Here is a 56,217-nt window from a genome sequence, read left to right as displayed (position 1 = left end):
TCGAACGCCCCCCGGGACCGGCTCAGGTCGATCAGCGAGCGGCGGGTCGCCACCACCTCCGCGTCGACCGACGGCCCGAGGTGGAAGCCCGCGTACTGCGCCCGCACCCAGTCGGCGACATCGGACTCTTCGAGGGTGCGGATCTCAGCAGTCATGCCCGGCACCATATGCGCGCCGCTCCGCGCCCCGCACACGAATATCCGCCCGGACGGGCCGGCCTGCACCGGCGCGGACCGGCAGGCCCCGGACCGACCCGTGCGGACCGGCAGGCCCCGGACCGGCAGGCCCCGGACCGTACCGGCGCGGACCGCCCGGGCGCCGGTACGTCAGCCCTCCGCCAGCAGGTCCTCCACATGCGCCTCGCCCGCCCGATAGCGCCGGGTGATCTCCGCCGAGCAGCCGTCCACGGTCTGCTGAAGCGTGTGGCGGCGGCGCGAGACCTGCTGCTCGTGACCGGCCAACCGGGCCATCGCCGCGTGCAGTTCGGGGTCGGTACGGGCGTCGAGGTCGGACAGCTCCACCTCGGAGAGCATCTCCTCGGCGAGCAGCCGCACCCGCTCGGTCAACGGCGTGCCGAGCGTGACGTGCCGTGCGGAGGAGCGCACCCGCGACGGCCCGTCGGCCAGGATCTCCGAGAGCCGGTCCACCACGGGCCCGCCCGCGCCGGCCACCCCGCCGGCGGCCGCTCTGCCCTCGGCCGACCTGCCCCCGGCGGAGCCGCCACCGCCCGCGGCGCCCTCCTCCGCGTCCGCGGCAGGCGCCTCCGGGCCGCCGCGCCGGGCCAGTTCGGCACGCAGGATGTCGATCCGCCCGTGCAGCATCCGCCGCAGGTACGACAGGTCCGCCTCCTCCCGCTGCGCCTCACGGCGCAGGGTGCGCAGCGCCGCCAGGTCCATCCCGCCCAGGTCGGGCGCGGGCGGATCGGCGAGCGGACCGCGCGGTGCGGGCGGTCGCAGTGGGCCGGTAGCGTCGGCCTTCAGCATGGGTTGGCCCTTCCTGCTGTGCGATGCGCCGCGGACGCGGCGGCCCTCGATACTGCGGAGCCGGGTGCCACGGACAGCGCCCGTCGCGCGGTGCCGGATGTCTCTCCGGCGCCGGATCTGGTCATACCTTTCGTCCCCTCCGGGCGTGCCACACGCCCCTCCCGGCTTTGATGCTGCCATCTGCCGCTGGCACCCCGCAGCGACTCTGCACCCGAACGGCCGTCACAACAGTTGTGCGACCCCGCCGACCGGGCGTACGCCGCCGCCTCGTCGGGTGGCTCTCACCCGTGTGGGGTACGGCCGCCGCGACCCGCGACAATGGGGGCATGCGAGCGGTGGCCCAACGGGTGAGCGAAGCGAAGGTCGTCGTCGACGGGGAGACCGTCGGCGCCATCCAGGGACCGGGACTGTGCGTCCTGGTCGGTGTGACGCACGACGACACGAAGGAGAAGGCGGCGGCACTCGCCCGCAAGCTGTGGAGCCTGCGGATTCTGCCCGAGGAGCGGTCCTGCTCCGACGTCGACGGGCCGCTGCTCGTGGTGAGCCAGTTCACGCTTTACGGTGACGCCCGGAAGGGGCGCCGGCCCACCTGGAACGCGGCCGCGCCCGGCGCCGTCGCCGAGCCCCTCGTCGACGAGGTGGTCGCGCAACTGCGCGGGCTCGGCGCGACCGTCGCCACCGGGGTCTTCGGCGCCGACATGAAGCTCTCCCTCACCAACGACGGGCCCTTCACGGTCGTCCTCGACCTCTGACCGTCCGCCCGGAGATCCACGGCCCGCCCCCGGACCTCGCGGTGCGCGGGCGGGCCGTGGACCGCACTGCCGGCGCGGCTACGGCGCGACCACCGTCTCCTGGGCCGCCGCGGTGTTCTCGTCGGCGATCAGCGTCGCGTGCTCCGGGGTGTTCCGCTTGACCAGGGCGAGGGCGATGGGGCCCAGCTCCCAGTGCCGGGCGGAAGAGGTGACGAAGCCGATCGCGCGGCCCTCGGCGGGGTCGGCGCCTTCGACGGCCACGCGCACGGGAGCGCCGTGGGCCGGCAGCCGCACCTCGCTGCCGTCGAGGTGGAGGAAGACGAGGCGGCGCGGCGGCCGCCCCAGGTTGTGCACGCGGGCGACGGTCTCCTGGCCCCGGTAGCACCCCTTCTGCAGGTGCACCGCGCTCTCCAGCCACCCCAGCTCGTGCGGGATCGTACGGTGATCGGTCTCCAGGCCCACCCGCGGCCGGTGCGCCTCGATCCGCAGCGCCTCGTGGGCGAGCACGCCGGCCGGGGGACCCGCCGTGGCCGTGAAGCCCTCCAGCTTGTCGCGCGGCACGAACACGTCGCGGCCGTACGGCGTCTCGCGCACCGCCCACTCGGTGGGCACCTGGGCGATCGAACCGGCCGGCAGGTACACCACCGCGTACTGGTCGGCGGCGTCGGCGACGTCGACCCGGTAGAAGAACTTCATGCTCTCCAGGTAGGCGATCAGCGCCTCCTGGCTGCCGGGTTCGACGTGCATCCAGGTGGTGGTGCCGTCGTCGACCAGGTACAGGGCGTGCTCGATGTGGCCGTGCGCGGACAGGATCAGCGCCTCGGTGGCCTGGTGCGGCGGGAGCTGCTCGACGTGCTGGGTGAGCAGCAGGTGCAGCCAGGAGAGCCGGTCCGCCCCGCTGACGGTGACGACTCCGCGGTGCGACAGGTCCACGAAACCGGTGCCGTCCGCGAGCGCGCGCTGCTCGCGGAAGAGGTCGCCGTAGTGGGCGGCGACGCCTTCGTCAGGGCCTTCTGCGGGGACGGCGCCGGGCAGCGACAGCAAAGGGCTCTTGTTCATGCGGTCAAGCGTACGGCGCTAGCTTTCCCGCGCGGCCTTGCGGGCGCAGTCCCGGCAGCGGCCGAAGATCGCGAAGTGCTTCATGTCCGTCTCGAAGCCGAACTCCGCGCGCAGCCCGTCCTTGAGCGGGGCCGCGAAGCTCACGTCGGCCTCGGTCACCCGGTCGCAGTCCCGGCAGACCAGGTGCATGTGGTCGTACCGGTCGGCGAGGTGGTACGTGGGGGCGCCGTGGCCGAGGTGGGCGTGGTTGACCAGGCCCAGTTCCTCCAGCAGCTCCAGGGTCCGGTAGACCGTGGAGATGTTGATCCCGGAGGCGGTCTTGCGCACCTCGCACAGGATGCCGTCGGGCGTCGCGTGGTCGAGGGCGTCGACGGCCTCCAGCACAAGCTCGCGCTGCGGGGTCAGCCGGTACCCGCGCTGCCGCAGATCGCTCTTCCAGTCAGTGCTCGCCACAGGGCCAGTGTAGGTACGCCTACTTGAAGAAGGCGATTCCGTCGTCGGGGAGGTCCTTCACATCGGCGGCCCACTCCTTGGGGTCCACCACCTTCTTCAGGTGCGCCGACATGTACGCGCGCAGCGGCACCTCGGGGGTGGCCTTCTCGCCGACCCACATCAGGTCGCTGTTGACGTACCCGTAGAGCCGCTTGCCGCCGCTGTACGCGGGGGCGACCGGCAGCCGCGCCACCGCGTCCGTGACCAGGTCGATCTGCGGCTTGCCGTCGGCCAGCTCGCCGGTCCAGATCTCGACCACGCCCTCGTCGCGGGTGGTGGTCACGTCCACCTTGCGCTCGGCGTCGATCCGCCAGTAGCCGGTCTCGGACTCCAGCGGCCTGACCTTGCGGCCCTCCTCGTCCAGCACCCAGGTGTGCGAGGTGTACTCCAGGAACGGCCGGCCGTCGTGGGTGAAGGCGACCTCCTGCCCGAAGTTGCACTTCTCGGCGCCGGGGAAGTCGTGCACGCCCGCCCCGGTCCAGCGCCCCAGCAGGAAGGCGAGCGGGACCAGTGTCGGGTGCAGGTCGGAGGGGATCTCGATCATGTCAGCGCTGGCCCTGGTACAGCTTCTTCACCGCGTAGAGCGCGAACGCGGCGACGCCCAGGCAGACCAGGACGAGCAGGGCGTCGAAGTAGTACTGGATTTCCACGGAGGGGCTCCTCGGGCGGCAGACGGTGCAGGTCCGCGCGCGGGTACGGCACGAACCGCGGGCAAGTCTAGTGCGCGGCCCTGCCACGGGCGCGGCCAGGCCGCGCCCGTGGCGGCTCAGCCCAGCAACTGGGCCTGCAGGCGGACCGTCTGGTGGAAGGGCACCGCGGGCAGCGAGCCCTTGCGGGTCTGCACCACCAGGGCGAACGTGTCGCCCGCGTTGAGCATCGCGAAACGGGTCGAGGTGTCCCCGCTCGACTTCAGCTCGGCCTGGGCGGTCACGGCGACCGTCCGCGGGATCGACGGGGACTGCACCTTGGGGTCCTCGACGGTGTCGAGAGCGCCCCTGACCGAGACGCCCGCCATGCCGTCGAAGTAGACGACGCGGTACCCGGTGGTGAGGAACTGCACCAGGTAGACCTCGGTCCTGGTGCCGTCGGGCATGGTCCAGGCGCGGGCGGCGATGTGCCGCACCGCGTCGGCGCGCAGCGCGAGGTCGGCGTCGCGCGCGACGTCCGGGAGCCCGAAGTCGTACCGCTTCTGGTAGGCCGCGGTCGGCAGCCACCCGGTCGTGCCGGGGAAGGAGCGGTCCGGCACGGCCTGTTCGGGCAGCGGCAGCAGGAGCGACCGCTCGTCGGTGTAGTGCACGCCGGAGGGGTTGGCCGAGACCAGCGGGCGCGGCCTGCCCGAGGGAAGCTTCGGCAGCGCGATCGGCGGATACGCCCAGCGGCCGTCGTCGGGTGTCTTGAGCCCCGGGATCTCGGTCCGCTCCGGCTGGGTCACGGCGTACGTCGCCGCCCCGCCGAGCGCGGCGAAGACCAGCACGGCGGCGGTCCACCGGATCGCGGCCCGCAGCTTCCGCCTGGGCGGCCGCGGCGCGAACGGCGGGGCGAGCGGCGGCACGGGCGGCATGGGCGGCGCGGGCGGTTCGGACGGTTGGGGGGCGGCCGTCACGGGTGCCGGCTCGGCCGGGGTATCTGCTGCCGGCTCGGCCGGCGTCTCTGCTGCCGTCTCGGCCGGCGTCTCAGGTGTCGTCGTCTCCGTCATCAGACCGTCATCCCCGGGTCCTTGATCCGGTCCAGCTGGTCGCGCAGCAGGTCGACCGCGTCGGACTTCGCCAGCGGCCGCGGGCCGTCGGCGGTCATCGTCACCATCAGGTCGCCCTCGGTGGCCTGGCAGGTCATCTCGTCCAGGGCGTCGCCCGGCTCGGCGGGCGGCAGGACGCAGGTCGCCTTCGGGTAGCCCTTCACCTTCGGGCCGGTACGGAAGACGCCCATGGCCTTGGTGAAGGCGGTGAAGTAGTCGGTCTCCGCCCTCGCCGCCTGCTTGTTCCTCATCTGCACGATGCGTATCTGGACCACCAGCCCGCCGCCGGTCTGGGTGTAGGTCCGCATCCCCGCGCTCTCGATGTGGAGGCTGTCCACCGCTTCGTTCAGCTCCTTGCGCTCCTTCGCGGACATGTCCCGGGAGTCGCCCTTGACCAGTCGCTGCGCCTGCTCGGCGTCGAGCGCGACGTCGTTGCCGTACTCGTCCACGTCGGGGCCGGGCAGGTAGCCGCCGGGAATCGGCAGGAGCAGCAGTCGCGGGCTGCCGTAGTGGCTGCCGCCGGACCGCGTGCCGAACGCCTTGGTGGCGGTCGGGGTCGGCTCGGTCCACGGGGTGGCGGCGGGCTTCGCGTCCGTCCTGCCGTCCTTGCCGTGCAGCACGGCGTACCCGACGCCGCCGCCCGCCACGACCGCGACCAGCACGGCGGCGAGCCCGAGCGCGAGCCCGCGCCTGGACCGTACGGCAGCGGGCCCGGCCGTCTCCGGCGGAAGCAGGGGTGCCGCGGGGAGCATCGGCACCGGCGGCGTGCCGGCGGCTACGTCCGAGGACACGGCCGGAGGCTCGGCCGGGGGTACCGCCGGAGGCAGGTCAGGGGCAGCGGCCGGAAGGTCCTCCGGTCTCCGCGGAGGGGTCTCGTCGCTCACAGCCGCTCCAGTTGCTTCTCGAGAATGGGCTTGATCCGCCCGGACTTCACCGGGTGCAGCGAGTCGATGTAGACCTCGACGTAGATGTTGCCGACCCGCCCGAGGCCGCGAGCGAGGTAGTCGCTCAGGTATCCGGCCTCCTGGTACGGCTTCGCCGAACCCCATGCCCTGCCGTCCGTGACGCCCGCGAGGTCCGTCCCGGGGCCGCTGTTCGGCGAGCTGTCGGCGATGTTCCGCTGGTCCTGGAAGAGCGACGGCGTCCCGGCGTAGCCCTCGTCCCGGAACTGCGTGAGGTGCACCTCGTAGTAGTCGCCCTGCTTGTCGGTCCAGTCCGCCTCGACGCTGCGCTGGAAGGACTCGCTCGCGAACGTGCTGAACATGCTCCCGGCGTGGGTGTAGCCGTCGGCGTACTCCAGCAGCGACACCCAGTCCCGGGTCTCCTCCTTGGCGCCCTTGGGCGTCGGCACGAGCAGCTTGAGCAGGTCGCCCTGGTAGACCAGGCCGCCGTCCTGGGCGGCGGGCAGCTTCGGCGCCGCCGGGCCGGCCCCCTTGGGCTGGGCGAGCACCGGCCCGGTGAGCGGCGGCAGCGGCGTCGGCGAGCGCTTCTGCTGGATGTGGTAGCCGAGGCCGCCGCCCGCGAGCACGCCGAGCACCGCGGCCGCGGCGATCAGCAGCGTGGTCCGCCCGCGCCGCCGCGGCTTGTACGTCGGGGGCTCGGGGAAGGGCCCCGGAAAGGGTTCGGCGAGCGGCTCGGCGGCAGGTTCCGCCGCAGACTCTGCGACGAGCTCCGCCGCGGACTCGGCAGCCGGCTCCGCCGCAGACTCTGCGACCGGCTCCGTGGCCGGTGCCGCGATCGGCTCCGCGTCCTGAACGGGAACGGGTTCTGGAACCTGTTCCGGAACCGGGACGGGGTCCGGTTCCTGGACAGGGGTGTCCTGCGTCAAGGGGTCACTCCACGGGATGGGGAGAGCGGGTCAGCGACCCGTCCTCAGCCTCTGGTACTGCGCGTCGAGCAGGTGCTGCAGCAGGGCGCGGGAGGGCGTCTTCCCACCGGTCACCGAGATGGTGATGTGCACGTCACCCTGGTAGGAGATCGCCAGCAGCGTGTCCGACGACTCGGCCGACCCGGACGCCAGGTCGTACCCGCGGGCGGGGTAACTCCCTTGCAGCGGAAGCGTGGTGGCCTGGTAGCCGGAGGAGGAGTAGTACGCCGCCGCCTGGCTCGGCCCGCGGAAGCGGACCAGTTCGACGGACACCTCGGACCCGCCGTCGGCCGTCAGATACGTACGGCTCGCGGCGTTGCGGAATCCGTAGGTGGAAAGAGCCCGCGCGGCCTGGCTGCCGTCCGCCGAGCCCGCGGCCACGTCGGCGGCCGAGTCGGCGCTGCCCGCCGGGTCACCGTAGACGTCGGCGCCGTCGGGCGGGGGGATCAGGAAGTACCGCAGGTCGCCGGTGTGGGTGCCGTGCGCCACCTGTCCGGCGGGCTTCTTCGCCGTGGGCGACGCGCTCGGCGCGGGGGACGAGGCGGAGGCGGAACCGGACGGTGCGCCGGCGCCGGTCCTCGAAGCCGTGGCCGAGGGCGTGGCGGCGGCGTCCGCTCCCCCCGGGGACGAGCCGAACGCGATCACCGCGCCGGCCGTCACCGCCGCCAGCGCGACCAGTCCGGTCACCGCGGCGGCAAGCCCCCCACGACGGCCTTTGCCGTCCCTGATTCCCACCCAAGCCCCCCCGGGCACGTATGTGTACGCGCGTACGATCCACGCGGATCTGCTTTATATCACCGCTTAGGGTGCTCGTATGACAAATAAAGTCGTGATCAAGGTGACGGCAGGCGCGGACGCGCCCGAGCGGTGCTCGCAGGCGTTCACCGTGGCGGCGGTCGCCGTGGCCAGCGGGGTGGACGTGTCGCTCTGGCTCACCGGCGAGTCCGCGTGGTTCGCCCTGCCCGGGCGGGCCGCGGAGTTCGAACTCCCGCACTCCGCGCCGCTGCCCGACCTGCTCGACGCCGTGCTGGCCGGCGGCCAGGTCACCCTGTGCACGCAGTGCGCGGCCCGCCGTGACATCACCGAGCGCGACGTCATGGATGGTGTACGGATCGCGGGCGCGCAGGTGTTCGTCAGCGAGATCACCAAGGACGGCGTGCAGGCGCTCGTCTACTGAACCCCCGGCGCGCGGCTTCCCTGTGCGGCCTCCCCGTGCGGCCCCCGCCTGACCTGGGCGTATGACGGCCGGAGCGCGGCCCGCACGGCCGTTGTCGGCCCCCTCCGCCAGTGCCGTGGCCGGAAAGGTCCGCGTGCCGGGCGCCGCGAACCGGAGCGCCTTTCCGGTCACGGCACTAGGTTGCGGGCATGACGGAATTCGTACTGGTGCCAGGCGCCTGGCTCGGTTCGTCGGCGTGGGACGAGGTGGCGGAGCGGCTGCGGGCGGCGGGCCACGGCGCCCACCCGCTGACGCTCACCGGGGTCGCGGAGCGCGGCGGCGAGGAGCCGGCCGGGCAGCAGGCCCACGTGCGGGACATCGTCAGCGCGGTCGAGGACGCCGACCTGCGCGATGTGGTCCTGGTCGGGCACAGCTACTCGGGCATCCCGGTCGGCCAGGCCGCGGGGCGGATCGGGGACCGGCTGACCCGCGTGGTGTTCGTGGACGCCAACGTGCCGGTCGAGGGCGGGTCGTTCGTGACGAGTTTCCCGGGCGGCGGCGAGGTGGCCGAGGCGGTCACCGCGGGCGGCGGCTTCTGGGCGCCGCCCGGGCCGGAGGACCTCGACGGCCAGGGGCTCACCCCCGAGCAGACCGCCCGGCTGCTGGCCGGCGCCACGCCCCACCCGGGTGCGAGCCTCACCGAGCCGGCGGCGCTCCCCCGCCCGCTGGAAGCCCTGCCGGCGACGTACGTCAAGTGCCTGCTGGACTGGCCGGAGCCGAGCGGGACCGTCGCGGAGCTGCTCACCGGCGACACCTGGGAACTGGTCGAGATGGACACCGGGCACTGGCCGATGTTCTCGCAGCCCGACGAGCTGGTCCGCATCCTGCTTGACGCCGCCGCGGGCTGAGCCGCCCGATGCGCGGCCGACGCGCCGCGCGGGGGGTACGGTGCCTTCCCTGCCCCGGCTGGGCCCCGGCCCGTCGACCCGTTCGGGCAGGTGCCATTCGGGGGTACCGGTCGTACCGTTGAAGTGTGTACGCGCGTCGTCGTCACTGGTATTTCGCCATGATGGGCACCTGCGTAGTGCTCTTCGTCCTGGCGTGGTCCGTCGTGCGCCTCTGGTCGGTGCAGGCGGCCATCGGCATGTGCCTGTTCGCCATGGTGATCCCGCCCGTCGCGGCGATCGTGGCGAACCGGAAAGGCCCCGAGGACCGGTGGTGGGACGAGAAGGGCCCACGCGGCGGCAAGGAAGCCGAGCGGAAAGCCGACGAGGCCGCGCCCGAGCCGGACAAGCGGATGCGAGGCGGCTGCGGCGACCCGCAGTCGGACGCGTGGTGGGCGGAGTTGGACGAGGGGAACCGCAACCGCAAGCGCCACCGCGACTGACCCGGCCCCACGGCCCCACGGCTCAGAGCATGCGGACGGGCCGCACCCCCTTGCGCGGGGTGCGGCCCGTCCGGGTTTCCGGGACCGGGTCAGACGGCGATGGCGACCTCTGCCGCGGCGCCCTGCTGGGCCACCACCGTGCGGTCGACCGTGGCGCCCGGGACGAGGGCGCGCAGGGTCCAGGTGCCGGGGGCGGCGAAGAAGCGGAACTGCCCGGTGGCCGAGGTCGGCACCTCCGCCGTGAACTCGCCGCCGCCGTCCAGCAGCCGCACATAGCCGCTGACCGGCTCGCCGTCGCGGGTCACGGACCCCTGGATGATCGTCTCGTTCGCCACGTCAACTCCTGCCAGGTCCGGGCCGCCGGCCTTCGCTCCACACATAAGGTTCAGTCCTCGCCTCGTCTGGGTCCTGCTCGACGTCAGTTCGAGCCGAGTTCGATCGGCACGCCGACCAGGGACCCGTACTCGGTCCACGAGCCGTCGTAGTTCTTGACGTTGCTCACGCCGAGCAACTCGTGCAGCACGAACCAGGTGAGCGCGGAGCGCTCGCCGATCCGGCAGTAGGCGATGGTGTCCGTGGCGAGGTCGACCTGCTCCTCGGCGTAGAGCGCCTTCAGCTCGTCGTCCGACTTGAAGGTGCCGTCGTCGTTGGCGTTCTTCGACCACGGGATGTTGCGCGCGCTCGGCACGTGGCCGGGGCGCTGCGACTGCTCCTGCGGCAGGTGCGCGGGGGCGAGCAGCTTCCCGGAGAACTCGTCGGGCGAACGCACGTCGACCAGGTTCTGCGCGCCGATCGCGGCCACCACGTCGTCGCGGTAGGCGCGGATCGAGGTGTCCTGGGCCTTGGCCTGGTACGTCGTCGCGGCGCGCTCGGGCACCTCGTCGACCAGCTCGCGGGCGTCCAGCTCCCACTTCTTGCGGCCGCCGTCGAGCAGCTTCACCGCGTCGTGGCCGTAGAGCTTGAAGTACCAGTACGCGTAGGACGCGAACCAGTTGTTGTTGCCGCCGTACAGCACGACGGTGTCGTCGTTGGCGATGCCCTTGGCCGACAGCAGCGCCTCGAAGCCGGCCTGGTCGACGAAGTCGCGGCGGACCGGGTCCTGGAGGTCGGACTTCCAGTCGATGCGGACCGCGTTCTTGATGTGGTTCTTCTCGTAGGCCGAGGTGTCCTCGTCCACCTCGACGATGACCACCTTCGGGTCGTCGATGTGGGCCTCGACCCAGTCGGCGTCCACGAGGACGTCACTGCGGCTCATGCTGATCTCCTCCGGGGCAGTACGGAATGTGCGGTGGCGCGGTCACTTGCGTCGAAGCGCGCGGGCGCGTCGGGGGTGCCTGGCGGCAGCGGGGAGGGCGGCGGGCCGGCCGCGGAGGGCCATGGGGCCGCGGCTTCGCGGCGGGGCGGGCGCCCTTCAGGAAAGTCGACAGAGCATGGCGGCCACGCGGCACAGGTCCACTGCCCGCCGCTTTGTGAGGTCCGCCTGTCGCTTCATGAGTCCCGATCGTAGGGAAATAAAGCGCGAAGTGTCACCGGTGTATCGCATGACGAGACGAGACTGTCCATATAACAAGACGAGCTGCGGGCGCCGCACGCACGGGCACCCCTCGCGCGCGCGTTCGAGCGGTGCGCGAGGGGTGCCGGGGCGGCCTAGGCCGCCGTGGTGGACAGCGGCGTCTCAGCCTGCGAGAACCACGCCATGCCCGCCGAACTTGATGGTGATGCCGTCCGGACCGGTGGTGACCGAGGTCAGGCCCAGCCCCGCGGGCAGGTGGGTCAGCTCGGGGGTGAAGTCGATCTGGTTGCGGAGCTTGGTCTCCAGCCCGAGCGCGGTGAACTCCTTCGGCAGCCCCTCGGCGTGCAGCTGGATCGTGTTGGGCGCGGCCCCGGACTTCGGGTCCACGACGCTGAGCTTGCTCAGCACGCTGAGGTTGGTGCCGAGGTAGGAGCCGGTGATCCGCACGGTGTCGGTGCCGTCGCCCGGGTACGAGACGGTGATCCCGTCCGGCGCGGCCTTCGTCAGTTCCTCGTAGCTGATCTTCGCCTCGCCGGTGGCGCGGTCGGCCTTGGCCTCGCTGTAGCCGTTGGAGAGCTTCACGTCGTACAGGTCGGCGTGGAAGTCCTCGACCTGGACGCTCTGGCCGCCGCTGGACGCCGCGACGCCGTCGGCGTTGATCGTCACGTGGTGCAGCTTGCCGGACAGGGCCTGGGTGAGGAACGGGAAGCCCTTGATGCCCACCTTCGGCTTGTCGGTCAGGCCCTCCGAGGTCTGGGCCTGGCTGGCGGCCTTGTTCTGGGCCACGTACACGGCGATCCGGTCCAGCCCGACGAAGATCGCGCCCAGGACCAGGACCACGATCAGTGTTATTCGCGCCGCGCGCATGGGTTCTCCCCGGCTGTTGACCGTTCTACCGTTCGACTCGCTCGCAACGCCTGACGGGCGGCGGGGCCCGTACGGTTCCCGCCGGGCCGATCATTTATCTCACGCTCGTGATCAGGTCAGTGCGGCACCGAGGGCGTAGACGACCGGGGCGGCCGCGGTCAGCGGCAGCGCGACCCCGGCGGTGAAGTGCACGAAACGGGACGGCCAGTCGTAACTGGCCACCCGCAGGCCGATCAGCGCGCAGGCGCCGGCCGCGGCGGCGAGCAGCACCGAGTGCCCCGAGCCGAAGCCGGTGGCCGGGCCGGTGAGCGCCCCGGTCGCGGCGGCCACCACGAGCGCGGCGACCAGCGAGACGGGCTCCCCGCCCGGCAGCCGCACCGCGCGCACCAGCGTGGCGGCGGCCACCGCGACCGCCCCGACCACGACCGGGTCGCTGCCCGCGTGCGAGGTGGCGGCGAGGAGGTAGCCGCCCGCGACCACGGTGAGCAGGGTGGAGGCGGAGGTCGCGGTGAGCGACGAGAGGCGTTCGTCGGCCGAGCCGTGGTGGCGCAGTTGGAGCACCAGGACGAGCAGCAGCCACACCCCGAGGGTGCCGAGCAGCGCGACCGGGCCGTGGCCGCCGCTGACCGCGAGCACCGCGATGTCCACGGTGACGCCGGACAGGAAGGCCAGCACGATGCCCTGCCGGGCGGGCCACATGCCGTTCAGCCGGAACCAGCCGGCCGCGGTGACCGCCTGGAGCAGCACCAGCACCACCGCGAGGGCGGGCTTGCCGACCGCCGCCCCGCCGGCCAGGAGCAGGCCGAGCACCGCGGTCAGCCCGGCGGGCTGGATGCCGGGCGGGATGATCGGCGAGCCGGTCCGGTGCGGCGGCACGGCTGCTTCAGGTTCGATGACGGGAAGCGCGGCGGTCCGCTCCAGTTCGGGTTCCTGCTCGTCTCCGGCCGGGGCGTACCCGGCGGGCGCGGCCGCGGCGACGGGTACGTCCGGGGCGTGCCGGGGGGCGGGGGCGGGCTGCCGCCCGTAGCCGGACCCGTAGCCGGCGTCCTGGCCGGGCGCGTATCCGGGGGCGCCGCCGGGGGTGGTGCCCCAGGCGGGCGCGGGTGCGGGCGCCGCGGCCCAGGTGTCCGCGGCGGGCGGCGCCGCCTGCCCCTGTCCGGCGGCCGCCTGACCGTTCCACGTGCCGCCGGCCGCGGGCCCCCCGAATCCGTTGCCGGGTTCCGCGTCGGAGGGCAACTGCACGCCGATCGGCTCCGGTACGTAGGTGGTCCCGTCGGCGGGCGGGTGGAAGTGGCCAGGGTCGGCCGCGCCGTAGGGGTCGCCCGGTCCGGCGTACGCACCCTGCCCGCCGCCTGCCGGCGGGGCGCCGGGCTGTACGTAACCGGGCTGGACGTAGCCGCCCTGTGTGTAGCCGCCTTCCGCGTAGCCGCCGTGGCCGTGACCGGTCTGCTCGTGGCCGGCCTGCTCGTAGCCGGTGCCGTACCCGGGCCGGGCGTATCCGCCCTGGTCGTACCCGGACGGGTCGTACCCGGCCTGCGGGTGGGCGTCCTGGCCGGGACCGGGGCCGTATGCCTGCGGGCCGGGGGCGCCGTCGGGGTAGCCGGGGGCACCGTCGCTCCAGCCGCCGGGGGCCGGCGGCGCGTAACCGTAGGAGTGGCCGTAGGGCTGCCCGTGACCGTCGGCCGGCTGCTGGGGGTAGCCCTCGGCCGGGGCCTGCCCGGGGGGCGTCTGCCCGGGGGCGCCGTCGGCGGCAGGGGTGCCGTGCGGCCCGTCGGGGCCGTGGAAGTCGTTCATCTCATCCTCCCGCGAACGGCGGAAGGACCTCCACCGTGCCGCCGTCTGGCAGGGGGACCGCGGAGTGGTCGCGGGTGCCGACGGGCGTGCCGTCGATCAGGAAGGAGCAGCGCAGCAGCACCCGGGCGAACTCCGGTTCGCGGGCGTGCCGTGCGCGGGCCGCGGCCAGGGCGTCGGCGAGGGTCGCCGCGCGGTACGGCTCCTCCGTCGTGCCCGCGGCGGCCTTCGCCGCGGCCCAGTAGCGGATCGTGCCCGCCGCGGGCCCCGCCGTGTCAGGTGCTGCCATCGCTCCGTCCTCAGGTCAGTGCGTCGTGCGGGTCCATCATGGCCCGTCGGCGTCAGCTCGCGGGAAAGCGGGCGGTCAGCCACGTGCCGATCCGGTCCAGCAGTTCCGGCGCGGCCGCGTTCTCCGCGTGCCCGAAGCCGGGTTCGATCCACAGCTCCGCGCCGCCGGGACCGGCCGCCTCGGCGAGCGAGCGCGGGTGGTCCAGCGGGAAGTACGCGTCCCGGTCGCCGTGCACGATCAGCAGCGGCGCCGGCGGGATCAGCGGCACCGCCTGCACCGGGGAGAGCGGCACCGGGTCCCAGTCGCGGGTGTGGACACGGGTGTGCAGTCCGTAGCGCGAGACCAGCCGCCCCACCGGCCGGGTCACCACCCAGTGCAGCCGGCGCATCGGCGGGGTGCCGCGGTAGTACCAGCGGGCCGGTGAGCTGACCGACACCACCGCGTCCACGCCGAACAGCGCGGCGTGCCGCAGCACCACCGAACCGCCCATCGAGAAGCCGACGGTGGCCACGTCCGGGTATCCCAACTGCCGTGCCCAGCGCACCGCCGCTTCCAGGTCGAGCACTTCCCGGTCGCCGACCGTGGAGCGTCCGCCGGAGCCGCCGTGGCCGCGGAAGGAGAAGGCCACCACGCCGCCGTAGGCCGCCAGCCGCCCGGCCGCGCGGCGCAGCGCGGGCCGCTCCAGGGCGCCGGTGAAGCCGTGCGCGACCACGATCGCCAGTCGGCCGGAACCCGCCGGTGCCGGGATGTGCTCCGCCTCGACGGGCACCCGATCGGATGTCAACAACACCGCCCGGCGGCCACTCGAAGTGACCACCGAAACACGCGAAAGGCTGTCGTCGCTCTCGGCAGGGCTGTCCATGTGGGCTATTGTTCCCTGGAAGAGGACCTGGGCAATGTCGCCCCCGGGTCCTTTCGTGCTTTCCGGCATGCGTGTCGCCTCGCGGAAATCGAGGAGGGTTCGGTTTTGAGACAGGTCGTGAGACGTGTCCTGGCACCACCGCCCTCGTCCGTGACGGCGTACCGCGGCCGGACGACGACCTACGGGAGCGCCCGGTGAGTTCACTCCTGCTTCTGACCAACGCCCTTCAACCCTCCACCGAAGTGCTGCCCGCACTCGGTCTGCTGCTGCACAGCGTGCGCGTGGCACCCGCCGAGGGCCCGGCTCTGGTCGACACCCCCGGTGCCGACGTGATCCTGATCGACGGCCGGCGGGACCTGCCGCAGGTGCGCAGCCTGTGCCAGCTGCTGCGCTCCACCGGCCCCGGCTGCCCGCTGATGCTGGTGGTCACCGAAGGCGGCCTGGCCGCCGTCACGGCGGACTGGGGCATCGACGACGTGCTGCTGGACACCGCCGGCCCGGCCGAGGTCGAGGCGCGGCTGCGGCTGGCCATGGGCCGCCAGCAGATCAGCAACGACGACAGCCCGATGGAGATCCGCAACGGCGACCTGTCGGTCGACGAGGCGACGTACAGCGCGAAGCTCAAGGGCCGGGTGCTCGACCTGACCTTCAAGGAGTTCGAGCTGCTGAAGTACCTCGCGCAGCACCCCGGCCGGGTCTTCACCCGCGCCCAGTTGCTCCAGGAGGTGTGGGGCTACGACTACTTCGGCGGCACCCGCACCGTGGACGTGCACGTGCGACGCCTGCGGGCCAAGCTCGGCGTGGAGCACGAGTCGCTGATCGGCACCGTGCGCAACGTCGGCTACCGCTTCGTCACGCCGGAGAAGCCCGAGAAGGGCGACCGGACCGAGAAGGCCGACAAGGCGAGCGCGGGCGACCGGACCGCCGAGGAGCCCGACCGCGAGGGAAGCCGCCGGTACCCGGCGGAGGGCTCGGTCGAGCGGTCCGCCGACCAGTATGTGGACAAGCGCAGTTCGGCCGAGCAGACCGTCTGAACTTTTATATGACGGCAGGTTGGACACGCGTAGACTGCGCGACGTGCCCAAGGTGACGCGTGACGATGTGGCCAGGCTGGCGGGGACCTCGACCGCGGTCGTCAGCTACGTCATCAACAACGGACCCCGGCCGGTAGCCCCGGCCACCCGCGAGCGCGTGCTCGCGGCCATCAAGCAGCTCGGCTACCGCCCGGACCGGGTCGCGCAGGCGATGGCCAGCCGCCGTACCGACCTGATCGGGCTGATCGTCCCGGACGCGCGCCAGCCGTTCTTCGCGGAGATGGCGCACGCGGTCGAACAGGCCGCGTCCGAGCGCGGAAAGATGGTGCTGGTCGGCAACTCCGACTACCTCGACGACCGCGAGGTGCACTACCTGCGGGCCTTCCTCGGCATGCGGGTGTCCGGGCTGATCCTGATCAGCCAGGGTCCCAGCGAGAACGCCGCCATAGAGATCGACGCCTGGGACGCCCGGGTGGTGCTGCTGCACGAGCGTCCCGAGGCGATCGACGACATCGCGGTGGTCACCGACGACATCGGCGGCGCCCAACTGGCCACCCGGCACCTGCTGGAGCACGGCTACGACTACGTCGCCTGCCTCGGCGGCACCGAGGTCACGCCGGAGGTCGGCGACCCCGTCACCGACCACGTGGTCGGCTGGCGGCGGGCCATGGCGGAGGCCGGGAAGCCCACCGAGGGCCGGCTCTTCCAGGCGCCGTACAACCGCTACGACGCCTACCAGGTCGCGCTCGGCCTGCTCGCCGGGCCGGACCGGCCGCCGGCCATCTTCTGCGCGACCGACGACCAGGCGATCGGCGTGCTGCGGGCCGCCCGCGAGCTGCGGATCGACGTGCCCGGCAAGCTGGCGGTGGCCGGCTTCGACGACGTCAAGGAGGCCGCGCTCGCCGACCCGCCGCTGACCACGGTCGCCTCCGACCGGCAGGCGATGGCCCGCGCCGCGGTGGACGCGGTGCTCGACGACTCGCTGCGGGTGCCCGGTTCGCGCCGCGAGCGGGTCCGGCAGTTCCCGTCCCGGCTGGTCGTCCGGGGTTCGTGCGGCTGCGCCTGAGCACGCGGCGCACCGGCCCGCGCGGGCGGTCCGCGACCGGCCGCCGCGAGGGCCGTGGAGCAGCCTCGAAACCGGCCTGAAAACCGGCCCGCGCACCACGTCCGTACGGGCCGGATAAGGGCCGCGTGCACCGCCGACCGCTCTTCCTTATATCGGGCATACCTACTTCTGTCGGGCTTCTCAGCGTGCACTCAGGAAGCTCTCATGAACCGAGCACACAGTCGTAGGCATGACCAGCGAGAGCAGCCGCAACGGCGAACCCCAGTTTCCGTACGACCCGCAGCTTCCGCTCCAGCCCGACCCGCAGGCGCCGTACTCCGAGTCGCCCACCCCCGCGGCTCCGCCCGTGCAGCCCCACCCGCACTCCGGGGGCGGCTACCAGGACCCGTACTACGGCGGCGGCGAGCCCGGGCACACCGTGATCCAGGGGTCGGTGGTTCCCCCGGCCCCCGAGACCGCGACCGGCTCCGGCGGCTACCCGCCGCCGCCCGCCTACCAGGCCGGCTACGCGGCCGTGGGTGCCGCGCCCCTGGGTGCCGCGCCCGTCCCGCACCGGCGCCGCCGGATGAGCCGGCCGTTCGCGCTCGCCGCGGCGGTGGCCCTGGCCGCGGGTGTGATCGGCGGCGGCGCCGGCGCGCTGATCGGGCACGCGACCGACAACTCCGGCAACAGCGTGGCGTCCGCCGCCGCGGTCAACGCCTCCGCCGTGGACGGCTCCGTGGCCGGCGTGTACAAGGCGGTCAACCCCAGCGTGGTGGAGATCAACGCGACCCTCAGCGACGGCAAGTCCACCGGCGCGGGCGTCATCATCACCTCCAACGGCCAGATCATCACCAACAACCACGTGATCGCGGGCGCCCAGAGCATCTCCGTCACCTACAGCAGCGGCAAGACCTCGTCCGCGTCGGTGGTCGGCACCGACGCGAAGAAGGACCTCGCGCTGATCAAGGTGAACGGCGCGAGCGGACTGCCCGCGGCGGTCCTCGGCAACTCCTCCGGGCTCGCGGTCGGCGACCAGGTCGTGGCGATCGGCTCGCCCGAGGGCCTCAGCGACACCGTGACCAGCGGCATCGTCTCCGCGCTCAACCGCGATGTGACCGTGCCGGTCGAGGAGAGCCAGGGCCAGGACCAGAGCCAGGGCCAGCAGGGCTACGGCTACGGCGGGGGCAGCGGAGGCGGCAGCGGCGACCAGTGGCCGTTCTCCTTCGGCGGCAACCAGTACAACGGCAGCACCGGCAGCACCACGACCACGTACAAGGCGATCCAGACCGACGCGTCGCTCAACCCGGGCAACTCCGGTGGCGCGCTGATCAACATGAGCGGGCAGATCGTCGGCATCAACTCGGCGATGTACTCCAGCTCCTCCGACAGCAGCTCCTCCTCGTCGAGCGCGGGCAGCGTGGGGCTCGGGTTCGCCATCCCGATCAACACCGTCACGTCCGACCTCGCGCACCTGAGGGCCGGCGGGGACAGCAACTAGGAGGTGCCCGCGGTGGTCGCCGGAACGTCCCCCGGCGGGTGGCCGGTCGTACGGCCGCACGCCGGGGACGAGCCGCGCACGCGCAACGACGCCATCCGCCGAGGATGACGTGCGACGCTGGGGACACCACAGACGGGTCATGAGGTAGGGAACGGATGAGCAACGGGGAGAGCGGCGAGGCGCCCGCGCGGGTGCTGATCGTGGACGACGAGCCGGCCGTACGGGAAGCGCTGCGCCGCAGCCTGGCGTTCGAGGGGTACGACACCGCACTCGCCGCCGACGGACTCGCCGCGCTGGAGCAGGCGGACAGCTACCGCCCCGACGCGATCGTGCTGGACGTGCTGATGCCGCGGATGGACGGCCTGACCACGGCGCGCCGGCTGCGGTCGAGCGGAGTGACCACGCCGATCCTGATGCTCACCGCCCGGGACACCGTCGGCGACCGCGTCACGGGCCTGGACGCCGGCGCCGACGACTACCTCGTCAAGCCCTTCGAACTGGACGAGTTGCTCGCCCGGCTGCGCGCGCTGCTGCGCCGCAGCTCGTACGCGACCCCGCCCGGCCGGACCGACGACGCGCACGCGCTCACCTTCGCCGACCTGCGGATGGACACGGCCACCCGCGAGGTCACCCGGGCCGGGCAGCAGGTGGAGCTGACCCGCACCGAGTACACCCTGCTGGAGCTGTTCCTGACCCACCCGCGCCAGGTGCTGACCCGGGAGCAGATCCTCAAGTCGGTGTGGGGCTTCGACTTCGAGCCGTCCTCCAACTCGCTCGACGTGTACGTGATGTACCTGCGCCGCAAGACCGAGGCCGGCGGCATGCCGCGGCTGGTGCACACCGTGCGCGGCGTCGGCTACGTGCTGCGCGCCCCCGACGGCGGGCACGCGTGAACCGCCTTCCCCTGCGTTCCCGGCTCACCATCCTCACGGCGGCCGCGGTGCTCATCGCGGTCGCGCTGGCCGCGCTGGCCTGCTGGCTGATCACGCGGAACGAGCTGAACTCGCAGCTGGACAGGTCCCTCAGCCAGGGCGTGGAGGACGCGACGCAGCAACTCTCGCGCGCCAGCCGTCTCGGTCCCTTCTCCTGCCAGTCCGCGGCGCCCGACAACGGCCAGTACAACATCAACCCGTCGAGCGTGTCCGCCCAGATCGTGCTGCCCGACGGCAAGACCTGCCTGATCACGGGCACCAAGACGTTCGCGACGACGGCGGCCGACCGCAGCATCGCGACCTCGGGACCGCAGCGGGTCTCCGTGACCCACACCGTGCACAGCGACGGCACCGCGCTGCGCGTGTACACCGTGAACACCAACGTGCGGCTGATCCTGCAGGACCAGACACAACCGGTCGCCTTGTCCGTGGCCCGCCCGCTGAGCGTCGTCACCGATCCGCTCACCACCCTCGCCTGGGTGCTGCTCGCCGTCACCGGGATCGGCGCGGTCGGCGCGGCCAGCGCGGGCCTGCTCATCGCGCAGACCGGACTGCGGCCCGTGGACACCCTCACCCAGACCGTGGAGCACATCGCGCGGACCGAGGACCTGAACGTCCGCATCCCGGTCGAGGGGCAGGACGAGATCGCCCGGCTGTCCGCGTCGTTCAACTCGATGACGGCCGCGCTGGCGTCGTCCCGGGACCGCCAGCAGCAGCTCATCGCGGACGCGGGGCACGAGCTGCGGACGCCGCTGACCAGCCTGCGGACGAACATCGAGCTGCTGGAGCGCAGCGAGGCGACCGGGCGGGCGATCCCGCCGGAGGACCGCAAGGCGCTGCTGGCGTCGGTGAAGGCGCAGATGACGGAGCTGGCCTCGCTGATCGGGGACCTCCAGGAGCTGTCCCGGCCGGACGCGGGGCCGACGCTCCAGGTGGTGGCGCTGCACGAGGTGACGGAGACGGCGCTGGCCCGGGCCCGGCTGCGCGGCCCCGACCTGAAGATCGTCGCGGACGTGGCGCCGTGGTTCGTCCGCTCGGAGGCGGCCGCGCTGGAGCGGGCGATCGTGAACCTGATGGACAACGCGGTGAAGTTCTCCCCGCCCGGCGGGGAGATCGAGGTGCGGCTGCGCGGCGGGCTGCTGACGGTGCGGGACCACGGCCCGGGCATTCCGGCGGAGGACCTGCCGCACGTGTTCGAGCGGTTCTGGCGCTCGCCGTCGGCGCGGTCGCTGCCGGGCAGCGGCCTGGGGCTGTCGATCGTGGCCCGCACCGCGCAGCAGGCCGGCGGCGAGGTGTCGCTCTCCCCGGCGCCGGGCGGCGGCACGCTGGCGGCGCTACGGCTGCCGGGCGCGCCGACGGCTCCGCCGGACCTCCCGCCCGACACCCAGCCGTCCGACGTCCCGCCCTCCGACTTCCCTCCGCCCAGCGGGAGTTGAGGCACCCGCGGTTCACGGCACCGCCGGAATCCGTCTCACTATTCGGAATAGTCTGTCTCACCCTTCGGTGAGCCGACATAGTTGGGTGCACCACCTACCGAGGAGGTGCACCCATGCGTCGCTGGCTGATGCTGGCCCTGGGAACCGCGGCCCAGACGGCCGCCTGCGCGTTCGTCTACGGCATCCCGTACCTCGCCGACACCCTGCGCAAGCAGGAGCACCTGTCGCTGACCGAGGTCGGGCTGCTCGTCGCGGCGCCCACCACCGGTCTCGTGCTCGCCCTGTACCTGTGGGGCGCCGCGGCCGACCGATGGGGCGAGCGGGTGGTGATCGCCTGCGGGCTGGGGCTGGCGGCGGGCGCCCTCGCGCTGGCCGCGTGGGCCGCGCACGGCATGCTCGCCCTCGGACTGCTGCTGGTGCTGGCCGGCGCGGCGGGCGCCTCGGTCTACTCCGCCAGCGGCCGGCTGGTGATGGGCTGGTTCGCCGCGAAGGAACGCGGCCTGGCGATGGGCATCCGGCAGACGTCCACGCCGCTGGGCATGGGCGTGGCCGCGCTGGCGATGCCGCCGCTGTCGGACGCGCACGGCCTGCCCGGCGCGATCGGCTTCCTCGCGGTGGCCTGCGGGGTGATCGCCGTGCTGATCGCGCTGTTCGCCGCCGACCCGGCGCGGACGCGGAAGGCGGCGGCCGCGCCCGCGCCGAACCCGTACCGCGGCTCCAACGTGCTGTGGCGCATCCACGGCTCGGCGGCGCTGCTGGTGATCCCGCAGTTCACCGCGGGGGCGTTCGCGCTGGTGCTGCTGGTCGACGTGCGCGGCTGGTCGTCGGTGCACGCCGGACAGCTCATCGCGGTCGCCCAGGGGCTCGGCGCGGTCTCCCGCATCCTGGTCGGGCGCTGGTCCGACGCGGTCGGCGAGCGGATGCGCCCGATGCGGCAGCTCGCCGCGGTCACCGCCGTCGTGATCGGCGCCACCGCGCTGACCACCGCCTTCCCGTCCCCGCTGACGCCGGTCCTGCTGGTCGTCGCCATCGCGATCTCGGCCAGTACCAACGGGCTGTCCTTCACCTCCACCGCCGAGCGGGCCGGTGCGGCCTGGTCCGGCCGGGCGCTGGGCGTGCACAACACCGGACAGAACCTGACCGCCGCCGTGGTGCCCCCGGCGATGGCCGCGCTGATCTCGGCGACCGCCTACTGGCCGGGCTTCGTCCTGGCCGCCGCGACCGCCTGCGTGTCGGCCGCGATCATCCCGGTACGACCCCAGGTGGCACCGCGGGACGGCACGGAGCCGCGCCGTACGATCACGGCATGAGCGACCGCCGCATCGAGACCCGCACCGATCTGCCCGACGATGCCGCCCGGGCCGTCCTCGACCTGATCGAGGCCGCCGCCGCCGAGGACGGCCAGCCGGCCGTGTCGGAACAGGGCCGGCTGCACATCCGCAAGGCCGGCCGCCCCGGCGTACGGCACCTGCTGCTGTGGACACCGACGCCGCGGCCGGGACCGGACGGCACGACGGCCGAGGAGCTGACCGGCTACGGGCAGATCGACGGCACCGACCCGGTGGAGGCGCCGTCCGCCGAGTTCGTGGTGCACCCCCAGCGCCGCTCGCAAGGCCACGGGCAGGCGCTGGCGGCGGAGCTGCTCGCCGCCACCGACCGGCGGCTGCGGGTGTGGGCGCACGGCGGGCACCCCGCCGCCCGGCACCTCGCACAGCGGCTCGGCATGAAACTCTTCCGCGAGCTGCGGCAGATGCGCCGCCCGCTCGACGCCGAGCCCGCCGGGGTGCCCGAGCCCCGGCTGCCCGACGGCGTCACCGTCCGCACCTTCGTGCCCGGGCAGGACGAGAGCGCCTGGCTCGCGGTCAACGCGGCGGCCTTCGCGCACCACCCCGAGCAGGGCGGTATCACCCGCGCCGACCTCGACGACCGCATCGCCGAGTCCTGGTTCGACCCGGCCGGGTTCTTCCTCGCCTTCCGCGGCTCCGAACCGGTCGGCTTCCACTGGACCAAGGTGCACGCGGCCGAGGGGCTGGGCGAGGTCTACGTCGTCGGGGTCGCCCCGGGCGAACAGGGCAGCGGTCTCGGCCGCGCGCTCACCGCGATCGGCTTGCGCCACCTCGCCCTGGATCGCGGCCTCGCCACCGCCATGCTCTACGTCGACGCCGACAACGCGCCCGCCCTCGCCGTCTACGAACGCCTCGGCTTCACCACCCACGAAACCGACCTCATGTACCGCACGGAGAACTAGGGTCCGCCGACCCCCGGGGTGATGTGTCCTGTCGGTTCCGGGCCCCCCGGTGGGGGGCTTGTCGCGCCGTTCCCCGCGCCCCTGGGTATGCGCGGCTCCTCCGCGAAAGGAACGTCGCTTCTTTCCAGCGGCCCTGGCGCACTTGCTCCGCCGGGTGCTTTGTCGCACCGGACGACCGCCCGGGCTGCTGCTGCGGGGGTCGCCGGAACTTCTGTGGGTGGACTGCTGGGCGCGCAGTTCCCCGCGCCCCTTGTGGGAGGTGCTCGCCGCGGAGAAAGTTCTGGGCACCTCGCGAAGAGCCGCGCATACTCAGGGGCGCGTGGGGGCACCCCGGAGGGTGAGCGCACCCTTGCTGGAAGCACCCCGCTTGCCTGACGGCAATGCTCTCTTTACCGGTCATTCAACCGCGCTTGCGAACATCGCTGGGTGCAGCACGCTGCCCCGCCCCCCACACCCCCGCCCGACCTGCCGAAACCCGCAGGTACACGGGACAATGGAGCGACGGCCGTCGGCCGCCGTACGGGGGCCGCCCATGTGGCGGATGTGCCGGAACCGGAGGAGGGCTCGAAACCCATGGCCCAGACAAACCACCCGAATGTACCCGCGCAGACCGCCCAGGCGGCTCAGACTGCCGGAGGCACGGGCGGGCACGCCGCGAACGGCACCTTCAGCACCCCCGACGGCGCTTTCCGGCCGCGAGTGGTCCCCGATCTCGACCCGGAGCCGCCCGGGCTGGCCGAGGCGGGCGAGGAATTCGGCGAGGAACTCCCGCAGGGCCGTTTCCTGGACCGCGAGCGCAGCTGGCTGGCGTTCAACGAGCGGGTCCTGGAACTCGCCGAGGACCCGTCCACCCCGCTCCTGGAACGCGCGAACTTCCTGGCCATATTCGCGAGCAACCTCGACGAGTTCTTCATGGTCCGGGTGGCCGGCCTGAAGCGCAGGATGGCCACCGGTGTCGCCACCCGCTCCGCGTCCGGTCTCCAGCCGCGCGACGTGCTGGACCTGATCCTGACCCGGTCCCGCGAGCTGATGGCCCGGCACGCCGCCTGCTTCCAGAACGACGTCGGCCCGCAGCTGGCCGACGAGGGCATCCACGTCATCCGCTGGGGCGATCTGACCGGCCAGGAGCAGGCCCGGCTGGCCACGCTCTTCCGCAAGCAGATCTTCCCGGTGCTGACCCCGCTCGCGGTCGACCCGGCGCACCCCTTCCCGTACATCTCCGGCCTGTCGCTGAACCTCGCGGTGGTGGTCCGCAACCCGGTCTCCGGGCACGAGCACTTCGCCCGGGTGAAGGTGCCGCCGATCCTGTCCCGGCTGCTGGAGGCGAGCCCGCAGCGGTACGTCCCGCTGGAGGACGTGATCGCCGCCCACCTCGACGAGCTGTTCCCGGGCATGGAGGTCCTCGACCACCACATGTTCCGCGTCACCCGCAACGAGGACCTGGAGGTCGAGGAGGACGACGCGGAGAACCTGCTCCAGGCCCTGGAGAAGGAGCTGATGCGGCGCCGCTTCGGGCCGCCGGTGCGGCTGGAGGTCGAGGAGTCGATCGCGCCGCGGGTGCTCGACCTGCTCGTCCACGAGCTGAAGATGAAGCACACCGAGGTCTATCCGCTGCCCGGCCCGCTCGACCTGACCGGGCTCTTCGCGATCGCCGCCCTGGACCGCGAGGAGCTGAAGTTCCCGCCCTACGTGGCCGGCACCCACCGCGACCTCGCCGAGGTCGAGTCCGCCTCGCCGCCGGACATCTTCGCCGCGATGCGCGAGCGGGACGTCCTGCTGCACCACCCGTACGACTCGTTCTCCACCTCCGTGCAGTCCTTCCTCGACCAGGCCGCCGCCGACCCCGACGTGCTGGCCATCAAGCAGACGCTCTACCGCACCTCCGGCGACTCGCCGATCGTGGACGCGCTGATCGACGCGGCCGAGGCGGGCAAGCAGGTGCTGGTGCTGGTCGAGATCAAGGCCCGCTTCGACGAGCAGGCCAACATCAAGTGGGCCCGCAAGCTGGAGGAGGCCGGCTGCCACGTCGTCTACGGCCTGGTCGGCCTCAAGACGCACTGCAAGCTGTCGCTGGTGGTCCGCCAGGAAGGCGACACCCTGCGCCGCTACAGCCACGTCGGCACCGGCAACTACCACCCGAAGACCGCCCGGCTCTACGAGGACCTGGGCCTGCTCACCGCCGACCCCAAGGTCGGCGCGGACCTCTCCCACCTGTTCAACCGGCTGTCCGGCTACTCGCGCCGCGAGACGTACAACCGGCTGCTGGTCGCCCCGCGCAGCCTGCGCGACGGGCTGATCCAGCGCATCCTCGCCGAGATCGGCCACCACCGCGCCGGGCGCCCCGCCTACGTGCGGGTGAAGGTGAACTCGATCGTCGACGAGGTGGTGATCGACGCGCTCTACCGCGCCTCGCAGGCCGGCGTGCCGGTCGACATCTGGGTGCGCGGCATCTGCGCGGTCAGACCAGGCGTGGACGGCCTGTCGGAGAACATCCGGGTACGCAGCGTGCTCGGCCGGTTCCTGGAGCACTCCCGGGTGTTCGTCTTCGGCAACGGCGGCGAGCCCGAGGTGTGGCTGGGCAGCGCCGACATGATGCACCGCAACCTCGACCGCCGGATCGAGGCGCTGGTACGGGTCACCGACCCGGGCCACCGCGCCACGCTCAACGGGTTGCTGGAGACCGGGATGTCGGACGCCACGGCGTCCTGGCACCTGGCGGCCGACGGCGACTGGACCCGGCACAGCACCGACTCCGACGGCCGCCCGCTGCGCAACGTCCAGGAAATGCTCATCGACGCCCGGAGGCGCCGGCGTGGCCCGTCAGCAGCAACATAGCGACCTGCTCGCACAGGAGATCCCCGGTCGACCGGGCGACGGCACGGACACGGGGAGCAGCGCGGTGGGCGTCAGCACGGGGGCCGACGGCAGGAGCGCGGGCGAGGCGCTGTCGTCCTATCTGCGCACGCAGGCGACCGCGTTCCTGCGCGGGCTCGGCGTGCGCGGCGACGACGAGGCCGTGGCGGACTCGCTGCTGCGCGGCAGCTCCCGGCGGATCGCCGGCGTGCTGCACACCTACGGCGAGCTGACCGACCCGGCCTGGGCGGAGCCGATGCGGGCCGAGTTGGGCTGGCTGGGCGCCACCCTCGGCCGCGAGCCGCAGTACGCGGTGCGGCTCGGCCGCCTCCTGGACGCCCTGCGCCGGCTGTCCGCCCTCACCCCGCCCGAGGACCCGCTCCCGCCTCCGCCGCTCCCCCAGGGCGCCTGGCGGGACACCGACCCGGCGACCGGTCCCGGCCCCGCGCCCGCGGCCGGACCGGCGTACGGCCGGCGTACGGACGCGGCGGCCGGAGCCGCTCTCGGCAGGGAGCCGGGCGGGAGCGGCCGGGCCCCGGGGCCGCGGTCGGGCGGAGCCGGCGGCGTCGCGGCGGTCGCCGCGCGCGGCCCGGTTCCCACGCAGGCCGGCGCGCCGCTGGCGGTCGGGGCGGCGCGGGCCGCCGCGCTGCTGGAGCGGCAGCTCACCTTGGCCCGTACCCGGGCGCACTCGGCGACCTTGCAGGCGATGGGCTCGGCCCGCTTCCACGCGCTGGCCGACTCCATCGCGGTGCTCGCCTCCGAGGTGCCGCTGACCGCGCGGGCCGGCCGGCCCGCGGCGGCGGTGCTGCCGCCGCTGGCCGAGCAGGCGCACTCCCGGCTCGCCGAGGCGGCCGGCACGCTGCCGCTGCGCCGGGCCGCGCACCCGTACAACGCCGAGGCGGTGCAGGCCGCGCTCGGCGCCGAACTCACCGCGGACCTCCAGGACGCGCCCTGGCACCAGGTGCGCATCCTGCTGCGGCTGAGCCGGTACGCCGCCGAGGTGCCCGGGGCCGGCGGCCACGGCGACCCGCGGCTGGCCGAGGCCGCGCTCGTCCTCCAGCGGCACCACGAGGCCGCCGAGTCGGCCGCCGCGGTGTCCGCCGCGGCCCGCACCCCCCGGATCGCCCCGGCCACCGCGTACGCGCTGGGGGTGCTGCACGCCGACCAGCGGCATGAGGTGGAGGCCGCCCGCTTCTCGTTCTCCCGGTTGTGGCAGTCATGAGCACCACGGTCAGGGCGGCCGGCACCGTGCTGTGGCGACGCGCCGCGGACGGCGGCGGGATCGAGGTCGCGCTCATCCACCGGCCGCGGTACGACGACTGGAGCCTGCCCAAGGGCAAGTTGAAGCGGGGCGAGGACCACGCGGCGGCCGCGGTGCGCGAGACCCGGGAGGAGACCGGCGTGGAGTGCGTGCTCGGCACGCCGCTGCCGGCCGCGCACTACTGGACCGCCGGGCGCCCCAAGGAGGTCAGGTACTGGGCCGCCGAGGCACCCTCCGGGCCCGCCGCGCCGCCCTTCTCGCCCAACGACGAGGTCGACCGGGTGGCCTGGCTCGCCCCGGAGGCGGCCCGGCGCCGGCTCACCCACGACCGGGACCGCGAGCTGATCACCGCGCTGCTGGGCACCCTGGCGGACTGACCGGCCTCGCGGGCGCCGTGGCGCGGTCCCGCCGTAGCGCCGTCGCGCGCCCGTCGCCGTAGCGCCCTCGCACGCCCTGTCGCGGCGAAGCACCGCAGCGCGTGCCCCCGTACCGTCGGCGCGCCCCCGCCGCCCGGTCCCGCCGTGCCCTCCGGCCGGCGCCCGCGGGCATCCGTGCGCCGGTTCCATGCCCAGGTCACGCGCTCCTCGCGCACCCCACCCGGCTCATCCGAGCAGCCTCCCCACGCCGGGCCACCACACCGACGGATGAGGTTCACCTCGCGTTCACTCTCCCCCGTTGGCCGCTTCATCTGATCTGCCTAATTTCGGCCTTACCGGTGAGCAGCAAGGCGCCGGGTGGATGCAGATCACCAAACCCTCTGCTTCGCCGTCCACCGGCGGGCTTTTGGAAGGAACACACGAAGGTGAAGCTTCAGCGTAAGAGCGGACTGCGGGCCTTGACCGTCGGCGCGGTCGCGATTACCGGCGCGCTGGTCCTGACCGCCTGCGGTTCGGACAACAACGACAGCAGCGACAACAGCTCGTCGGCGCCCAGCGGTTCGGCCAGCTCGTCGACGAACGCGTCGTCGATCTCCTGCGCCAAGGGACAGATCCTGTCCTCCGGCTCCACCGCTCAGCAGAACGCGATGGAAGCCTGGGTGAAGAACTACCAGCAGGCGTGCTCCGGCGCGACGATCAACTACAAGCCGTCGTCGTCCGGCCAGGGCATCATCGACTTCAACCAGGGCACGGACGCCTTCGCCGGTTCCGACTCCCCGCTCGCCCCCGACGAGATCACCTCCTCCAAGAAGGTGTGCACCGGCGGCGAGGGCATCAGCATCCCGATGGTCGGCGGCCCGATCGCCATCGGCTACAACCTGCCCGGCGTGAACGACCTGGTGCTGGACGCCCCCACCCTGGCGAAGATCTTCAACAGCAAGATCACCAAGTGGAACGACCCGGCGATCAAGAAGCTCAACCCGAGCGCCAGCCTGCCGAGCACCAAGATCCAGAGCTTCCACCGCCAGGACGACTCCGGCACCACCGACAACCTCACCAAGTACCTCGGTGGCGCGGCCAAGGCCGACTGGCCGTACCCGCACGCCAAGGCGTGGGCGGGTCACGGCGGCCAGGCCGTCGCCCAGTCCTCCGGAGTGGCCTCGCAGGTCAAGCAGACCGAGGGCGCGATCGGTTACTTCGAGCTGTCCTACGCGACCGCCGACCAGATCCCGACCGTCAAGATCGCCACCGGCGCCTCGCAGCCGGTCGAGGCCAGCAGCGCCAACGCCTCCGCGGGCATCGCGCAGGCCAAGGTCGTCGGCACCGGCTCCGACCTGGCGCTCGACCTGAGCGCCGCGTACATCACCAAGGCGGACAACGCCTACCCGATCGTCCTGGTGACGTACGAGATCGCCTGCGACAAGGGCAACAAGTCCGACACCCTGCCGCTGACGAAGTCCTTCCTGAACTACATCGCGAGCGCCGACGGCCAGGGCCAGCTGTCCAGCGCCGGCTACGCCCCGCTGCCCGACGCGATCGCCACGAAGGTCCGCTCCGCCGTCACCGCTCTCTCCTGACCCACGCGGCGGGCCCCGCGGTCGACACGACCACCGCGGGGCCCGCCGTACATCCGGTGCACCGCCGCCGGGGGAGCAGTCCTCCCCCACCCCAGACCGGAGTTCCCCATGACAACCACCGCACCACCCCCCACCGCCCCGCCGCCGCCCCAGGCGAAGACGGTCACCCGCCCGGGCGACCGGATCTTCGCCGGACTCTCCCGCGGCTCGGGCATCTTCGTCCTCGTGATCATGGGCGCCATCGCGCTCTTCCTGACCGTCCGCGCGGTCAGCGCCATCTCCAAGGACCACGCGAACTTCTTCACCACCTTCGAGTGGAACGCCGCCCTGACCCCGCCGAAGTTCGGCATCGCCGTCCTCGCCTACGGCACCGTGGTCAGCGCCGTGATCGCGATGGCCATCGCCGTGCCCATCGCGGTCGGCATCGCGCTGTTCATCACGCACTACGCGCCGCGCCGGCTCGGCGACGTGATCGCGTACGTCATCGACCTGCTCGCCGCGGTGCCCAGCATCATCTACGGCCTGTGGGGCGCGCTCTTCCTGGTGCCGCACCTGCGCGGCCTCAACCTCTGGCTCAACGACTACCTGGGCTGGACCGTCCTCTTCCACAAGGACGACCCGAACTCCACCCCGCGCTCGCTGTTCACGGTGGGCATCCTGCTGGCGATCATGATCCTGCCGATCATCACCAACGTCAGCCGCGAGGTGATCCGGCAGGTGCCGAAGATGCACGAGGAGGCGGCGCTCGCGCTCGGCGCGACCCGCTGGGAGGTCATCCGCATGTCGGTGCTCCCCTTCGCCCGCTCCGGCATCATCTCCGCCTCGATGCTGGGCCTGGGCCGCGCGCTCGGCGAGACCATGGCGGTGGCAACCGTGCTGTCCGCCTCGCCGACCCTGAGCGCGCACCTGCTGGACCCGGCCGGCGGCACCTTCTCGCAGAACATCGTCGCCAAGTTCGGTGAGGCCACCCAGTACGGCCGGGACGCCCTGATCGCGTCCGGCCTGGTGCTCTTCGTCATCACGCTGCTGGTCAACGGAGCCGCCCGGCTGATCATCGCCCGGCGCAAGGAGTACTCGGGGGCCAACGCATGACCGAGACCGCTGTCGACGCGACGCCGTCCCCCGCCCTCCCCGCCTCCCCGCGGCTGGCGACCCGGCGGCTGCCGCGCTGGACACCGCCGGCGATCGCGCTCGGCGCGATCGTGGTGGCCGTCGCCATCGGCGCCGGCGCGGGCCTGCACAGCCACATCCAGTGGGGCCTGATCGCGCTGCTGCTCTTCGTCGCCGGGTCGTACGTGATCACCGCCCAGGTCGAGGGCCGTCGCCAGGCCAAGGACCGGGTGGCCACCAGCCTGGTCTGGTCCGCGTTCATCCTGGCCGTCCTGCCGCTGTACTCGCTGATCGAGACCACGATCAAGCAGGGCGCCGGCGTGATCGACGGCACCTTCCTGACCCACTCGATGAAGAACGTGCTCACCATCGAGCCCGGCGGCGGCATCTACCACGCCATCATCGGCACCGTGGAGCAGGTCGCGATCTCCGCCGCCATCGCCACCCCGATCGGCATCCTCACCGCGGTCTACCTCGTCGAGTACGGCCGGGGCTGGCTCGCCAAGGTGGTCACCTTCTTCGTCGACGTGATGACCGGCATCCCCTCGATCGTGGCGGGCCTGTTCATCCTGTCGCTGTGGTTCGTGGCCTTCGACAAGGCGCCGCAGTCCGGCTTCGCCGGCTCGCTGGCACTGGCGATCCTGATGACGCCGATCGTGGTCCGCTCCACCGAGGAGATGCTCAAGCTCGTGCCGAACGAGCTGCGCGAGGCGTCCTTCGCGCTGGGCGTGCCGAAGTGGCGGACCATCACCAAGGTGGTCGTCCCCACCGCCATCGGCGGCATCACCACCGGCGTGATGCTGGCGCTGGCCCGGATCGCCGGCGAGAGCGCCCCGGTCGCCCTGCTGATCTACGGCGCCCAGTACATCAACAACAACCCCTTCAAGGGCCCGCAGGAATCGCTGCCGTTCTACATCTACCAGCAGTACGTGAACGGCAACCCGGCGAGCTACGCCCGTGCTTGGGGCGCGGCCCTGGTCCTGATCGGCTTCGTGATGATCCTGAACCTCGTGGCCCGGCTCATCGCGCGCTGGAAGGCGCCGCAGCACTCAGGTCGCTGACGCGGCCATCAGCAGACCTAGAGAAATGAAGTGATCCCCACCATGGCCAAACGCATCGACGTCAGCGGCCTGTCCGCCTACTACGGCAGCCACAAGGCCATCGACGACATCTCGATGACCGTCGAGCCCGGCTCCGTGACCGCCTTCATCGGCCCGTCCGGCTGCGGCAAGTCCACCTTCCTGCGCACCTTGAACCGCATGCACGAGGTCACCCCCGGCGGCCGCGTCGAGGGCAAGGTGATGCTGGACGACGAGAACCTGTACGCCGGCGGCGTGGACCCGGTGACGGTGCGGCGCACCGTCGGCATGGTCTTCCAGCGGCCGAACCCGTTCCCCACCATGTCGATCTACGACAACGTGGCGGCCGGCCTGCGGCTCAACGGCGTCCGCAAGAAGGGCGAGCTCGACACCATCGTCGAGAAGTCCCTCAAGGGCGCCAACCTCTGGAACGAGGTCAAGGACCGGCTGAACAAGCCCGGCTCCGGGCTCTCCGGCGGCCAGCAGCAGCGGCTGTGCATCGCCCGCGCCATCGCGGTCGAGCCGCAGGTGCTGCTGATGGACGAGCCGTGCTCCGCGCTCGACCCGATCTCCACCCTCGCCATCGAGGACCTGGTCGGGGAGCTGAAGGAACGCTTCACCATCGTGATCGTCACCCACAACATGCAGCAGGCCGCGCGGGTGTCGGACCGTACCGCGTTCTTCAACCTGGCCGCCGTCGGGCAGCCCGGCAAGCTGATCGAGATCGACGAGACCCAGCGGATCTTCTCCAACCCGTCGGTCCAGGCGACCGAGGACTACATTTCCGGCCGCTTCGGCTGATCCCAGACCGCCGTGCGGTGCTGCATGGCGGTGCCACCGCAGGGCGCGCGGGCCCCGGTTCCCCTTGCGGGGGCCGGGGCCCTTCGCATGACCGTTCAGCGAGGCCGTTCGCCAGGTGGCCGCGCCGGCGGAGCAGCCGGCCGGGGGTCAGCCGAAGACCAGCCGGACCAGGTAGAAGCAGACGGCGGCGACGACCGCCGCGGCCGGCATCGTGATGAACCAGCCGCCGACGATGTTCTTCGCCACGCCCCAGCGGACCGCCTTGACCCGCTTCGTCGCCCCCACGCCCATGATCGCCGAGGTGATGACGTGCGTGGTGGAGACCGGCGCCGCGAAGACGTACGAGGTGGTGTAGAGGATCGCCGCGGAGGTGGTCTCGGCGGCGAAGCCCTGCGGCGGGTCGAGGTCGATGATCCGGCGGCCGAGGGTCCGCATGATCCGCCAGCCGCCCGCGTAGGTGCCCAGCGACATCATCGCCGCGCAGATCAGCTTCACCCAGATCGGGATGCCGAATCCGCGGCTCGGGTCGTGGATCACCAGCGCCAGCACCACCACACCCATCGTCTTCTGGGCATCCTGCAGACCGTGGCCGAGCGCCATCGCGGCCGCGGAGACGGTCTGCGCCATCCGGAAGCCGCGCTTGGCCTTGTGCGGGTTGGAACGGCGGAAGAACCACAGGATCGCCATCATCACCAGGTAGCCCACGAGCAGGCCGACCACCGGCGAGAGGAACATCGGCACGATGACCTTGTCGACCACGCCGTTCCAGTGCACCTGGGTGCCGCCGGCGAGCGCCGCGCCGACCAGACCGCCGAACAGCGCGTGGCTTGAACTCGACGGCAGCCCGAAGTACCAGGTGACCAGGTTCCATACAATGGCTCCGGCGAGCGCGGCGAACAGGATGGCCATCCCGTTGCGGCCGTGCGGCGTGGCGATCAGGCCCTTGCTCACGGTGGAGGCCACCTTGGAGCCGAGGAAGGCGCCGAGCAGGTTCATCACCGCGGCCATCGCCAGCGCCGCCTTGGGGGTCAGCGCGCGGGTGGAGACCGAGGTGGCGATGGCGTTCGCCGAGTCGTGGAAGCCGTTGGTGTACGTGAAGAAGAGCGCGACCCCGATGGTCACGATCAGAACGAAGGTGTCCACGAAGGTCAGGACTCCTTGACCGCGATGGTCTCCACCGTGTTGGCGACGTGCTCGAACGCGTCGGCCGCCTCTTCCAGCACGTCGACGATCTGCTTGAGCTTGAGCACCTCGATCGCGTCGTACTTGCCGTTGAACAGGTGCGCGAGCAGCTTGCGGTGGATCTGGTCGGCCTGGTTCTCCAGCCGGTTGACCTCGATCCAGTACTCGGTCAGGTTCGACATGGTGCGCAGGTTGGGCATCGCCTCGGCGGTCAGCTCGGCGGCTCTGGCCAGCACCTCGATCTGCTGCTCGACGCCCTTGGGCAGCTCCTCGACCTGGTAGAGGACGACCAGGTCGACGGCCTCCTCCATGAAGTCCATGATGTCGTCCAGCGAACCGGCGAGGGTGTAGATGTCCTCCCGGTCGAACGGCGTGATGAAGGAGGAGTTGAGCTGGTGGAAGATCGCGTGGGTCGCGTCGTCCCCGGCGTGCTCGGCCGCCCTCATGCGTTCTGCGATCTCGGTCCGGGTCGGCGAATCGGCCCCGAGCAGTTCCATCAGAAGCTTCGAACCGGTGACGATGTTGTCCGCGGATGCGGCGAACATGTCATAGAAGCTCGTCTCCCTGGGGGTCAGACGAAAGCGCACGTGAGGTCCTCGGGGTGCATGAGTTTCGGTCTCGTTGATGCTAGGTGCATCATCCGGCCGCGGCTAACCGGCGTCCACCAGTGTCGCCCATCGGACGAAGTCCCCCTGACAGGGGATGCCTCGCACAGGGTATCGATTCGGTAAGCTATACCCATCGGGGGTATAACGGGACAGAAGGGCGGGCATGCGGATGGCCACGGAAGGCGTCGCCGGGGAGATTGTGAAGCCGCACGGGCCGCATGGCTACAGCCATGACAAAGAGTCCCATCTGAAACGGCTGCGCAGGATCGAGGGTCAGCTGCGCGGACTGCAGCGGATGGTCGAGGAGGACGTGTACTGCATCGACATCCTCACCCAGGTCTCGGCGAGCACCAAGGGGCTGCAGTCCTTCGCGCTCCAGCTGCTGGAGGAGCACCTGCGGCACTGCGTGGCCGCGGCCGCGGTCGGCGGGGGCCCGGAGATCGACGAGAAGGTCGCCGAGGCGACGGCGGCGATAGCGCGACTGCTGCGCACGTAGTCGCGGCGCGCGCGGAAGCGGGGTCGCGGCGCGGGCGCGGTGCCGGGTGGCGGCAGGGCGCGGCGCGGGCGGAGGCGGGGTCGCGCGCGGGCGGGGGTAGGGGTGGGCTAGTTCGCCTGGGCCAGCGGGACCCGGGCGACCTCCAGCACCTCGTCGATCCGGTCGAAGCTCAACCGCTCCTCGACGGCGGCGGAAGCGGCGATCATCAGCTCGCCGCACAGATCGATCTCGGCCAGCGCCACTGGATCGTCCTGCACCGATGTCATGGGCGACGGCGCCATACCCGCACCACCTCCTCTACGCATCCCCGTACGCCTGCGAACGGCCGTCATCAAGCGTAGGGACCATACGTGACCCGGCGCATGGCACGGATGGACCATTTCCAGTAGGCCCGATCCGGCGGTGCCCCGGTCTACGGCTGGGCAGAAACGATCTTGCCGGTCCAGATGTCGGTACCGCCGGGCGTGGTCACCGCGACCGGGGTGCCGAACGCGTCGTAGGTCGTGGTGGAGACAACTGTCACATCCTGGCCGGCGGCCCCGGTGCTTTTCGGGGTGCCGGTGCCCTTGGCGCCCCCGGCGGTGCCCTTGCGGTCGGTGCTCTTGCCGTCGGCCGTGGTGCTCATCGTGAACCGCTCGGTGAGCTTGCGAAGCCGCCCCTGCGCGTCCAGCCACGCGTCGAACGGCACCCGGGTCACCGTGAAGCCCGCCGCCGCGGCGCTCAGCGGGCCGCGCACCGCGGGCGAGGCGATCCGGGCGGCCCTCGCGATGTCGGTGGTGCCCCGGAAGTGCCGCACCTGGACGCCTTGCAGCTGCTCGGTGCCGGAGTACGTCACGTCCTCGGCACCGCGCAGCAGTTCGGCGGCGGCCAGCGGTTCGGTGGCGCCGCCGGTGACCAGGTTCCCGTCGGGGAGGCGGGTGGTGTCCACCCGGACCCACTTGCCGGCGGGGACGCCCGCGCCGCGGTTCTTCATGTAGAGGGCGCCGGGCGTCATCAGTTCGGTGATCGGCTTGTGCTCCTCCTTGCCGACCGCGTCCTTGGGCAGCAGCACCACCACCTCGCCCCGCTGCTCGGCGTAGTCGAAGCCGCCGGTGCCGGTGATGGTGACCCAGGTGCCGCCGCTGGCCATCCGCATCGCGGTGACCACCTTCGAGCTGCCCGCTTTGACCAGGGTGTCGGCGGCGTTGGTGACGGCGCGGGTCTGGGCCGCGTCCGCGGGGGTCGAGCCGGCGGAGGTGCCCGCGGCCGGGCCGCCGCAGCCCGATGCCAGTGCGGCCGCGCACACCAGCGCGGCGGCCGCGGCCGCGGACCTCCGCGGTGTCGCGCGGCCGCGGTGCCCGTTCCGCCCGAGCTGCCCGTTCCGCCCGAGCTGCCCGCGGTCCGGGCGGTGGGCGTCCGTCGGCCCGCCGTCTGCTGTCGCACTCGTCGTGCCCGCCTCTGGGGTCACCGTTGCCACCATCGCCCGTCCATCCCTGCACCCGCCCTACCGGCTGGGTCTCACCGGGATAACGACGGTCTTGAGCGGGCCGTCACGCCCGTTACGGTGGAGTCGTGTCCGATGTCGGAACAACGGGGTGTGCCTCCGGCGGTGATGGCCGTCATGACGTGGCCGTCGTCGAACGGGGTGCCTTCGCGGTGGCGCGGTGCTCGTGCGGGTGGAAGGGGCCGGCTCGCCGGGCGCGGGACCGTGCTCGCCGCGACGCGGAAGACCACCCAAACTGAGGGCGCCCCTGTCCGCCCGCCCTGCCCCGTCCGAACGGTCCCCGGACCCCCCGCCGGTGGCCCCTTGCGCGCGGTTCCCCGCGCCCCCGGACTTGTGCGGCTCCTCCGCGCTTACCCCCGCCCGGGGTGCCTTGTCCGGACGGTTCCCGGACCCCCCGCCGGTGGCCACTTGCGCGCGCAGTTCCCCACGCCCCCGGACTTGTGCGGCTCCACCGCGCTTACCCCCCGCCCGGGGGTGCCTCGTCCGGACGGTCCCCGGACCCCCCGTCCGTAAGTGGCTGAGCGCGCCGTTGCCGGCTTTCCGTACCCGCTACGGGCTGGTGCGCTGCGGAGCAGGCGCACATACTCAGGGGCGCGGGGAACTGCGCGACCAGCCAACCTCCGTGGCGCACCGGGCCCGCCGGCCGGGCACCCGCGGCGGGTTCGGTGGGGCCACCGGCACATGGGGGCCGCCCAGCAAGTGATCGCAACCGGCAGAGGTGATGCGGCGTCTTGGGTTTCTGAAGGTGCGGGTGTGGCGGAACGCACCCGCCTCCAGGCCCGGGTTCGGGCCACACGCGTGGATGCGACGGTGGAACGCATGGGCCGGGGAGAAAACCGGAGCCGGATTGTCGGCAAAAGCCCCCGCAGGGTAAAGCGGCGGACCGCGCTGAAGGCGGGCGGCGGGGTGCTGGCCGCGACGGCGCTGAGCGGGTGCGGCGACGGCGGCGGGGACGACGCGAAAGCGCCCGCGCCCGCCTCGGGTTCGGGGACGCCCTCGTCCGCGAAGCCGACCGCGTCGGGCACCCCGTCACCGGTGAAGCCGGACTGGCCGGCGCTGGCGAGGTCGCTGGACGGGTCGCTGGTGCGCCCGCAGGACAGCGGGTACGACGTGGACCGCCGCCTCTACAACACCCGTTTCGACTCGCTCCGGCCGGCCGCGCTCGCGTATGTCACCGGCGCCGACGACATCCGCACCTGCCTGGAGTTCGCCCGCCGTACCGGCATCACGCCCGTCGTCCGCAGCGGCGGCCACTCGTACGCGGGCTGGTCCAGCGGCACCGGCCGGCTGATCGTGGACGTCTCGAAGCTCGACTCGATCCGGGTGAACGGCACGACCGCCACGATCGGCGCGGGCGCCAAACTCATCGACGTCTACAACACCCTTGCGCGGTACGGCCGGACGATCCCGGGCGGGTCGTGCCCGTCGGTGGGCGTCTCGGGGCTCACGCTCGGCGGCGGTCATGGCGTGATGAGCCGTTCGATGGGGCTGACCTGCGACAACCTCATCGGCGCGACGCTGATCACCGCGGACGGCCGTAGCCACGCGGTGTCCGCCGACGCCGAGCCGGACGTCTTCTGGGCGCTGCGCGGCGCGGGCAACGGCAACTTCGGCGTGGTGACGTCCCTGACGTTCGCCACCCACCCGGTGCCGGCCGTGGTCACCGGCTATCTGACCTGGCCGTGGAGCCGCGCCGCCGACCTGGTCGGCGGCTGGCAGAGCTGGGGTCCCGACCTGCCCGACCACATCTGGTCCGCGCTCGACCTGAACTGCACGGTCGGCCAGAGCCCCACCGTCTCGGTCGCGATGACCTCCACCGGTTCGCGCGACGACCTCGCCGCCGCCGCGGACCGGCTGGCCACCGCGGTCGGCGCCCCCGCCACCTCGGTGTCCCTGCGCCCGCACACCTACGTCGACGCGATGTTCTCCTACGCCGGCTGCGAGGGCCGCAGCGCCGCCCAGTGCCATCTCGCCCCGGTCGGCAGCCTGGAGCGGGACACGTACACCGCGCGCTCCGACTTCTACGACGTGAACCTGCCGGCCGGCGGCGTCCAGGCGCTGATCGGCCGGTTGCAGCAGCTCGCCGGCCAGTCCGGCGGCGGCGCCGGCAGCATCGCCCTCACCGCGCTGGGCGGCGCGGTCAACCGCCCCTCCGCCACGGCCACCGCCTTCTCCCACCGCGGCTCGCGCTTCCTGGCGCAGTACCTCGCCTCCCACGAACTGTCCGCCACCTCATGGCTGGACGACACCCACACGGCCCTGCGCCGCTACGCGTCCGGCGCCGCCTACCAGAACTACACCGACCCGTCGCTGACCGACTGGCGCACCGCGTACTACGGACCGAACGCCGACCGGCTGACCGCCCTGAAGAAGCAGCTCGACCCGCACCGCCTCTTCGACTTCCCGCAGGCGCTGTAGCCGCCGGCCCCGACCGTGCGACCCCGCCGCCACACCGTCCTTACGCCGCCAGGTCCTTGTCGGTGGAGCTGTGCCGGACCTTGCGTGGGCCCAGCCGCCTGGCCGCGGGGGCGGCGCGCGGTGAGGAACGGACCAGGACCGCGGCCCGGCCGCGGGCCACCCCGGTGGTGAGCCGGGTGAGCAGCGCGAGGGCGGGCGCGGTCAGCAGCAGCACGGTGGCGGCGCCGAGCGCGAACCCGCCGATCACGTCGGTCGGGTAGTGCGTGCCGACGTAGATGTCGCAGAAGCCCTCGGCGAGCGCGGCCAGCAGCGCGATCACGCCGAACCTGCGGTCGACGGTGAACAGCCCGACCGCGATGGCGGCGATGACGGCGCTGCGCACGCTGACGAAGGAGTAGCCGCCGTCGTGGACCAGCACATGGAGGCCGTCGTGGTCGGCGTAGGGGCGGGGCCGCTGGACGAAGGCCCGGATCGGCAGGTCGAGCAGCGTCGCGATCCCGGCCGCGAGTCCCGACCACAGCACGCCGGCGACCGCGGCCGGCGCGTCCTCGGCCCGCCGGGCCACCCGCCACCAGCACCAGACGGCCAGCACCAGGGCCAGGGCGACCAGGCCGTATCCGCCGGCCCACGCCACGGCCCGGTCGACGCCGTGCGAGGCGTGCCCGGACAGGCCGTTGATCCCGCGCAGCAGGCTGACGTCGGGGTTCACGGTGTCGCCTGTGACCTTCGCCATCGGGTCCACCCCTCGTCGGGCAACGCAACTGGAACGTGCGTTCACGGTCGGCTCGTGCGCAACCCCCGTCGCTTGCGTCTCGCGCCATTCTCCCCCGTACAACGGTCGGCACACTACGTAGCGTTCCGGTCTTCGCCAGATGATCACCATGCTGTTATGCAAGGGTGACCAGGGGGAACGGTCGAACGGCCGGAAACCCCCCAGCCTTGGGGCCGAGCATCACCCTGCGCACTCGCCACACGGGTGTCACCCGTCACAGGCCCCGGAGGCGACGGTCCGTCAGGACGGGGACGACGCCGGCGACGAGGTGGGCAGCGCCTGCGCCCCGCTCTCGGTGACCCGGGTCGCCCCGATGTAGTCGGGCGAGTCGATCGGGTCGAACCGGATCACCGCGCCGGTGTGCGGCGCGTCGATCATGTAGCCACCGCCCACGTAGATCCCGACGTGGTGGATGGAGCGCGGGTCACTCAGATCGTAGGCGAAGAAGACCAGGTCGCCCGGGAGCAGTTCGGCGCGGCTCGGGTGCGGCCCGGCGTTCCACTGGTCGTTGGCCACCCGCGGCAAGGTCACCCCGACCGCGTGGTACGACGCCTGCGTCAGCCCCGAGCAGTCGAACCGGCCGCCCTGCGCCGCCGTCCCCTCCCCGCCCCACAGGTACTTGGTGCCGAGCTTCGACTGCGCGTAGGTGATCGCGCCCGCGGCCTGCTCGGTCGGCTCCAGCCGCGCGACCGGCGCCGCGAAGCTCTGCGCCAGGGAGCGGATGGTCTTCACGTAGTTCTGCGTCTCGGCGTACGGCGGGACACCGCCGGCCTTGATCACCGCGTAGGCGCCGGCGTTGTAGGAGGCGAGCATGTTGTCGGTGTTGTCGCCCGGCACGTCCTTCACGTAGGCGGCGAGCTGGCAGTCGTACGTGGCGGCCGAGGGGATCGCGTCCTGCGGGTCCCACACGTCGGCCTTGCCGTCGCCGTTGCCGTCGATGCCGTGGGTGGCCCAGGTGCCCGGGATGAACTGCGCGATGCCCTGCGCGTCCGCCCCGCTCTGCGCGTGGGCGTTCCACCCGCTCTCCTGGTAGAGCTGCGCGGCCAGCAGCGACGGGTTGAGCGACGGGCACAAGTCGCCCCACTTCGCCACGATCGGCTCGTACTCGGCCGGCACCGAACCCTTGGCCAACGTCACCGCCTGCCCGTTCTCACCGTCCGACAGCCCCGCGGCGGCCGAGAACGTGCCCACCACGAGCAGCGCGAGGAACGAAAAGCACAGGCCCAGAGCGATGATGACGATGAGCCAGATCCGGCGCACGAGGTCCCCACCCTTCCGATCCTTGTACGATCCCGCCCTCTTCGTTGCCCTACGGTGATGCTCGTGATACACACAGTAGTCGTCTGTGTCCCTCGAACACCGGTCCGTCCCCAGTCTGACGGGTGCGGGCCGGATCACACGGACGATCCGCCGAGAAAGTCGCCCAGTCGACATCCAACAGCGGATTCCTCCGTCAAGATAGATGATGGCCCCTTGCGCCCCGGCGAGGGAGTCAACTGATCGAGCGGGGTGGTGAGTTACATGTTTCTGGCAGCGGCGAAGGGCGACATCAACACCATCATCGGTGGCATCGCCCCGGACTGGGGACCCTTCGGTTCCCTCGGCAACGAAGCGCGTGTGATGGTCGAGGTGGTCATGGCGGTGGCGATCCTGCTGTGCCTGGCCCTGGCCATCTGGGGCGCGGCCAAGCAGCGGATCGGCGCGACCGCGCTGCGCGACACCTTCAGCGCGGAGCAGGGCAAGGGACTGATCATCGCCGGTCTGACCGGCGTGTTCATCATCGGTTCCCTCGGCACGCTGTTCACCATCGTCTACGGGATGGCGATCTAGCCCGGCCCGACCGGAACCGCCGGACCGTCCTCCCGGCACCCCCGGGTGCCACTGTTCCCCTTACGGAGCCCGTCCCAGGCTCCACCGTCCCGACCGAGGCTGCGTGCTGATGCCCACTCAACCAAGCAGCGCTGTCGTCCTCCGCGACACGCTCCGCCGTGACACGCGCCGCCGCGGCGTGCCCGCGGCATCCCGGGGGGCGACCGCACGATGAGCCTCGGCCAGGACGGCCCCCCGACCCGGACCCGGATGCCCGAGGGCCACGGCACGCACGGCCAGGCCGGGCGACGCCCGCAGCCGCGGCGCGCGCTGGCCACGGTGGTCGGCGTCGTCGTCGTGCTCGTCGCGGCGCTGGCGTTCGCCACCCGCGGCGGCGGGTCCTCGTCCTCCACCGACGACGCCGGCTCCGGCTCCGGCGGGAGCGGCGGCGCGGGCTCCTCCGCGAAGAGCTCCACCTCCGCCACCGCGCCCACCGGCGAGAGCCCCGTCACCGGCAAGTCCGGCGGCATCCCCGCCGGGTTCGCCCACACCCAGCAGGGCGCCCAGTCCGCGGCGGCCAACTACGCGGTCGCGCTGGGCGGCGTCGACATGTTCAACACGACCGCCCGGCACCGGATCGTGGCGACCGTGTACGCCCCCTCGGCCACCGGGACCCTGCAGGGCTCGCTCGACCAGGCGTACTCCACGGGCGCGATAAAGGCCCTCGGCCTCAACCCCGACGGCTCCGCGCCCCAGGGACTGACCCTCGTCTCCCGGACGATCCCGGTCGGCACGAAGACCACCGCCGGCACCGCGGACGCGGCCACCGTCGAGGTCTGGTGCACCGCGCTGGCCGGCCTGGCCGGCAAGGACTCCACCAAGCCCGTCACGGCCTCCTGGTTCACCATCACCGAGAAGCTGGTGTGGGACACCTCGGGCACGTCGGGCGGCAGCGGCGGGGACTGGAAGATCGCCTCCTCCAGCCAGCAGGACGGGCCCGCGCCGGTCAGCGGAGACCAGCAGATCGCCACGGCGGACCAGATCGCGGGTGCCGTACAGCAGTACGGAGGGTTCACCTATGCGAGGTAGCGGCCGCGCCCGGCTCCTCCCCCTGTCGGCAGTCGTCGTCACGCTGCAGACGGCGCTGTGGACCCTCGCGACGCGCGCGATGGCGGGCCCTTCGGCCACGCCGACGCCGACGACGTCGGCGTCCAACGACACCTGCAGTCTGCTGTCGGGGCCCACGAAGGACTACTGCAACAGCGGCACGACCCCCGTCGCGCCGAAGGGAGACAGCGGCACCAGCAGCCTCGATCCCCTCGCCTCCCTCGGCAAGGGCTGCGCCGAAGCCGCCTCCTGGACGATCGACAAGCTCTCCACCGCGGTGACGAAGACGACCGAGGTGGACTTCACGAACACCGAGTTCCTGCGGCAGTACGCCGTGGTGTTCGCCGCCTCCACGATCCTGACCCTGATCCTGTGGCTGCTGGCGGTGGCCAAGCGCGCGGTGCGCGGGGTGCCGATGACCGAGGCGCTCACCGAGGCGGTCGGCTTCCTGTGGCTGACGGTGCTGGCCTCCGCCTTCACCCCGCTGGTGCTCTACACCGTGGTCTCGGCGACCGACGCGGTCACGGACGTGATCTCGTCGGGCACCAAGTCGAACACCGACGTGTTCTTCGGCTCGTTCTCCGGCGCCCTGAAGAAGGGCAACGACATCGGCGGCGGCCCGGTCATGCTGATCGTGGTCTCCCTGGTGTCGGTGCTGGCCGCGGGTGTGCTCTGGCTGGAACTGGTGATCCGCGCCGCGCTGCTGTACGTCGGCGCGCTGCTGGGCACCGCGGTCTACGCGGGCCTGGTGGACAAGAACATGTGGCACCACGTCAGGCGCTGGGCGGGCATCATGATCGCGGTGATCCTGGTGAAACCCGTGGTCGTGATCGTGCTGGGGCTGGCCGGCGCGCTGTCGGGGTCGAAGAACGGCCCGAACTCGTTCTCCGCGGTCGTGTCGGGTCTGGCGATCATCCTGCTGGCGATCTTCGCCAGCGCGATGATCTACCGGTTCGTGCCCGGCTTCGGCGACGACGTGGTGAGCCTGCGCAACAACCGCAAGGCCAGCGGCCAGAGTTCCGCGGCCGCGGTGATCTCCTCGCCGGCCGCGCTGGTCCGCCAGGGCATCACCACGCACAGCGCCCGCGGCGGCCCGCAGGAGCAGGCCCAGGGCGGCGGCCAGCCCGCCAACCCGGTGGCCGGCGGCATGGCCGCGCACAGCACCCGCGGCGGTGCGGGCGGCTCGGGCGGTTCCGGCAGCGGCTCCAGCGGCGGCTCCGGCGGCAGCGGCCCGCTCAGCGGCTCCCCGTACCGGTCCGGCTCCGGCCCGGCGTCGGGTTCGAACAAGGGCTCTTCCCAAGGAGGTGAGCGCCGGTGACGACCCAGCCGTTCACCCAGCCGCGCCGCACGTATCTGATCGGAAAGGCGCGGCCGAACGCCATCGTCGGCAAGAACCGGGAGACCGGCGAGATCGCGCTGATCATCGTCGGGGCGGCGCTGGGCATGATGTCCGGCCTGCTGATCCCTGTGCTGCTGCTGCGCATCGTCGGCCTGGTCGGCTGGCCGGTGCTGGCGCTGGCCGCGGTGTACATGCCCTACCGGCGGCGTACGTTCTACCGCTGGTTCGAGATCAACCGGGCCTACCGGCGGATGCTGCGGGTCGCGCCGGCGTACCGCTCCTCGGCGCAGGAGGCCGGCACCCGGATGGACGGGCGGGAGATCGAGGTCGGGCCGCCGCCGGGGATCGGCCGGATCACCTGGCTGGCCGCGCCGTTCGGGCCGGACGAGATCGCGGTGCTGCTGCACGTGGACCGCCGTACGGTCACCGCGGCGATCGAGATCGAGGGCCCGGGCGTGGGCCTGCGCGACAGCGAGGACCAGGAAGCCCTGGTGGAACGCTTCGGCACCCTGCTGAAGCACGTGGCCAACGGCGACGGCTTCGTGACGCGGCTCCAGATGCTCGCCCGCACGCTGCCCGCCGACCCGGACGCGCACGCCAAGGACGTGGCGCAGCGCGGCGAACCGGACGCGCCACGCTGGCTGCAGGACTCCTACGACCAGCTCCAGTCGATGGTGTCGACCTCCTCCGAGCAGCACCGCGCCTACCTGGTGGCGTGCATGCACTTCACCCGCGAACTGGCCGCCGAGGGCAACGCGATGGCCCGCGCGACCGTCGCCCGCGGCACCCGGGTGGACAAGGACGCCGGCCTGGCCGCGGTGATGGCCCGCGAGCTCAACGACATCTGCGCCCGCCTCGCCGAGGCCGACATCCGGGTCCGGCAGCCGCTCGGCCAGGCCCGGCTGTCGTCGCTGGTGCACTCGATGTACGACCCGGACCACCCGATCGACCACATCCAGGCGATGACCCGCCGCAACGCGTGGCCGGCCGAACTGGACGCCACCGAGCCGACGTTCCTCCAGGCGAAGACCCGGGAGTCGAGCACGCGCGCGCCCTGGCACCACGCCACGGCGTGGGTGAAGGAGTGGCCGATGACGCCGGTGGGCGTCAACTTCCTCGCGCCGCTGCTGGTGCACACCCCGGACGTGATCCGCACCGTCGCGGTCTGCATGGACCTGGAGCCCACCGACGTGGCGATCGAGCGGATGCTGACGGAGAAGACCAACGACGACGCCGAGGCGAGCCGGGCCGCGAAGATGAACCGGGTGGTGGACCCGCGGGACGTGGCCCACCACGGCCGGATCGACCAGCGCGGCGAGGACCTGGCCAGTGGCGCGGCCGGGGTGAACCTGGTCGGCTACATCACGGTGTCCGCGCGCTCCCCGGAAGCGCTGGCGCGCGACAAGCGCACCATCCGCGCTTCCGCCGGTAAGTCGTATTTGAAGCTCGAATGGTGCGATCGTGAGCACCACCGGGCATTCGTCAACACGTTGCCGTTCGCTACCGGCATCCGCCGCTAGCCCGCCCGGAGGAGGAGGCCACCGATGCCCATGCTGGACCCTCTGGCTGCGATCACGGACGCGTTCACCAGCTTCCTGTTCGGCCGGGTGGAGACCACCCGGCTGCCCGTCCGCACGTCCACCGGCCAGGCGCAGGCGGTGTACCTGCCGACCGCCGCGCCCGGCCTCGGCGACTCCGGTGTGATCATCGGACGCGAGGTGTACTCCGGGAAGGGGTACATCTACGACCCGTTCCAGCTCTACGGCCAGCAACTGCCGGCCCCGCACTGGCTGGTGCTCGGCGAGTCCGGCAACGGCAAGTCGGCGCTGGAGAAGACCTATGTGATGCGGCAGTTGCGGTTCAAGGACCGGCAGGTCGTGGTCCTGGACGCGCAGGGCGAGGACGGCGTCGGCGAGTGGAACCTGATCGCCCAGTCGCTGGGCCTGACCCCGATCCGGCTGGACCCGATGGCGGCGCTGGACGGCGGGATCAAGCTCAACCCGCTGGACCCGGCGATCACCGTCACCGGGCAGCTCGCGCTGCTTCGCACCATCATCGAGGTGGCGCTGGGGCGCGGCCTGGACGAGCGGTCCGGCTTCGCGCTGAAGGTCGCGCACACCTACGTCGCCGAGTCGGTGACAGACCGCCAGCCGATCCTCACCGACATCGTGGAACGGCTGCGGCACCCGGTGCCGGAGTCCGCCGAGGCGATGAACGTCGACCTGGACGACGTACGCGCGTGGGGCCTGGACGTGGCGCTGGTGCTGGACCGGCTGGTCGACGGCGACCTGCGCGGGATGTTCGACGGGCCGACGAGCGCGGGCATCGACCTGGACTCGCCGCTGATCGTCTTCGACCTCTCGCACATCGACCGGAACTCGATCGCGATGCCGATCCTGATGGCGATCGTGGGTGTGTGGCTGGAGCACACCTGGATCAGGCCGGACCGGAAGAAACGGATCTTCCTGGTCGAGGAGGCATGGCACATCATCAACTCGCCGTTCGTGGCGCAGCTCTTCCAGCGGCTGCTGAAGTTCGGCCGGCGGCTCGGCCTGTCGTTCGTGGCGGTGGTGCACCACCTGTCCGACGTGGTCGACGGCGCCGCCGCCAAGGAGGCGGCGGCGATCCTCAAGATGGCCTCCACCCGCACCATCTACGCCCAGAAGGCCGACGAGGCGAGAGCCACCGGCCGCGTCCTGGGCCTGCCGCGCTGGGCGGTGGAGATCATCCCGACCCTCACCCCCGGCATCGCGGTCTGGGACGTCAACGGCAACGTACAGGTGGTCAAGCACCTGATCACCGAGGCGGAGCGGCCCCTGGTCTTCACCGACCGGGCGATGACGGAGTCCTCGCAGGACCACATGGCCGGGATCGAGGCCGAGGCGGAAGCGGAGGCCGAGGCCAGGGCCGAGGCGCACGCGGCGCAGGTCGCCCTCGCCAAGCACATGGCAGACGACGCGGTGGCGTGAGGTCATGGCGGCGCGCACGAAGGAGAGTTCGGGGGGCCTGCCCGACGGCCTGATCGTCGGGATCATCGGCCTGCTGCTCGGCGTGACCCTGCTGGTGTGGACGGCGACCGGGATCTCCGGGGTGCTCGCGCACGGCGGCTGGCCGCAGGGCGTGCACTTCACCCGCACCCCCCGCGCGATGCGGTACCTGGTCACCCAGCCGCACGACATGGCCGCCGCATGGCCGCAGGTGCCCCGCGGGCAGTTGCCGGGGGCCGGGCTGTTCTGGTGGGTGCTCATCGGGGAGATCGTGGCGCTCTTCTCCTTCGCGATGTGGGTGCTCAACGCGGTGGCCCGGCTGCGCGGCAAGCGCCCGCCGCGCACCCGGACTCCCCGCCGCGCCAGGGCCGCACGCGTACCGCGACCCGCCGCGGCCGACGACGCGTACACGTACGACGAAGAGGACGAGGACGGCGCCGAGCAGGACGCGGCGCTCGCGGCCGGCAAGGGGGCGCGGACGCCGGCGGGCGAGGACGGCGGCGATCCCGCGGACGTCCCCGAGCCGCGCCACCACGCCGCCCCGCAGCCGTACGCCCGCTCCGGCGAGGAGAGCCTGGACGCCTGGTTCCGTACGGTGCCGCGGGCGGTGCCGCCCGGCGCCCCTGCGCCCGAGGACGCGCCCACCACGCAGTTCCCGCCGGTGCGCGCCGAGGACCTGGTGCCCGCCGGTGCCTCGCCGGCGGCCGCTCCCCCGCCACCGGTGACGGCCGCCACCCCGCTGGCCGCGCTCGCCGACGGCGAGGTCACCCGCACCTACGCGCTGTTCGCCGAGCCGCGCGGCGACAAGGCCAAGCGCGTGGTGCAGCCCGCCGTGCTGGCCGCGGCCGGACCGGTCGTGGTGACCACCGCGGACCCCGACACCTACCACCAGACGGCCGGGAACCGGGCGAAGCTCGGGCCGGTGCACGTCTTCGACCCGGCGCACCTGGTGGACGTGCCCGGGCGGCTGCGGTGGGCGCCGCACGGCGGGTGCGAGCGTCCGGACACCGCCCGGATACGCGCCGCCGCGCTGCTCGCGCCGCTGCGTACCGCCCGCGCCGACGAGGCGATCGTGCACGACGCGGCGGTGACGCTGCTGCGCTGCTGGCTGCACGCGGCCGCCGTGGACGGGCGGCCCTTCCGGCAGGTGCAGCGCTGGGCCGCGGGCGGGGCGAGCGCCGGGGAGGCGGTGCGGGTGCTGCGCAGCGACCGCGACGCCGCGTCCGGCTGGAGCGGCGAGCTGGAGTCGGTGCTGCACGCCCACCCCGAACGCCGGGACGCGGCACAGGCGTTGATCCGGCACACCCTCGAACCGCTCAACTCGGTGCACATCCGCGACGCGTGCACACCCGCCAAGTCCGGTGGCCTCGACCTGGAGTCATTCACCTCCGAACGGGGAACGCTCTATGTGGTGGGCGAACGGATCGAGGACCCGCGTTCCCATCCGGGTGCGATGCCCCTGCTGACCGCACTCGTCTCCAGCGTGGTCGAGCACGGCCGGCGCATGGCCGCAGGGTCACCCGCCGGTCGGCTCGACCCACCAATGACGTTCGTCCTCGACGACGTGGGCGCGCTCGCCCCGACCCCCGACCTGCCCGTGCTCCTCGCCGAGGGGCACGCCGCCGGGCTGCCGACCCTCGCGGTGCTGCGCTCGCCCGAACAGGGCACCGCGCGCTGGCAGTCACCGCTGTGGCAGCAGGCGGACATGCGGCTGGCGCTCGGCGACGCGACCGCCGACGCGCTGCCGCCGGCCGTGCCGGACGCGGTCCGCATCCGCTGAGCCGGCCGGCCGCGCACGCGGCCCGGGGCCGCACCCGGTTCCCCGGTGGCGGGCTCAGACCCGCGGCCGGGGCGGGGCCACCGACCCGCGCAGCACCGTGTGCGTGCCGAGCAGGTGCCGGCTCTGCGCGAGGGCGCCCGAGCCGCCGCCCTCGCCGCGGGCCGCCTTCTCGGCGAGCGCCAGCCGCACCGACTCCCGGCCCAGCTCGTACGCGGGGATGTTGACCGTGGTCAGCGGCGGGTTGAGGTCCTGGGCGAGGTCGTCGTTGTTGTAGCCGACGACGGAGACGTCCTGCGGGGTGCGCAGGCCGTACTCGCGCATCGCCGCCATCGCGCCCGCCGCGAGCTGGTCGTCGCCGGCGAAGACCGCGGTGAACTCCGGGCGGCCGCCGCAGCCGGCGAGGATACGCCGCATCTCCGCGTAGCCGCGCGCGCGGCCCAGGCCCATCCCGTCGATCCGCTCGGCGGCCGGGCCGAGGCCGTGGTCGGCCAGCGCCCTGCGGTAGCCGGCGATCCGCGGCTCGACGGTCGAGTGGCCCGGGATGATGCCGAGGTAGAGGATGTCGCGGTGCCCGGCCGCCAGCAGATGGCTGACCGCCGCGTACGCGCCGGCCTCGTTGTCGTACTCGACCACCAGCACCGGCATGTCGGGGCCGGGCGCGGGCCGCCCGCACAGCACCAGCCGGGAGTCGGCGGCGGCCAGGCCGTGCGCGTACTCGGTCAGCCGGGCCCGGTAGCGGTCGTCCTCGACGGCGCCGCCGACCAGCACCACGAACTCGGCGCGCTGCTCCCGCATCATCTGCACCAGCGCCAGCTCACGAGCCTCGTCCCCGCTGTGGCTGCACACCATGCACAGCCGGCCCCGGGCCGCCGCCTCCTGCTCCACGCCCTGCGCGACTCGGGCGTAGAACGCGCTGTCCACCGAGGAGACGATCACCGCGACGGTCTTCGGGCCGGTGCCGGCCAGCGCCCGGGCCCGGCCGTCGATGACGTAGTCGAGGTCCTTCACGGCCCGCAGCACCTTCGCGCGGGCCGCGGCGGACGTCGGGTAGTTGCCGGCCAGCACCCGGGAGACGGTGGCGACGGACACGCCCGCGCGGTCGGCGACGTCACGGATGGTCCGCCTGCCGCTGCCGCGCCCGGTCGCGCCCTGCCCCGCACCCGCGCCGGCACCCGTTCCCGCCCTGGCGCCCGACCCGGCGCCCGGCCCTGGTGAACTCTCCGCCATCCCCGCCATCCGAAGTCCCGTCGCAGCCGCCGCGCACCGCCGCGCCGCCGCCCAGCGTACTGGTGCCCCACCGGGCGGGGACGCTCCATGGCCGGCCGGCCCGGCGGTCGGCCACGATCGCGGGGGAAAGGGCACGCGGTCCTTGAACGCGATGACGTTTCCGGCCATCGCGCCGTACCGGAAGACCGGGAAGCAGACCGGCCCCGGCCCCGTCAGCACCAGCAGGACCAGGTCCCGCCGCAACCGTTTACGGCGGGCGCCACGAGCCCTGCGGCGCTCAGGGTGACACTGAATCTAAACCGGTTACTACGACAGATCAACCCCTCTGCCCGCCAGCCTCGCAGCTGAGCACAGCCGCCGCGAATGGCTGAACTTCGCGCACACCACGGCCGAATCGCGTTGCTCGGCGCGCCAGGCGCAGCAACGGGCGTTGACGCCACATGAGCGCCGACCTAGGCTTTGATCGTTGTGAAGTAACCGATTACACGAACCGGCGGGCGAGCGGGTGGCCCGTCGGCGACACGACCGACCGGCAGACCGGGCGGCCCGACCGACGCGGCGACTCGGCGGTTCGGTCGGCAGCACGTCGGGCACGTCGCAACCGGGGGCGCCACACGGCCCGCGCGCACGACGGGGACGACAGGCACCGGCGGAACCACGAGCACGACCACCACACGCGAGGAGCAGACATGGCGGAGCGGCCGAAGCTGGTGCTGGCGATGAAGCCGGACGTCCTGGACCTGGTCCTGCCCGCCTCGCTGCGCGCCCGGCTCGACTCGCTCGCCGACGTCCACCCCGGCCTGGTCACCGACCCGGCCGACCCCGACGCGGCCGACGCCCTCGCCAACGCCCAGGTGCTGCTGACCGGTTGGGGCTGCCCGGTCCTCGACGCCCCGACGCTCGACCGCATGCCGCGGCTGGCCGCCGCCATCCACGCGGCCGGCAGCGTACGCAGCCACACCACTCGCGAGGTCTGGGCCCGCGGCATCGCGGTCTCCTCGGCGGCCGACGCCAACGCGGCGCCGGTGATCGAGTACACCATGGCCACGATCTGGCTCGCGTCGCACCGCGCGCTCGGCACCGCCGCGGAGTACGTCGCCGGGTGCCAGCCCGCCTTCCGCCGCAGGCAGGGCTCCGACGGCGCGACCGTCGGCGTGATCGGCGCGTCCCGGATCGGCCGGGGCGTCATCGCGCGCCTGCTCACCGCCACCGCGGGCTTCCGGGTGCTGCTCGCCGACCCCTACGTGACCGCGGCCGAGGCCGACGCGCTCGGGGTCACCCTCGTCGACCTCGACGACCTCTGCGCGCAGAGCGACATCGTCACCGTGCACGCGCCCGACCTGCCGGAGACCCACCACCTGCTCAGCGCGGAGCGGCTCGCCCTCCTCCGGGACGGCGCGTCCGTCATCAACAGCGCGCGGGGGCGGATCGTCGACACGGACGCGCTCACGCGCGAGTGCGGGACGGGCCGGATCGACGCGTACCTCGACGTCACCGAGCCCGAGCCGCTCCCCGACGGCCACCCGCTTCTGCTCATGCGGAACGTGCTGGTCACCCCGCATATCGCGGGATGCCAGGGCAGCGAGGTGCAGCGGCTCGGCGCCTACGCGGTCGACGAGGTCGAGCGCTGGCTCAAGGGGGAGCCGCTGCTCGGCGGCGTCCAGGCCGCCGATCTGTCGCGGATCGCCTGACGGGACGCCCCGGGCGCCCCCGTCCGTCCCGCTCCGCAGCGGGGGCGACGCAGCTTCGTCAATAATTGCCGCACCGGCAATCTTGCCGCGACGGCAAGGTTATTCTAGGCTGCCCGCATGGCACCCGCAGATGATGAGCCGCCGACGACCGCGCACCCCGAACCCGGCCTCCGCGAACGCAAGAAGCGGGAGACCCGGGTCGCCTTGAGCCAGGCGGCGATCCGCCTGTGCGTCATCCACGGCTGGGCCGACGTGACGGTCGACCGGATCGCCGCGGAGGCGAACGTCTCGGTCCGCACGTTCCGCAACTACTTCTCCGGCAAGGCGGAGGCGATCGCCGCCAGCCACCTGGAACGGATGCAGCGGGTCGCCGACGACCTGCTCGCCCGCCCGGCCGGCGAACCGCTGTGGGACGCGCTGTTCCACGCCGTGGTGGGCCGGTTCGTGCCCTCGGACGACTCCGCGCCCCAGAACGAGCGGTGGCGTGAGGGCGTACGGCTGATGCTGGCCGAGCCCGCGCTGGCCGGCGAGATCGTGAAGGCGAACGCGGCGGCCCAGCGGGAGCTGGCCACGGCCGTCGCCCGGCGCACCGGCACCGATCCCGAGCGGGACGTCTACCCGCAGCTGGTCGCCGCCGTGGTCGCGGCCGGCAGCGCGACAGCCGTCGAACACAGCCTGCGCGCGCCCGAACCCGTACGGCTCAGCGCGGTCCTCGCCGAGGTCTTCGAGCAGTTGGCCGCCGGCCTGCCGGTCCCGTAGCCGGAAGCGGCGACCGGCCCGCTCCACTGCGGTGCCGCCCCTTTCCCGTCCGCACCAAGGAGACATGACCGTGACAGCCGATGTGATCATCGTCGGGGGCGGGCCGAACGGGCTGATGCTCGCCTGCGAACTGGCCCTGGCCGGCATCCGCCCGACCGTACTGGAGCAACTCCCGCAGCCCGGCACCGAACCCAAGGCCAACGGCCTGCTCGGCCAGGTGGTACGCCTGGCCGACCACCGCGGCCTGCACGAACCGCTCAGCGGCAGCCCGGAACCCCCGCGGCCGAACTCCGCGTACTTCATGTTCGCCGCGATGGGCCTCGATCTCGGCCTGCTGGACGCCAGCCCGGTCTTCGGGCTGGCCGCCCCGCAGCACCGCATCGTCCAAGTCCTGGAGGAGCGCGCCCGCGAGCTCGGCGTCGACCTGCGGCGCGGACACCGGGTCGGCGCCGTCGCCCAGGACGACGCGGCCGTCGCCCTCGACGTCACCGGCCCCGACGGCGACCAGCAGCTCCGCGCCCGCTACGTGGTCGGCGCGGACGGCGCGCACAGCGTGATCCGCAAGCTGTCCGGGATCGGGTTCCCCGGCGTCAGCTACGACCGCCGCACCAACCGCACCGCCCACGCCACTCTCCCCGCCGGGTGGGTCGACCCGGCCAACGGCGCCCTCACCGTCCCCGGCCACCCGCCGGTCCTGCCCTTCCTGCCCCACCGCACCGACCAGGGCGGCTTCTCCTACGCGCCGTTCCCCGGGCAGCCGCCGCTGGTCAGCACCACCGAGTGGGACCAGCCCGCGACGGACGAGCCGATGACCCTGGCCGAGATGGAGTCGAGCATCCGGCGGGTGCTCGGCGTCGCCCTGCCGCTCGGCGCGCCGGACGGCACGGGCCCCCACGTGCTGCGGCGGCTGAACGGCGGCAACACCCGCGTCGCCGACCGGTTCCGCGACCGCCGGATCTTCCTCGTCGGCGACGCCGCCCACGTCTATACCTCCGGCGGCGGCCCCGGCCTCAACCTCGGCCTCCAGGACGCCGCGAACCTCGGCTGGAAGCTCGCCGCCGCGCTGCACGGCACCGCCCCCTCCGGCCTGCTCGACAGCTACGACACCGAGCGCCGCCAAGCCGCCCGGCGCATGGTGCTCAATGCCGAGGCCCAGTCCGCACTCACGGCACCGGGTAGCGACACCACCGCCCTGCGCGAACTCTTCACCGAACTGCTCACCCGCAAGCAGGTCGTCCAGCACCTCGCCGACCTCACCGCCGGCACCGACGTCCGCTACGACATGGGCCTCGCCGACCCCCACCCCGCGGTCGGCTACTTCGCCCCGGAGTTGACGCTGATCACCGGGACGGGAAAGGTCCGGCTCGCCGAACTCGCCCGCACCGCACGTCCCTTGCTCCTCGACCTGACCGAGGACCGGTCACTGTCGGCCGCCCTCCCGGCCGGCCTGTCAGCCGTCGACCTGGTCACCGCCCGAAGCGCCGACCCGGCCGGCGACCTCACCGGCCTGCTCGTCCGCCCCGACGGCTACACCGCCTGGGCCTGTGCCTCCCCCACCCCGACCCCTGAGGACCTGACCGCCCTGCGCACGTCCCTCGCCCACTGGTTCGCCGCCTGACCGACCCCACCCCGCACGACCCCACCCCGCACGACCCGGCCCCGCAAACGGCGCCGAATGCGGCGCCGAAAGCCGTGGCGAAAGCCGTGCGACCGGCCACGATCGTGCCGTGGCCGGTCGCACGCTTCAGCCCGTACGGAGAGATCCCCGGGGCCGGTGACGCGTCGGACGCGTGCTAGTCACCACCGCCGCCGCCGGAACCGCCACCGTCCCCACCGCCGGAGCCGCCACCACCGTCGCCGCCGCCGGAACCACCGCCGTCACCGCCACCGCCGTCACCGCCGCTGCCGGAACCACCGCCGTATCCGCCGGACCCTTCGCCACCGCCGTCGCCCCCGCCGTAACCGCCGTCGGAGGAACCGCTGTTGCCGCCGGACGCCGAGGAACCGCCGTCACCGCCGCCGTAGCCGCCGTCGGAGGAACCCCCGTCACCGCCGGCCGCGGAGGCGCCCGAGGCACCGGAGTCCCCGGCGGACGCTCCATCGGCAGAGGAACCGTCGGCGGAGGACCCGTCGGACGAAGCTCCGTCGGCGGAAGCTCCGTTGTCGCCGGCGTCACCGGCATCCCCGGCGGCAGCAGAGGAACCGTCGTCCCCCGCGTCACCGGCGTCGGCCGAAGCAGCGTCGGACGTACCGTCGTCACCGGGTGCGGACGCGGCTGCCGCGTCCCCAGCCGGAGCGGCCGCCGCCGCAGGAGCGGAGTCGGCGGGAGCCGAGTCGGCCGGGGCCGAGGCCGGTGCGGAGTCGGCCGGGGCCGAGGCCGCCGGAGCCGAGGCAGGTGCCGAGTCGGCCGGAGCCGACGCGGGCGCGGAGTCCGCCGGAGCCGAACTCGTCGTCGTGGTCGCCCCCCAGGGCGATCCGAGCATGGCCCCGGGCGTACCGGCTATCGCCCCGCTGTAGGCGCTCGCGGAGACGCTCGTCCCGGGCGGCCCCGAGATGCTGGCCGGCGCCGCGCCGGGCGCCTGCGCGGTGGCCGTACCACCGTTGGGCGCCGAAGCGGTCGCCGAGGAGACACCACCGAGCGGGCTGCCGACACCGGTGGAGGTGGCGGAGGTCGGCCCGGAGATGCTGGTGGCGGACGCCTGTGCCTGGCTGCCGCCGGCGTCGGTGCCGGCCGCGGACGTACCGGCCGCCGACGTGCTCGCGGACGAGCCGGACACACCGACCCCGGCCTTGCCTGCGCTCCCGAGCGGCCCGGAGGCGGCGCTCGCGGAGGTGTTGCCGCTGGGGCTGGAGGCCGCGGCGGAGGAACCGGCCGGACCGGAATCCGCGTTGGCGCCCGAGAAACCGCCACCCTTGGTGCTCGCGGAGGACGCGGCCCCGTTCTGGCTGGACCCGCTGGTCGCACTGGCGCTCTGCGAACCGCCGGACGCCTCGGCGGACGAAGTCCCCTTGCTGGTCGAGGCGTTGGAGTTGGCTCCCGCCCCGCTGCCGGTGGCCGAGGCGTCGCCGACCGACAACCCGCCGCCCGGCCCGGCCTTGGACGCGCCCGCCCCGGCCGAATTCGTTCCGCTGCCGTAGGCCGAGGCGCCGGCCCCGGTCTTCCCGTCGCCGACGCTCATCCCGGCCGATGCCGGAGCGCCGTTGGAACTGTTCCCAAAGGCGGTGCCGAGGCCGATCGCCCCGGACTGGGTGCCGCCGCCGGTCCCGCCCAGCCCGGCCTTCCCGCTGCTGTCACTCCCGTACGAGCCCGCCTGCGCCCCGCCGTTCGCGTCGGACGGATCGGCGAGCGCGCCTCCGGTCAGGTGCAGGACGCCCACCACGGACGCGACCGTCAGGATCGACGCCCGCCGCAGCGCCCGCCCGCGGACACTCCCGCGCCCGTGCGCGCGAGCCGGGGGCGCGACCACGTCGGACGTATCGGCCCGCGACGGACGCTCCTCACCCTCTAACGAACTCTCAGACGACGCATCTGTGGCCATGCGCGGCTTCCCTTCGTTGACGCGTCCGGAACGCGTTACCTCTGGCACCGGTGTCCTCTGTGGCACCGGCCGCACCGCCACCCTCCCGCACCGTCTCCCCCGCGGCAATGGCCCCGCGCCCACTCCCGCAGAGCCCGCGGCGGCCCGAAGAACGGCGCCGGCCCGTGCTCATACACCAACCGGCTGCCCGACCCCCGAACACGGAAACCGAACGCGAACTGAACGCGCACCGAACGTTGTCCGGAGCGGCGCTTCGGAGCTGCTCTGCGGAGCCGGCCTGGGTATCGATACGGCCGCAGGTCCGCCGACCGCCGCAACGCTCAGCCCGTTCCGCGCACTCGGCTCGCCCGGCTCGCCCGGCTCGCCCGGCTCGCCCGGCTCACGGGCGGTCGAGCGCCAGCTCGTACTCCGTGAAGGACGGGTCCAACGGCGACCGCATCGTCCTGCCGGTCCGCTCGAAACCCAGCCTCCGATAGAGCGCCTCGGCCCTCGGGTTCTTCTCGTGCACCCACAGGTGGACCCGGTCGGCCCGCTGCCAGGCCCACTCCAGGGCGGTCGCGAACAGCCGGTCGGCCACGCCGTGTCCGCGGGCCTCGGGCACCAAGTAGACGGCGTTGACGCTGAGATAGTCGGGACGTTCGACGACCACCACGGCCATCCCCACCCAGCGCTCCGCGGTACGGTCACCGCCCTCCCCGTCGCCGCCTTCCGTGGCCACGGCCACGAACTGCTGCGCGCCGGCCCCCGACGCACGCTGCCGCCAACGGTCCTCGGTCATCGCCGCCTCTTCGGCGTAGGTCCGGGCGAACGCCACCGGGGCGAGCTCGTCCTGGAGCGCCGCCAACCGCAGCTCACGGCTCTGCCGCCACTCGGCCGACAGTACCGGCCGTATCTCGTACCCCATGGATCGGACCATACAACGCAAAAAAGCTCGGGTCCCCCGAATTAATCGGGGGACCCGAGCTGAAAAATTGTTCGGCGGTGTCCTACTCTCCCACAGGGTCCCCCCTGCA

53 protein-coding genes (1 of these 53 only partly in view) are annotated in these 56,217 nt (G+C 72.9%); 29 read left to right on the top strand and 24 right to left on the bottom strand.

Annotated features, from left to right (window positions below; genetic code table 11):
* Positions 1 to 155, bottom strand: partial view of a GNAT family N-acetyltransferase gene (locus ACIPAE_RS33585; RefSeq protein ID WP_402450479.1) — the 5' end (the start) only. The gene continues 1,114 nt to the left of window position 1, outside the view; the window shows 155 of its 1,269 coding nt (coding positions 1–155); the start codon lies at positions 153 to 155; its stop codon lies off the left edge, out of view.
* Positions 156 to 326: 171 nt separating this feature from the next.
* Positions 327 to 983, bottom strand: a complete 657-nt coding sequence (locus ACIPAE_RS33580) for an ABC transporter permease (RefSeq protein ID WP_402450478.1) — start codon at positions 981 to 983, stop codon at positions 327 to 329.
* Between the two features lie 326 nt (positions 984 to 1,309).
* Here ACIPAE_RS33580 and dtd point away from each other — a divergent pair, with 326 nt between their 5' ends.
* A complete protein-coding gene (gene dtd, locus ACIPAE_RS33575; protein WP_328467526.1) occupies positions 1,310 to 1,735 on the top strand; it encodes a D-aminoacyl-tRNA deacylase in 426 nt (141 codons plus the stop codon).
* A gap of 78 nt (positions 1,736 to 1,813) precedes the next feature.
* On the opposite strand, the gene ACIPAE_RS33570 is transcribed toward dtd, so the two are convergent.
* The 7 genes from ACIPAE_RS33570 to ACIPAE_RS33540 all read right to left on the bottom strand — a co-directional run bounded on the left by ACIPAE_RS33570 (position 1,814) and on the right by ACIPAE_RS33540 (position 7,575).
* Positions 1,814 to 2,794 carry a folate-binding protein gene (locus ACIPAE_RS33570; RefSeq protein ID WP_329366231.1) on the bottom strand — a complete coding sequence of 327 codons (981 nt, stop codon included), beginning with the start codon at positions 2,792 to 2,794 and terminating at the stop codon, positions 1,814 to 1,816.
* Between the two features lie 18 nt (positions 2,795 to 2,812).
* Positions 2,813 to 3,247 carry a Fur family transcriptional regulator gene (locus ACIPAE_RS33565; RefSeq protein WP_402450477.1) on the bottom strand — a complete coding sequence of 145 codons (435 nt, stop codon included), beginning with the start codon at positions 3,245 to 3,247 and terminating at the stop codon, positions 2,813 to 2,815.
* 19 nt (positions 3,248 to 3,266) lie between these two features.
* Complete coding sequence (locus ACIPAE_RS33560; RefSeq protein WP_328467519.1) at positions 3,267 to 3,830, bottom strand: FABP family protein; 564 nt, start codon at positions 3,828 to 3,830, stop codon at positions 3,267 to 3,269.
* 222 nt (positions 3,831 to 4,052) lie between these two features.
* Positions 4,053 to 4,982 (bottom strand): hypothetical protein, encoded by a 930-nt coding sequence (locus ACIPAE_RS33555; RefSeq protein ID WP_402450475.1) that lies wholly within the window; start codon positions 4,980 to 4,982, stop codon positions 4,053 to 4,055.
* Positions 4,982 to 5,812, bottom strand: a complete 831-nt coding sequence (locus ACIPAE_RS33550) for a hypothetical protein (RefSeq protein ID WP_402450473.1) — start codon at positions 5,810 to 5,812, stop codon at positions 4,982 to 4,984. The genes ACIPAE_RS33555 and ACIPAE_RS33550 overlap by 1 nt, the downstream gene beginning before the upstream one ends.
* An 89-nt stretch (positions 5,813 to 5,901) precedes the next feature.
* Positions 5,902 to 6,849, bottom strand: a complete 948-nt coding sequence (locus tag ACIPAE_RS33545; RefSeq protein WP_366412549.1) for a hypothetical protein — start codon at positions 6,847 to 6,849, stop codon at positions 5,902 to 5,904.
* A 30-nt stretch (positions 6,850 to 6,879) separates the two neighbouring features.
* Complete coding sequence (locus ACIPAE_RS33540; RefSeq protein WP_402450472.1) at positions 6,880 to 7,575, bottom strand: hypothetical protein; 696 nt, start codon at positions 7,573 to 7,575, stop codon at positions 6,880 to 6,882.
* 127 nt (positions 7,576 to 7,702) lie between these two features.
* Between ACIPAE_RS33540 and ACIPAE_RS33535 the strand changes: the two genes are divergently transcribed.
* The 3 genes from ACIPAE_RS33535 to ACIPAE_RS33525 all read left to right on the top strand — a co-directional run bounded on the left by ACIPAE_RS33535 (position 7,703) and on the right by ACIPAE_RS33525 (position 9,431).
* Complete coding sequence (locus tag ACIPAE_RS33535; RefSeq protein ID WP_328467509.1) at positions 7,703 to 8,065, top strand: DsrE family protein; 363 nt, start codon at positions 7,703 to 7,705, stop codon at positions 8,063 to 8,065.
* 188 nt (positions 8,066 to 8,253) lie between these two features.
* Entirely contained in the window at positions 8,254 to 8,952 is a 699-nt protein-coding gene (locus tag ACIPAE_RS33530; RefSeq protein WP_402450468.1) for an alpha/beta fold hydrolase, read from the top strand.
* A gap of 125 nt (positions 8,953 to 9,077) precedes the next feature.
* Positions 9,078 to 9,431, top strand: coding sequence for a DUF3099 domain-containing protein (locus ACIPAE_RS33525; protein WP_402450465.1), 354 nt, complete (start codon positions 9,078 to 9,080; stop codon positions 9,429 to 9,431).
* 89 nt (positions 9,432 to 9,520) lie between these two features.
* Here ACIPAE_RS33525 and ACIPAE_RS33520 read toward each other — a convergent pair whose 3' ends face one another.
* From ACIPAE_RS33520 to ACIPAE_RS33495, 6 genes are all read right to left on the bottom strand, one after another.
* Positions 9,521 to 9,811 carry a DUF1416 domain-containing protein gene (locus tag ACIPAE_RS33520; RefSeq protein ID WP_069466740.1) on the bottom strand — a complete coding sequence of 97 codons (291 nt, stop codon included), beginning with the start codon at positions 9,809 to 9,811 and terminating at the stop codon, positions 9,521 to 9,523.
* A 38-nt stretch (positions 9,812 to 9,849) separates the two neighbouring features.
* Complete coding sequence (locus ACIPAE_RS33515; RefSeq protein ID WP_329366251.1) at positions 9,850 to 10,686, bottom strand: sulfurtransferase; 837 nt, start codon at positions 10,684 to 10,686, stop codon at positions 9,850 to 9,852.
* Positions 10,687 to 11,106: 420 nt separating this feature from the next.
* The gene (locus ACIPAE_RS33510; protein WP_329366253.1) at positions 11,107 to 11,811 is read right to left on the bottom strand and encodes a DUF2993 domain-containing protein; all 705 of its coding nucleotides are present in this window, start codon (positions 11,809 to 11,811) and stop codon (positions 11,107 to 11,109) included.
* Positions 11,812 to 11,922: 111 nt separating this feature from the next.
* Positions 11,923 to 13,605, bottom strand: coding sequence for a hypothetical protein (locus ACIPAE_RS33505; RefSeq protein ID WP_402450463.1), 1,683 nt, complete (start codon positions 13,603 to 13,605; stop codon positions 11,923 to 11,925).
* Position 13,606: 1 nt separating this feature from the next.
* Positions 13,607 to 13,891: a MoaD/ThiS family protein gene (locus ACIPAE_RS33500; RefSeq protein ID WP_328467496.1), complete on the bottom strand. Its 285-nt coding sequence runs from the start codon at positions 13,889 to 13,891 to the stop codon at positions 13,607 to 13,609.
* Positions 13,892 to 13,943: 52 nt separating this feature from the next.
* The gene (locus ACIPAE_RS33495; RefSeq protein ID WP_329366258.1) at positions 13,944 to 14,753 is read right to left on the bottom strand and encodes an alpha/beta fold hydrolase; all 810 of its coding nucleotides are present in this window, start codon (positions 14,751 to 14,753) and stop codon (positions 13,944 to 13,946) included.
* Between the two features lie 194 nt (positions 14,754 to 14,947).
* Here ACIPAE_RS33495 and ACIPAE_RS33490 point away from each other — a divergent pair, with 194 nt between their 5' ends.
* The 14 genes from ACIPAE_RS33490 (at position 14,948) to pstB (ending at position 32,007) form a co-directional block, all read left to right on the top strand.
* Positions 14,948 to 15,787: a response regulator transcription factor gene (locus tag ACIPAE_RS33490; RefSeq protein ID WP_329366260.1), complete on the top strand. Its 840-nt coding sequence runs from the start codon at positions 14,948 to 14,950 to the stop codon at positions 15,785 to 15,787.
* 43 nt (positions 15,788 to 15,830) lie between these two features.
* Positions 15,831 to 16,853, top strand: a complete 1,023-nt coding sequence (locus tag ACIPAE_RS33485) for a LacI family DNA-binding transcriptional regulator (RefSeq protein ID WP_329374073.1) — start codon at positions 15,831 to 15,833, stop codon at positions 16,851 to 16,853.
* Positions 16,854 to 17,082: 229 nt separating this feature from the next.
* Positions 17,083 to 18,333: a trypsin-like peptidase domain-containing protein gene (locus tag ACIPAE_RS33480; protein WP_402450459.1), complete on the top strand. Its 1,251-nt coding sequence runs from the start codon at positions 17,083 to 17,085 to the stop codon at positions 18,331 to 18,333.
* 155 nt (positions 18,334 to 18,488) lie between these two features.
* On the top strand, positions 18,489 to 19,226 hold the full coding sequence (locus tag ACIPAE_RS33475) for a response regulator transcription factor (RefSeq protein WP_402450456.1): 738 nt from the start codon (positions 18,489 to 18,491) through the stop codon (positions 19,224 to 19,226).
* The gene (locus ACIPAE_RS33470) at positions 19,223 to 20,701 is read left to right on the top strand and encodes a sensor histidine kinase (protein ID WP_402450454.1); all 1,479 of its coding nucleotides are present in this window, start codon (positions 19,223 to 19,225) and stop codon (positions 20,699 to 20,701) included. The genes ACIPAE_RS33475 and ACIPAE_RS33470 overlap by 4 nt, the downstream gene beginning before the upstream one ends.
* Before the next feature lie 113 nt (positions 20,702 to 20,814).
* On the top strand, positions 20,815 to 22,011 hold the full coding sequence (locus tag ACIPAE_RS33465) for an MFS transporter (RefSeq protein WP_329366268.1): 1,197 nt from the start codon (positions 20,815 to 20,817) through the stop codon (positions 22,009 to 22,011).
* Positions 22,008 to 22,949: a mycothiol synthase gene (mshD, locus tag ACIPAE_RS33460; RefSeq protein ID WP_402450451.1), complete on the top strand. Its 942-nt coding sequence runs from the start codon at positions 22,008 to 22,010 to the stop codon at positions 22,947 to 22,949. Before ACIPAE_RS33465 ends, mshD begins: the two co-directional genes overlap by 4 nt.
* A 573-nt stretch (positions 22,950 to 23,522) precedes the next feature.
* Entirely contained in the window at positions 23,523 to 25,784 is a 2,262-nt protein-coding gene (locus ACIPAE_RS33455) for an RNA degradosome polyphosphate kinase (protein WP_366413537.1), read from the top strand.
* Positions 25,762 to 27,024: a CHAD domain-containing protein gene (locus ACIPAE_RS33450; protein ID WP_402450448.1), complete on the top strand. Its 1,263-nt coding sequence runs from the start codon at positions 25,762 to 25,764 to the stop codon at positions 27,022 to 27,024. The genes ACIPAE_RS33455 and ACIPAE_RS33450 overlap by 23 nt, the downstream gene beginning before the upstream one ends.
* Positions 27,021 to 27,440 (top strand): NUDIX hydrolase, encoded by a 420-nt coding sequence (locus ACIPAE_RS33445; RefSeq protein WP_328467476.1) that lies wholly within the window; start codon positions 27,021 to 27,023, stop codon positions 27,438 to 27,440. The genes ACIPAE_RS33450 and ACIPAE_RS33445 overlap by 4 nt, the downstream gene beginning before the upstream one ends.
* 425 nt (positions 27,441 to 27,865) lie before the next feature.
* Entirely contained in the window at positions 27,866 to 29,017 is a 1,152-nt protein-coding gene (gene pstS / locus ACIPAE_RS33440) for a phosphate ABC transporter substrate-binding protein PstS (protein WP_366413534.1), read from the top strand.
* Between the two features lie 108 nt (positions 29,018 to 29,125).
* Positions 29,126 to 30,109, top strand: a complete 984-nt coding sequence (gene pstC / locus ACIPAE_RS33435; protein WP_329366280.1) for a phosphate ABC transporter permease subunit PstC — start codon at positions 29,126 to 29,128, stop codon at positions 30,107 to 30,109.
* Positions 30,106 to 31,188, top strand: coding sequence for a phosphate ABC transporter permease PstA (gene pstA, locus ACIPAE_RS33430; protein WP_329366282.1), 1,083 nt, complete (start codon positions 30,106 to 30,108; stop codon positions 31,186 to 31,188). The genes pstC and pstA overlap by 4 nt, the downstream gene beginning before the upstream one ends.
* Positions 31,189 to 31,230: 42 nt before the next feature.
* Positions 31,231 to 32,007, top strand: coding sequence for a phosphate ABC transporter ATP-binding protein PstB (gene pstB, locus ACIPAE_RS33425; RefSeq protein ID WP_329366283.1), 777 nt, complete (start codon positions 31,231 to 31,233; stop codon positions 32,005 to 32,007).
* Positions 32,008 to 32,154: 147 nt separating this feature from the next.
* Here pstB and ACIPAE_RS33420 read toward each other — a convergent pair whose 3' ends face one another.
* Complete coding sequence (locus ACIPAE_RS33420; RefSeq protein WP_329366285.1) at positions 32,155 to 33,150, bottom strand: inorganic phosphate transporter; 996 nt, start codon at positions 33,148 to 33,150, stop codon at positions 32,155 to 32,157.
* Between the two features lie 5 nt (positions 33,151 to 33,155).
* Positions 33,156 to 33,776, bottom strand: a complete 621-nt coding sequence (locus ACIPAE_RS33415) for a DUF47 family protein (protein ID WP_329366287.1) — start codon at positions 33,774 to 33,776, stop codon at positions 33,156 to 33,158.
* Positions 33,777 to 33,960: 184 nt separating this feature from the next.
* Here ACIPAE_RS33415 and ACIPAE_RS33410 point away from each other — a divergent pair, with 184 nt between their 5' ends.
* The gene (locus ACIPAE_RS33410) at positions 33,961 to 34,293 is read left to right on the top strand and encodes a metal-sensitive transcriptional regulator (protein ID WP_329366290.1); all 333 of its coding nucleotides are present in this window, start codon (positions 33,961 to 33,963) and stop codon (positions 34,291 to 34,293) included.
* A 107-nt stretch (positions 34,294 to 34,400) separates the two neighbouring features.
* Here the strand turns inward: ACIPAE_RS33410 and ACIPAE_RS33405 are convergent, their stop codons facing one another.
* Positions 34,401 to 34,574, bottom strand: a complete 174-nt coding sequence (locus tag ACIPAE_RS33405) for a hypothetical protein (RefSeq protein WP_329366291.1) — start codon at positions 34,572 to 34,574, stop codon at positions 34,401 to 34,403.
* Between the two features lie 131 nt (positions 34,575 to 34,705).
* Positions 34,706 to 35,581, bottom strand: coding sequence for a hypothetical protein (locus ACIPAE_RS33400; RefSeq protein ID WP_402450587.1), 876 nt, complete (start codon positions 35,579 to 35,581; stop codon positions 34,706 to 34,708).
* A 1,014-nt stretch (positions 35,582 to 36,595) separates the two neighbouring features.
* On the opposite strand from ACIPAE_RS33400, the gene ACIPAE_RS33395 reads away from it, so the two are divergent.
* Positions 36,596 to 38,194: an FAD-binding oxidoreductase gene (locus ACIPAE_RS33395; protein ID WP_402450440.1), complete on the top strand. Its 1,599-nt coding sequence runs from the start codon at positions 36,596 to 36,598 to the stop codon at positions 38,192 to 38,194.
* A gap of 40 nt (positions 38,195 to 38,234) precedes the next feature.
* Here ACIPAE_RS33395 and ACIPAE_RS33390 read toward each other — a convergent pair whose 3' ends face one another.
* Together ACIPAE_RS33390 and ACIPAE_RS33385 are read right to left on the bottom strand one after the other, a co-directional pair.
* Positions 38,235 to 38,927 carry a phosphatase PAP2 family protein gene (locus ACIPAE_RS33390; RefSeq protein WP_402450438.1) on the bottom strand — a complete coding sequence of 231 codons (693 nt, stop codon included), beginning with the start codon at positions 38,925 to 38,927 and terminating at the stop codon, positions 38,235 to 38,237.
* A 279-nt stretch (positions 38,928 to 39,206) separates the two neighbouring features.
* Entirely contained in the window at positions 39,207 to 40,226 is a 1,020-nt protein-coding gene (locus ACIPAE_RS33385) for a bifunctional lytic transglycosylase/C40 family peptidase (RefSeq protein ID WP_366413530.1), read from the bottom strand.
* A 261-nt stretch (positions 40,227 to 40,487) separates the two neighbouring features.
* Between ACIPAE_RS33385 and ACIPAE_RS33380 the strand changes: the two genes are divergently transcribed.
* From ACIPAE_RS33380 to ACIPAE_RS33355, 6 genes are all read left to right on the top strand, one after another.
* The gene (locus ACIPAE_RS33380) at positions 40,488 to 40,796 is read left to right on the top strand and encodes a hypothetical protein (protein ID WP_328467452.1); all 309 of its coding nucleotides are present in this window, start codon (positions 40,488 to 40,490) and stop codon (positions 40,794 to 40,796) included.
* Between the two features lie 210 nt (positions 40,797 to 41,006).
* A complete protein-coding gene (locus tag ACIPAE_RS33375; protein WP_366413529.1) occupies positions 41,007 to 41,864 on the top strand; it encodes a hypothetical protein in 858 nt (285 codons plus the stop codon).
* Entirely contained in the window at positions 41,854 to 43,200 is a 1,347-nt protein-coding gene (locus tag ACIPAE_RS33370; protein WP_402450435.1) for a hypothetical protein, read from the top strand. The genes ACIPAE_RS33375 and ACIPAE_RS33370 overlap by 11 nt, the downstream gene beginning before the upstream one ends.
* Positions 43,197 to 44,741, top strand: a complete 1,545-nt coding sequence (locus ACIPAE_RS33365; protein ID WP_329366304.1) for an SCO6880 family protein — start codon at positions 43,197 to 43,199, stop codon at positions 44,739 to 44,741. Before ACIPAE_RS33370 ends, ACIPAE_RS33365 begins: the two co-directional genes overlap by 4 nt.
* Positions 44,742 to 44,771: 30 nt before the next feature.
* Positions 44,772 to 46,190: an ATP-binding protein gene (locus ACIPAE_RS33360; protein WP_328467444.1), complete on the top strand. Its 1,419-nt coding sequence runs from the start codon at positions 44,772 to 44,774 to the stop codon at positions 46,188 to 46,190.
* Between the two features lie 4 nt (positions 46,191 to 46,194).
* Entirely contained in the window at positions 46,195 to 47,988 is a 1,794-nt protein-coding gene (locus ACIPAE_RS33355) for a type VI secretion protein (protein ID WP_402450432.1), read from the top strand.
* A gap of 54 nt (positions 47,989 to 48,042) precedes the next feature.
* On the opposite strand, the gene ACIPAE_RS33350 is transcribed toward ACIPAE_RS33355, so the two are convergent.
* A complete protein-coding gene (locus ACIPAE_RS33350) occupies positions 48,043 to 49,215 on the bottom strand; it encodes a LacI family DNA-binding transcriptional regulator (protein WP_402450430.1) in 1,173 nt (390 codons plus the stop codon).
* Positions 49,216 to 49,904: 689 nt separating this feature from the next.
* On the opposite strand from ACIPAE_RS33350, the gene ACIPAE_RS33345 reads away from it, so the two are divergent.
* The 3 genes from ACIPAE_RS33345 (at position 49,905) to ACIPAE_RS33335 (ending at position 53,283) form a co-directional block, all read left to right on the top strand.
* Entirely contained in the window at positions 49,905 to 50,906 is a 1,002-nt protein-coding gene (locus ACIPAE_RS33345) for a hydroxyacid dehydrogenase (protein WP_402450427.1), read from the top strand.
* A 117-nt stretch (positions 50,907 to 51,023) separates the two neighbouring features.
* Entirely contained in the window at positions 51,024 to 51,665 is a 642-nt protein-coding gene (locus ACIPAE_RS33340) for a TetR family transcriptional regulator (protein ID WP_329366312.1), read from the top strand.
* A gap of 64 nt (positions 51,666 to 51,729) precedes the next feature.
* Complete coding sequence (locus ACIPAE_RS33335) at positions 51,730 to 53,283, top strand: FAD-dependent monooxygenase (protein ID WP_402450425.1); 1,554 nt, start codon at positions 51,730 to 51,732, stop codon at positions 53,281 to 53,283.
* Positions 53,284 to 53,458: 175 nt separating this feature from the next.
* Here ACIPAE_RS33335 and ACIPAE_RS33330 read toward each other — a convergent pair whose 3' ends face one another.
* Both ACIPAE_RS33330 and ACIPAE_RS33325 read right to left on the bottom strand, forming a co-directional pair.
* Complete coding sequence (locus ACIPAE_RS33330) at positions 53,459 to 55,045, bottom strand: hypothetical protein (protein ID WP_402450424.1); 1,587 nt, start codon at positions 55,043 to 55,045, stop codon at positions 53,459 to 53,461.
* A gap of 538 nt (positions 55,046 to 55,583) precedes the next feature.
* Positions 55,584 to 56,108: a GNAT family N-acetyltransferase gene (locus ACIPAE_RS33325; protein ID WP_402450422.1), complete on the bottom strand. Its 525-nt coding sequence runs from the start codon at positions 56,106 to 56,108 to the stop codon at positions 55,584 to 55,586.
* Positions 56,109 to 56,217 lie beyond the last annotated feature (109 nt).

The sequence above is a fragment of the Streptomyces sp. NPDC087270 genome (assembly GCF_044744625.1).
Classification (GTDB): domain Bacteria; phylum Actinomycetota; class Actinomycetes; order Streptomycetales; family Streptomycetaceae; genus Actinacidiphila.
The sequence above is the reverse complement of the archived record's forward strand: the minus strand, read 5'-3'. Positions and strand labels throughout refer to the sequence as shown.

What these genes read in the sequence shown, in the direction of transcription:
- ACIPAE_RS33580 (WP_402450478.1), bottom strand. Translation starts at nt 983, where the DNA reads ATGCTGAAGGCCGACGCTACCGGCCCACTGCGACCGCCCGCACCGCGC.
- dtd (WP_328467526.1), top strand. Translation starts at nt 1,310, where the DNA reads ATGCGAGCGGTGGCCCAACGGGTGAGCGAAGCGAAGGTCGTCGTCGAC.
- ACIPAE_RS33570 (WP_329366231.1), bottom strand. Translation starts at nt 2,794, where the DNA reads ATGAACAAGAGCCCTTTGCTGTCGCTGCCCGGCGCCGTCCCCGCAGAA.
- ACIPAE_RS33560 (WP_328467519.1), bottom strand. Translation starts at nt 3,830, where the DNA reads ATGATCGAGATCCCCTCCGACCTGCACCCGACACTGGTCCCGCTCGCC.
- ACIPAE_RS33555 (WP_402450475.1), bottom strand. Translation starts at nt 4,982, where the DNA reads ATGACGGAGACGACGACACCTGAGACGCCGGCCGAGACGGCAGCAGAG.
- ACIPAE_RS33535 (WP_328467509.1), top strand. Translation starts at nt 7,703, where the DNA reads ATGACAAATAAAGTCGTGATCAAGGTGACGGCAGGCGCGGACGCGCCC.
- ACIPAE_RS33530 (WP_402450468.1), top strand. Translation starts at nt 8,254, where the DNA reads ATGACGGAATTCGTACTGGTGCCAGGCGCCTGGCTCGGTTCGTCGGCG.
- ACIPAE_RS33520 (WP_069466740.1), bottom strand. Translation starts at nt 9,811, where the DNA reads ATGTGTGGAGCGAAGGCCGGCGGCCCGGACCTGGCAGGAGTTGACGTG.
- ACIPAE_RS33515 (WP_329366251.1), bottom strand. Translation starts at nt 10,686, where the DNA reads ATGAGCCGCAGTGACGTCCTCGTGGACGCCGACTGGGTCGAGGCCCAC.
- ACIPAE_RS33510 (WP_329366253.1), bottom strand. Translation starts at nt 11,811, where the DNA reads ATGCGCGCGGCGCGAATAACACTGATCGTGGTCCTGGTCCTGGGCGCG.
- ACIPAE_RS33505 (WP_402450463.1), bottom strand. Translation starts at nt 13,605, where the DNA reads ATGAACGACTTCCACGGCCCCGACGGGCCGCACGGCACCCCTGCCGCC.
- ACIPAE_RS33500 (WP_328467496.1), bottom strand. Translation starts at nt 13,891, where the DNA reads ATGGCAGCACCTGACACGGCGGGGCCCGCGGCGGGCACGATCCGCTAC.
- ACIPAE_RS33495 (WP_329366258.1), bottom strand. Translation starts at nt 14,753, where the DNA reads ATGGACAGCCCTGCCGAGAGCGACGACAGCCTTTCGCGTGTTTCGGTG.
- ACIPAE_RS33480 (WP_402450459.1), top strand. Translation starts at nt 17,083, where the DNA reads ATGACCAGCGAGAGCAGCCGCAACGGCGAACCCCAGTTTCCGTACGAC.
- ACIPAE_RS33475 (WP_402450456.1), top strand. Translation starts at nt 18,489, where the DNA reads ATGAGCAACGGGGAGAGCGGCGAGGCGCCCGCGCGGGTGCTGATCGTG.
- ACIPAE_RS33465 (WP_329366268.1), top strand. Translation starts at nt 20,815, where the DNA reads ATGCGTCGCTGGCTGATGCTGGCCCTGGGAACCGCGGCCCAGACGGCC.
- mshD (WP_402450451.1), top strand. Translation starts at nt 22,008, where the DNA reads ATGAGCGACCGCCGCATCGAGACCCGCACCGATCTGCCCGACGATGCC.
- ACIPAE_RS33455 (WP_366413537.1), top strand. Translation starts at nt 23,523, where the DNA reads ATGGCCCAGACAAACCACCCGAATGTACCCGCGCAGACCGCCCAGGCG.
- ACIPAE_RS33445 (WP_328467476.1), top strand. Translation starts at nt 27,021, where the DNA reads ATGAGCACCACGGTCAGGGCGGCCGGCACCGTGCTGTGGCGACGCGCC.
- pstC (WP_329366280.1), top strand. Translation starts at nt 29,126, where the DNA reads ATGACAACCACCGCACCACCCCCCACCGCCCCGCCGCCGCCCCAGGCG.
- pstA (WP_329366282.1), top strand. Translation starts at nt 30,106, where the DNA reads ATGACCGAGACCGCTGTCGACGCGACGCCGTCCCCCGCCCTCCCCGCC.
- pstB (WP_329366283.1), top strand. Translation starts at nt 31,231, where the DNA reads ATGGCCAAACGCATCGACGTCAGCGGCCTGTCCGCCTACTACGGCAGC.
- ACIPAE_RS33410 (WP_329366290.1), top strand. Translation starts at nt 33,961, where the DNA reads ATGCGGATGGCCACGGAAGGCGTCGCCGGGGAGATTGTGAAGCCGCAC.
- ACIPAE_RS33405 (WP_329366291.1), bottom strand. Translation starts at nt 34,574, where the DNA reads ATGGCGCCGTCGCCCATGACATCGGTGCAGGACGATCCAGTGGCGCTG.
- ACIPAE_RS33395 (WP_402450440.1), top strand. Translation starts at nt 36,596, where the DNA reads ATGGGCCGGGGAGAAAACCGGAGCCGGATTGTCGGCAAAAGCCCCCGC.
- ACIPAE_RS33390 (WP_402450438.1), bottom strand. Translation starts at nt 38,927, where the DNA reads ATGGCGAAGGTCACAGGCGACACCGTGAACCCCGACGTCAGCCTGCTG.
- ACIPAE_RS33380 (WP_328467452.1), top strand. Translation starts at nt 40,488, where the DNA reads ATGTTTCTGGCAGCGGCGAAGGGCGACATCAACACCATCATCGGTGGC.
- ACIPAE_RS33375 (WP_366413529.1), top strand. Translation starts at nt 41,007, where the DNA reads ATGAGCCTCGGCCAGGACGGCCCCCCGACCCGGACCCGGATGCCCGAG.
- ACIPAE_RS33370 (WP_402450435.1), top strand. Translation starts at nt 41,854, where the DNA reads ATGCGAGGTAGCGGCCGCGCCCGGCTCCTCCCCCTGTCGGCAGTCGTC.
- ACIPAE_RS33360 (WP_328467444.1), top strand. Translation starts at nt 44,772, where the DNA reads ATGCTGGACCCTCTGGCTGCGATCACGGACGCGTTCACCAGCTTCCTG.
- ACIPAE_RS33355 (WP_402450432.1), top strand. Translation starts at nt 46,195, where the DNA reads ATGGCGGCGCGCACGAAGGAGAGTTCGGGGGGCCTGCCCGACGGCCTG.
- ACIPAE_RS33350 (WP_402450430.1), bottom strand. Translation starts at nt 49,215, where the DNA reads ATGGCGGAGAGTTCACCAGGGCCGGGCGCCGGGTCGGGCGCCAGGGCG.
- ACIPAE_RS33345 (WP_402450427.1), top strand. Translation starts at nt 49,905, where the DNA reads ATGGCGGAGCGGCCGAAGCTGGTGCTGGCGATGAAGCCGGACGTCCTG.
- ACIPAE_RS33340 (WP_329366312.1), top strand. Translation starts at nt 51,024, where the DNA reads ATGGCACCCGCAGATGATGAGCCGCCGACGACCGCGCACCCCGAACCC.
- ACIPAE_RS33335 (WP_402450425.1), top strand. Translation starts at nt 51,730, where the DNA reads ATGACCGTGACAGCCGATGTGATCATCGTCGGGGGCGGGCCGAACGGG.
- ACIPAE_RS33325 (WP_402450422.1), bottom strand. Translation starts at nt 56,108, where the DNA reads ATGGGGTACGAGATACGGCCGGTACTGTCGGCCGAGTGGCGGCAGAGC.